Source organism: Joostella sp., assembly GCF_048266025.1.
GTDB classification, from domain to species: domain Bacteria; phylum Bacteroidota; class Bacteroidia; order Flavobacteriales; family Flavobacteriaceae; genus Galbibacter; species Galbibacter atrarenae.
On sequence record NZ_JBLXAF010000001.1, the window covers coordinates 886831 to 944501 of the forward strand.

The 57671-nt window shown below is 33.8% G+C and carries 48 protein-coding genes (1 of these 48 running past the window's edge); 19 read left to right on the top strand and 29 right to left on the bottom strand.

Features of this window, described 5'->3' with window-relative positions; genetic code table 11:
- The 5 genes from ACN0TY_RS03785 to ACN0TY_RS03805 all read right to left on the bottom strand — a co-directional run bounded on the left by ACN0TY_RS03785 (position 1) and on the right by ACN0TY_RS03805 (position 3923).
- Entirely contained in the window at positions 1-777 is a 777-nt protein-coding gene (locus ACN0TY_RS03785) for an enoyl-CoA hydratase/isomerase family protein (RefSeq protein WP_236957718.1), read from the bottom strand.
- 18 nt (positions 778-795) lie between these two features.
- A complete protein-coding gene (locus ACN0TY_RS03790; RefSeq protein WP_417443414.1) occupies positions 796-2223 on the bottom strand; it encodes a sensor histidine kinase in 1428 nt (475 codons plus the stop codon).
- 251 nt (positions 2224-2474) lie between these two features.
- Positions 2475-3083, bottom strand: a complete 609-nt coding sequence (locus tag ACN0TY_RS03795) for an FAD-dependent oxidoreductase (RefSeq protein WP_417443415.1) — start codon at positions 3081-3083, stop codon at positions 2475-2477.
- Positions 3083-3286 carry a hypothetical protein gene (locus tag ACN0TY_RS03800; protein WP_236957721.1) on the bottom strand — a complete coding sequence of 68 codons (204 nt, stop codon included), beginning with the start codon at positions 3284-3286 and terminating at the stop codon, positions 3083-3085. The genes ACN0TY_RS03795 and ACN0TY_RS03800 overlap by 1 nt, the downstream gene beginning before the upstream one ends.
- 64 nt (positions 3287-3350) lie before the next feature.
- Positions 3351-3923 (bottom strand): MarC family protein, encoded by a 573-nt coding sequence (locus tag ACN0TY_RS03805; protein ID WP_236957722.1) that lies wholly within the window; start codon positions 3921-3923, stop codon positions 3351-3353.
- 123 nt (positions 3924-4046) lie between these two features.
- Between ACN0TY_RS03805 and ACN0TY_RS03810 the strand changes: the two genes are divergently transcribed.
- The 4 genes from ACN0TY_RS03810 (at position 4047) to ACN0TY_RS03825 (ending at position 9294) form a co-directional block, all read left to right on the top strand.
- A complete protein-coding gene (locus ACN0TY_RS03810) occupies positions 4047-4616 on the top strand; it encodes a DUF3109 family protein (RefSeq protein ID WP_417443416.1) in 570 nt (189 codons plus the stop codon).
- 379 nt (positions 4617-4995) lie between these two features.
- Positions 4996-5976, top strand: a complete 981-nt coding sequence (locus ACN0TY_RS03815) for a ribonucleotide-diphosphate reductase subunit beta (RefSeq protein WP_417443417.1) — start codon at positions 4996-4998, stop codon at positions 5974-5976.
- 116 nt (positions 5977-6092) lie between these two features.
- A complete protein-coding gene (locus tag ACN0TY_RS03820) occupies positions 6093-8522 on the top strand; it encodes a ribonucleoside-diphosphate reductase subunit alpha (RefSeq protein ID WP_417443418.1) in 2430 nt (809 codons plus the stop codon).
- A 145-nt stretch (positions 8523-8667) separates the two neighbouring features.
- A complete protein-coding gene (locus ACN0TY_RS03825) occupies positions 8668-9294 on the top strand; it encodes an SDR family oxidoreductase (RefSeq protein ID WP_417443419.1) in 627 nt (208 codons plus the stop codon).
- Between the two features lie 76 nt (positions 9295-9370).
- Here the strand turns inward: ACN0TY_RS03825 and ACN0TY_RS03830 are convergent, their stop codons facing one another.
- Both ACN0TY_RS03830 and ACN0TY_RS03835 read right to left on the bottom strand, forming a co-directional pair.
- Positions 9371-11650 (bottom strand): inorganic phosphate transporter, encoded by a 2280-nt coding sequence (locus ACN0TY_RS03830; RefSeq protein WP_417443420.1) that lies wholly within the window; start codon positions 11648-11650, stop codon positions 9371-9373.
- A 134-nt stretch (positions 11651-11784) separates the two neighbouring features.
- Entirely contained in the window at positions 11785-12987 is a 1203-nt protein-coding gene (locus ACN0TY_RS03835; RefSeq protein WP_417443421.1) for a porin, read from the bottom strand.
- 404 nt (positions 12988-13391) lie between these two features.
- Between ACN0TY_RS03835 and ACN0TY_RS03840 the strand changes: the two genes are divergently transcribed.
- Complete coding sequence (locus tag ACN0TY_RS03840; RefSeq protein WP_417443422.1) at positions 13392-14732, top strand: deoxyguanosinetriphosphate triphosphohydrolase; 1341 nt, start codon at positions 13392-13394, stop codon at positions 14730-14732.
- Positions 14733-14830: 98 nt separating this feature from the next.
- On the opposite strand, the gene ACN0TY_RS03845 is transcribed toward ACN0TY_RS03840, so the two are convergent.
- From ACN0TY_RS03845 to ACN0TY_RS03855, 3 genes are all read right to left on the bottom strand, one after another.
- Positions 14831-15856 (bottom strand): DUF3078 domain-containing protein, encoded by a 1026-nt coding sequence (locus ACN0TY_RS03845; RefSeq protein ID WP_417443423.1) that lies wholly within the window; start codon positions 15854-15856, stop codon positions 14831-14833.
- A 53-nt stretch (positions 15857-15909) separates the two neighbouring features.
- Positions 15910-17679, bottom strand: coding sequence for a 1-deoxy-D-xylulose-5-phosphate synthase (dxs, locus tag ACN0TY_RS03850; RefSeq protein ID WP_417443424.1), 1770 nt, complete (start codon positions 17677-17679; stop codon positions 15910-15912).
- 87 nt (positions 17680-17766) lie between these two features.
- Positions 17767-19482: an FAD/NAD(P)-binding protein gene (locus ACN0TY_RS03855; RefSeq protein ID WP_417443425.1), complete on the bottom strand. Its 1716-nt coding sequence runs from the start codon at positions 19480-19482 to the stop codon at positions 17767-17769.
- Positions 19483-19585: 103 nt separating this feature from the next.
- On the opposite strand from ACN0TY_RS03855, the gene ACN0TY_RS03860 reads away from it, so the two are divergent.
- Positions 19586-20035, top strand: coding sequence for a nucleoside deaminase (locus ACN0TY_RS03860; protein ID WP_417443426.1), 450 nt, complete (start codon positions 19586-19588; stop codon positions 20033-20035).
- Positions 20036-20329: 294 nt separating this feature from the next.
- Here ACN0TY_RS03860 and ACN0TY_RS03865 read toward each other — a convergent pair whose 3' ends face one another.
- The 4 genes from ACN0TY_RS03865 to aspS form a co-directional block, all read right to left on the bottom strand.
- Entirely contained in the window at positions 20330-20524 is a 195-nt protein-coding gene (locus tag ACN0TY_RS03865) for a cold-shock protein (RefSeq protein WP_008611726.1), read from the bottom strand.
- A gap of 84 nt (positions 20525-20608) precedes the next feature.
- Positions 20609-20863: a hypothetical protein gene (locus ACN0TY_RS03870; protein ID WP_236957736.1), complete on the bottom strand. Its 255-nt coding sequence runs from the start codon at positions 20861-20863 to the stop codon at positions 20609-20611.
- Between the two features lie 115 nt (positions 20864-20978).
- Positions 20979-22772 carry a chloride channel protein gene (locus ACN0TY_RS03875; protein WP_236957737.1) on the bottom strand — a complete coding sequence of 598 codons (1794 nt, stop codon included), beginning with the start codon at positions 22770-22772 and terminating at the stop codon, positions 20979-20981.
- A 131-nt stretch (positions 22773-22903) separates the two neighbouring features.
- On the bottom strand, positions 22904-24658 hold the full coding sequence (gene aspS, locus ACN0TY_RS03880) for an aspartate--tRNA ligase (RefSeq protein ID WP_417443427.1): 1755 nt from the start codon (positions 24656-24658) through the stop codon (positions 22904-22906).
- A gap of 348 nt (positions 24659-25006) precedes the next feature.
- Here aspS and ACN0TY_RS03885 point away from each other — a divergent pair, with 348 nt between their 5' ends.
- From ACN0TY_RS03885 to nadD, 4 genes are all read left to right on the top strand, one after another.
- Positions 25007-25363, top strand: a complete 357-nt coding sequence (locus ACN0TY_RS03885) for a toxin-antitoxin system YwqK family antitoxin (RefSeq protein WP_417443428.1) — start codon at positions 25007-25009, stop codon at positions 25361-25363.
- A 150-nt stretch (positions 25364-25513) separates the two neighbouring features.
- Complete coding sequence (locus tag ACN0TY_RS03890) at positions 25514-26386, top strand: YicC/YloC family endoribonuclease (RefSeq protein ID WP_417443429.1); 873 nt, start codon at positions 25514-25516, stop codon at positions 26384-26386.
- A 46-nt stretch (positions 26387-26432) separates the two neighbouring features.
- Positions 26433-27032, top strand: a complete 600-nt coding sequence (gene gmk / locus ACN0TY_RS03895; protein WP_417443430.1) for a guanylate kinase — start codon at positions 26433-26435, stop codon at positions 27030-27032.
- A 45-nt stretch (positions 27033-27077) separates the two neighbouring features.
- Positions 27078-27662 (top strand): nicotinate (nicotinamide) nucleotide adenylyltransferase, encoded by a 585-nt coding sequence (gene nadD / locus ACN0TY_RS03900; protein WP_417443431.1) that lies wholly within the window; start codon positions 27078-27080, stop codon positions 27660-27662.
- A 41-nt stretch (positions 27663-27703) separates the two neighbouring features.
- On the opposite strand, the gene ACN0TY_RS03905 is transcribed toward nadD, so the two are convergent.
- From ACN0TY_RS03905 to lysM, 5 genes are all read right to left on the bottom strand, one after another.
- The gene (locus ACN0TY_RS03905; protein ID WP_417443432.1) at positions 27704-28231 is read right to left on the bottom strand and encodes a hypothetical protein; all 528 of its coding nucleotides are present in this window, start codon (positions 28229-28231) and stop codon (positions 27704-27706) included.
- Between the two features lie 2 nt (positions 28232-28233).
- Entirely contained in the window at positions 28234-28374 is a 141-nt protein-coding gene (locus ACN0TY_RS03910; protein ID WP_417443433.1) for a hypothetical protein, read from the bottom strand.
- Positions 28375-28424: 50 nt separating this feature from the next.
- Positions 28425-28967 (bottom strand): hypothetical protein, encoded by a 543-nt coding sequence (locus tag ACN0TY_RS03915; RefSeq protein ID WP_417443434.1) that lies wholly within the window; start codon positions 28965-28967, stop codon positions 28425-28427.
- A gap of 44 nt (positions 28968-29011) precedes the next feature.
- Entirely contained in the window at positions 29012-29554 is a 543-nt protein-coding gene (locus tag ACN0TY_RS03920) for a hypothetical protein (RefSeq protein WP_417443435.1), read from the bottom strand.
- 192 nt (positions 29555-29746) lie between these two features.
- A complete protein-coding gene (gene lysM / locus ACN0TY_RS03925; protein ID WP_417443436.1) occupies positions 29747-30244 on the bottom strand; it encodes a peptidoglycan-binding protein LysM in 498 nt (165 codons plus the stop codon).
- Positions 30245-30640: 396 nt separating this feature from the next.
- On the opposite strand from lysM, the gene ACN0TY_RS03930 reads away from it, so the two are divergent.
- Positions 30641-31642: an NAD(P)H-dependent glycerol-3-phosphate dehydrogenase gene (locus ACN0TY_RS03930; RefSeq protein WP_417443437.1), complete on the top strand. Its 1002-nt coding sequence runs from the start codon at positions 30641-30643 to the stop codon at positions 31640-31642.
- Between the two features lie 77 nt (positions 31643-31719).
- On the opposite strand, the gene ACN0TY_RS03935 is transcribed toward ACN0TY_RS03930, so the two are convergent.
- The 4 genes from ACN0TY_RS03935 to ACN0TY_RS03950 all read right to left on the bottom strand — a co-directional run bounded on the left by ACN0TY_RS03935 (position 31720) and on the right by ACN0TY_RS03950 (position 42509).
- Positions 31720-33375: a glycerol-3-phosphate dehydrogenase/oxidase gene (locus ACN0TY_RS03935; protein WP_417443438.1), complete on the bottom strand. Its 1656-nt coding sequence runs from the start codon at positions 33373-33375 to the stop codon at positions 31720-31722.
- A gap of 48 nt (positions 33376-33423) precedes the next feature.
- Positions 33424-35850 (bottom strand): penicillin-binding protein 1C, encoded by a 2427-nt coding sequence (gene pbpC / locus ACN0TY_RS03940; protein ID WP_417443439.1) that lies wholly within the window; start codon positions 35848-35850, stop codon positions 33424-33426.
- Positions 35829-41363 carry an alpha-2-macroglobulin family protein gene (locus ACN0TY_RS03945; RefSeq protein WP_417443440.1) on the bottom strand — a complete coding sequence of 1845 codons (5535 nt, stop codon included), beginning with the start codon at positions 41361-41363 and terminating at the stop codon, positions 35829-35831. Before ACN0TY_RS03945 ends, pbpC begins: the two co-directional genes overlap by 22 nt.
- A gap of 78 nt (positions 41364-41441) precedes the next feature.
- On the bottom strand, positions 41442-42509 hold the full coding sequence (locus ACN0TY_RS03950; RefSeq protein ID WP_417443441.1) for an isoaspartyl peptidase/L-asparaginase family protein: 1068 nt from the start codon (positions 42507-42509) through the stop codon (positions 41442-41444).
- A gap of 147 nt (positions 42510-42656) precedes the next feature.
- On the opposite strand from ACN0TY_RS03950, the gene ACN0TY_RS03955 reads away from it, so the two are divergent.
- Positions 42657-43148 carry a CAP domain-containing protein gene (locus ACN0TY_RS03955; protein WP_417443442.1) on the top strand — a complete coding sequence of 164 codons (492 nt, stop codon included), beginning with the start codon at positions 42657-42659 and terminating at the stop codon, positions 43146-43148.
- 66 nt (positions 43149-43214) lie between these two features.
- Positions 43215-43757, top strand: a complete 543-nt coding sequence (locus tag ACN0TY_RS03960) for a 3-hydroxyanthranilate 3,4-dioxygenase (protein ID WP_417443443.1) — start codon at positions 43215-43217, stop codon at positions 43755-43757.
- A gap of 32 nt (positions 43758-43789) precedes the next feature.
- Here ACN0TY_RS03960 and ACN0TY_RS03965 read toward each other — a convergent pair whose 3' ends face one another.
- The gene (locus tag ACN0TY_RS03965; protein ID WP_417443444.1) at positions 43790-44830 is read right to left on the bottom strand and encodes a PepSY-associated TM helix domain-containing protein; all 1041 of its coding nucleotides are present in this window, start codon (positions 44828-44830) and stop codon (positions 43790-43792) included.
- A gap of 12 nt (positions 44831-44842) precedes the next feature.
- On the bottom strand, positions 44843-47182 hold the full coding sequence (locus tag ACN0TY_RS03970) for a TonB-dependent receptor (RefSeq protein WP_417443445.1): 2340 nt from the start codon (positions 47180-47182) through the stop codon (positions 44843-44845).
- Between the two features lie 229 nt (positions 47183-47411).
- On the opposite strand from ACN0TY_RS03970, the gene ACN0TY_RS03975 reads away from it, so the two are divergent.
- A complete protein-coding gene (locus tag ACN0TY_RS03975; protein ID WP_417443446.1) occupies positions 47412-48965 on the top strand; it encodes an aldehyde dehydrogenase family protein in 1554 nt (517 codons plus the stop codon).
- A gap of 55 nt (positions 48966-49020) precedes the next feature.
- Here ACN0TY_RS03975 and ACN0TY_RS03980 read toward each other — a convergent pair whose 3' ends face one another.
- Positions 49021-50010: an acyl-ACP desaturase gene (locus ACN0TY_RS03980; RefSeq protein ID WP_417443447.1), complete on the bottom strand. Its 990-nt coding sequence runs from the start codon at positions 50008-50010 to the stop codon at positions 49021-49023.
- Positions 50011-50452: 442 nt separating this feature from the next.
- On the opposite strand from ACN0TY_RS03980, the gene ACN0TY_RS03985 reads away from it, so the two are divergent.
- Both ACN0TY_RS03985 and ACN0TY_RS03990 read left to right on the top strand, forming a co-directional pair.
- On the top strand, positions 50453-51373 hold the full coding sequence (locus tag ACN0TY_RS03985; RefSeq protein WP_417443448.1) for an OmpA family protein: 921 nt from the start codon (positions 50453-50455) through the stop codon (positions 51371-51373).
- A 4-nt stretch (positions 51374-51377) separates the two neighbouring features.
- The gene (locus ACN0TY_RS03990; protein WP_417443449.1) at positions 51378-51899 is read left to right on the top strand and encodes a hypothetical protein; all 522 of its coding nucleotides are present in this window, start codon (positions 51378-51380) and stop codon (positions 51897-51899) included.
- A gap of 46 nt (positions 51900-51945) precedes the next feature.
- Here the strand turns inward: ACN0TY_RS03990 and ACN0TY_RS03995 are convergent, their stop codons facing one another.
- Entirely contained in the window at positions 51946-52677 is a 732-nt protein-coding gene (locus tag ACN0TY_RS03995; RefSeq protein WP_417443450.1) for a metallophosphoesterase, read from the bottom strand.
- A gap of 51 nt (positions 52678-52728) precedes the next feature.
- Here ACN0TY_RS03995 and ACN0TY_RS04000 point away from each other — a divergent pair, with 51 nt between their 5' ends.
- A complete protein-coding gene (locus tag ACN0TY_RS04000; RefSeq protein WP_417443451.1) occupies positions 52729-53673 on the top strand; it encodes a carbohydrate kinase family protein in 945 nt (314 codons plus the stop codon).
- Position 53674: 1 nt separating this feature from the next.
- On the opposite strand, the gene ACN0TY_RS04005 is transcribed toward ACN0TY_RS04000, so the two are convergent.
- Positions 53675-54811: an ATP-binding protein gene (locus ACN0TY_RS04005; RefSeq protein WP_236957759.1), complete on the bottom strand. Its 1137-nt coding sequence runs from the start codon at positions 54809-54811 to the stop codon at positions 53675-53677.
- Positions 54812-54897: 86 nt separating this feature from the next.
- On the bottom strand, positions 54898-55656 hold the full coding sequence (locus ACN0TY_RS04010; RefSeq protein WP_417443452.1) for an SDR family NAD(P)-dependent oxidoreductase: 759 nt from the start codon (positions 55654-55656) through the stop codon (positions 54898-54900).
- 258 nt (positions 55657-55914) lie between these two features.
- Here ACN0TY_RS04010 and ACN0TY_RS04015 point away from each other — a divergent pair, with 258 nt between their 5' ends.
- The gene (locus tag ACN0TY_RS04015; RefSeq protein WP_417443453.1) at positions 55915-56988 is read left to right on the top strand and encodes a DUF4382 domain-containing protein; all 1074 of its coding nucleotides are present in this window, start codon (positions 55915-55917) and stop codon (positions 56986-56988) included.
- Between the two features lie 155 nt (positions 56989-57143).
- Positions 57144-57671: the 5' portion of an AAA family ATPase gene (locus ACN0TY_RS04020; protein WP_236957762.1), read on the top strand. It continues 474 nt past the right edge of the window; only the first 528 of its 1002 coding nucleotides appear in the window; it begins with the start codon at positions 57144-57146; its stop codon lies off the right edge, out of view.

A 57671-nucleotide genomic window follows, 5' to 3' on the forward strand; every position in this document is an offset into this window, starting at 1 on the left:
TTATTTCCCAGGGAAATCAGCTTTTCGTTTTTCTAAGAAAGCTGTAGTTCCTTCTTTAAAATCTTCAGTTCCGAAACACTCACCAAAAGATTCTATTTCTTTATTGTAACCGCTATTGCTAAACCCAGCATTTATAGAATTAATGGCGGCAGCAATTGCAACAGGTGAGTTTTTAATTATTTTACCAGCAATTCTTTTACAGAAAGGAATGAGTTCCTCTTGTGCAACCATATGGTTTATCAGTCCAGACATTAATGCTTGCTCTGTGCCTATCATTCCAGCGGTTAATATCATTTCCATAGCGCGTCCTTTACCTACTAATTGTGGAAGCCTTTGCGTACCTCCATAACCAGGAATTACACCCAAAGAAGTCTCCGGAAGTCCCATACGAGCATTGTCACTTGCAATTCTAAAATGGCAAGCCATTGCAAGTTCTAATCCGCCACCTAAAGCGAAACCATTTATGGCTGCAATTACAGGTGTTTGCATGCGCTCCACTTGATTAAAGAGTAATTCTTGACCTTTTGCAGCTAGCTGTGAACCTTCGTAAACCGAAAAATCAGCAAATTCTGCAATATCTGCACCAGCAACAAAAGCCTTTTCTCCAGCTCCAGTAATGATGACAAGGCGAACATCTTCGTTTTCATCTAAATCTTTAAAAGCATGATGAAGCTCTTCAATAGTTGCTCTGTTAAGGGCATTTAATTTTTTTGGTCTGTTGATAGTAATTAAACCGATTTGGTCTTCAATTTCAATCAATATATTTTTAGGATCCATACCTTTCTTTTATTTTTCTTATTCAGATTGTGCCTTAAATTTAGGAAAAGAAACTGTAAATACCGTGCCTTTACCTAAAACAGATGATAAACATATGTGTCCGTTATAAGTTTCCACAATATTTTTTACCATTCCTAAACCTAATCCCATTCCACTTGTTTTGGTGGTGAATTTAGGTTCAAATATTTTTTCTTGATTTTCTTCAGCAATACCAATTCCATTATCTGAAACAGAAATTTTTACTTCATCTTCATCAGAATATACATTTACTACAATTTTAGGATCATCATTTTCTGTAATCGCTTGTGTAGCATTTTTCACTAGATTGGTAATTACTCTAATAAGTTGTGTACGGTCTAATTTGGCAATTATTTCTTTTTCATCAGTAATAAAACGGATATAATCTTCATTAAAAATATCTACTGATAGTTTTACAACTTCAATAACATTTAGGGTCTCATTCTGTTGAGCAGGCATGTTCGCAAAACTTCCAAAGGCGGAAGCAATACTGCTCATGGTATCTATTTGCTGAATTAGCGTTTTTGAAAACTCATCAATTTTATGTTTAGCATTTTCATCGGAAGGATCGAATTTTTGCTGAAAACTCTGCACGCTTAAACGCATTGGAGTAAGTGGGTTTTTAATCTCGTGAGCTACTTGTTTAGCCATTTCTCGCCAAGCTTGTTCGCGTTCGCTTTTTGCTAAGAGAGCTGCACTTTTTTCCAATTCATCAATCATTCCGTTGTAACCATCTACAAGCGCTCCTATTTCTTCACTTGGATCGTCTAAAAGTATTTTCTGATTCTGTTTACTCAACCTAGTTTGCTGTAATTTCTCACTTATGGCTTTTAAAGATCTTGTGATGTATTTGGATATTATATAGGCCAACATTACTGCTAGCACTAATAATAAGACGTAAACTGCGGCCAAGCGAAGTAAAAATTCTTTTAGCTCGTCATTATTAAATGTGTCGTCTTCGTAATATGGAATATGTAAAATCCCGATAGGTTTAAACTTAGGATCTAAAATATAACTGTATGCAGATTGGAATCTGTTTCCTGCAGTTTTAGTTTTCTCGACATATCTTTTTTTGGAACTAGCAGATAGCCCATGGATAATACTGTAGTCTAAATCGTCATAAAAATCATCCTGCTCTATTCTAGGTTTAGAGCTTAAAATAAGTCTCCCTTCTAGGTCGTAAACATTAAAATTAATATCTAAAACATCGGAAGCCTCGTAGATTGCATGTTTATATTCCAGAATATATTTTAGGTTGTCTGTCTTTACTTCCCAAGTAGTATTTTTTAAGATGTAATCTATTTGAGCATTAAGCTGGTCTTCCTTGCGTTGCAAGTATTCTTTGTGGTAATCTTCTGCTTGCTCTTTATATTGGTATATAGTAACGCCTGCAATTAGCACGGAGGCTAAAATCACAATGAAAATCATGGTGAAAAAAATGCGCGTTCTAAGCGATAATTTATTGTACACTGGCGTGGCTTTTCTTTTTTGTCAGCAGTAAAAAAAATTAATACTGATTTTAATTTTAAATATAACAATAATTAAGCCAACATATAATAGAAGCATATGCTTAATTAAAAGAAGAAAAAAAGTCCTAATATTTTGTAGCCAAACTATCGCTACCTATGTGGTTAGGAAACGTTAGGTTTGTATTCTTAAGAATGTATGCTCTATATAAATTAGGTTGGTATCTTATCGTGTACTTTAGTGTGCTTTCCATCATTCCAAAGTGTTAGAATATCTGTTCCAACTTGAGCGCCACTTCCAGCAGCAATTGCAAACTGACTACGCCAACCTGCTAATGTTCCAGCAACATAAATACCATCAGTAACAATATGATTTGTATTTTTTAACTGAATTCTATTCTTTTCAGCAGGACTTAAAGCATGTGGCTCCATATATTGTTTCAGTCCTTCAATATCAAACATATCTGTATAGCCAAGCGCTATTACAAGAAGTTTAGATTGGTAGCTACTTTTGTTGGTTGTTACCGTAAAATTCCCAGCATTTCCAGTAATTGAAATAACTTTTTCTGAATGGATTTGAGATACATGCGGGTACAGAGTAGCGAGTTGCTTTTTACCTTCATTTAAAATATCCATTCCTGTAGTACCAGGAGCAATTCCGAGAACGTTATTGAATAATGCAGATTGTAAGTGAGATGCTTTTTGATGCATTACAATCCCAATCTTCTTGTCTTTAGCATAAGCAGCTTTATTTGCAGAACCTACAACAAGTGCACATTGCATTCCTGCTGCGCCACCACCTATAATTAAAACATCGAACATCACTCTTTCTCTTTTATTTTTTGCTGAATTTTTTTAGACTGATAGAAAATAGCAAGCAGTAATATTGCGCAAAGAGCGGCAAATATTCCAATAACAGCAACAAGGCTATCTCCCTCTAATAAATTGTTATAATCTAACATGGTAACATTAAAAGCTATCATGGCAACTGCAGCTATAATAAGTATAATAGTAAGTACTTTCATGTGATTACTTTTTTATCTTTCGACGTTTTTAATTTTCTGATATTCTCAGAAAGGCTTCTTCTGTTTAAAATAATCCAGTAACGTTACTTGCAAATAACTTTACTGATATTGCTAACAAAATTACACCAAAAATTTTACGAATAACAGCTAATCCAGATTTACCTAGCACCTTTCCGATTTTACTTGATGATTTTAACACTAGATAAACTATGCAAATATTTACAATAATGGCAACAATTATGTTTTCTACGTGGAATTCTGCACGTATAGAAAGTAACGTTGTCATTGTTCCGGCACCTGCAATTAATGGGAAGGCTAACGGAACGATTGAAGCCGTTTCTGGAGCGTCATCTTTATACAGCGTGATTCCTAATATCATTTCTATAGCTAGAAAAAATAAAATAAATGCACCGGCTACAGCAAATGAGTTTACATCTATACCAATAAGGTTTAGAATTTCTTCTCCAATAAATAAGAAGGCAATCATAATTATAGCGGCAACAATTGAAGCCTTTTCAGACTGAATATGGCCTACTTTATTCCTTAAATCTACAATAATAGGTACGTTTCCAACGATATCTATAACTGCAAATAGAATCATTCCTGCTGTAAATATTTCCTTAAGATCAAAATTCATAACTAAAAATTTTAAAAAGCGTGCAAAGCTATAAATAACTTATTGATTTATAGCCTCTAAATCGAATAAAAAATAGAGATTTTTTTTACAGTTTCTGCTTGCCAAAATTGGTATATTTGCAGCATGTTTCAAATAGGAAAAACCATAGTGTCCGAAGAAATTTTGGAGAACGATTTTGTATGCAACCTGTCGGCTTGTAAGGGGGCTTGTTGTGTAGATGGAGAGGCTGGTGCTCCAGTAGAAGATGAGGAAATTAGTATTTTGGAAGAAATATATCCTAAAGTAAAGCCATTTTTACGGAAAGAGGGAATTGCTTCTATAGAGAAAAATGGTACGTATGTAAAGGGAGAAGATGGTGAGTGGGAAACTCCACTTGTTAACGGTAGTGAATGTGCGTATGTTACTTTTGCAGATAATGGAACTGCTCTTTGTGGAATCGAGCAGGCTTATAATGCGGGAGAAGTGTCTTGGAAAAAGCCAGTTTCTTGTTACTTATATCCAGTTAGAATAAAGCAATACCAAGAGTTTGCAGCTGTAAATTATCATAAATGGCATATTTGTGATGATGCATGTTCGTTAGGAAAAGAACTTCAGGTGCCTGTCTATAAATTTGTAAAAAATGCACTTATAGAAAAATTTGGCGAAGATTGGTATAAAGAATTAGAAGTAGTAGCTAAAGATCTAGGACATTAATTTGTAGTCCTAAAAAGATAAAATTCATTTTATAAAAGTCTATGTAGTTGTATCTGCATAGACTTTTTTTGTTTTGAACCGCTAGCGTTGTTTTTGTTTTTTGAAATGAATTTCAACCTTATTTATGGCTCTTCATCGTGATATTACATGAGTTCTCAGCGTTATTTTATATGGAATATCTTGCTTTTCAACATTTTGATTAACAATGGCTTAACAGTCCGCTGTTTATCAGTACTTAAGATACATTTCAACAGTTCTTGTTAAAAACTTTTAAAATTATGTATGTTAATAACCTTTCAATTTAGCCGACATTTTTCAATCTTTGTTAGTCCCCGGCCACAAGAAAATTCAAATTTCAAAACGCTAAAAATCAGAATAAATGTCAGCAGAAGTAGAACCAATCTTACAAGAAAATAAAGACCGATTTGTTATTTTTCCAATTCAGCACCATGATATTTGGGAATGGTATAAAAAGCAAGAGGCTTGTTTTTGGACTGCAGAAGAAATTGATTTACATCAGGATTTATCAGACTGGAAAGATAAACTTAATGATGATGAGCGTTATTTTATAAAACACATTTTAGCATTTTTTGCTGCATCAGATGGAATTGTAAATGAAAATTTAGCTGAGAACTTTGTAAATGAAGTGCAGTATTCTGAAGCTAAATTCTTTTATGGTTTTCAAATAATGATGGAGAATATTCATTCAGAAACCTATTCGTTATTAATTGATACATATGTTAAGAATGAAAAAGAAAAGAATCAACTTTTTAAAGCGATAGAGAATTTTCCAGCTATTAAAAAGAAAGCAGATTGGGCTTTAAAATGGATTGAATCTCCAAGTTTTGCAGAGCGATTAATTGCTTTTGCTGCGGTGGAAGGGATTTTCTTTTCTGGAGCATTTTGTTCTATCTTTTGGTTGAAAAAACGTGGGCTAATGCCAGGATTAACATTTTCTAATGAGTTAATCTCTCGTGATGAAGGGATGCACTGTGATTTTGCAGTACACCTACATAATACACACTTAAAAAATAAAGTAAGCAAAGAGCGTATCAAGGAGATTATTGTAGATGCATTAGATATCGAAAGAGAGTTTATTACCGAGTCGCTTCCTGCGAGTTTAATTGGAATGAATGCTACTTTAATGACCCAGTATCTTGAGTTTGTTACCGATAGACTTTTAGTGGAAATGGAATGTGAGAAAATTTATAATTCTACAAATCCATTTGATTTCATGGATATGATTTCCCTACAAGGAAAAACGAATTTCTTTGAGAAGCGAGTTTCAGAATATCAAAAAGCGGGTGTGCTTAGTAAAGATGATGAAGATCAGAAAATAAGCTTCGACGCAGATTTCTAAAGAGAAAATATAATTAGGAGGGAACTCCGAAATTCATAAGATTATTTTAATATAGCTCAAGTTTGTAGAGGCTTGAGTAGGAATAACTATCCTTTAATTTTTAAATATTGTAGCGTATGTATGTACTTAAAAGAGACGGTAGAAGTGAGCCTATTATGTTCGACAAGATTACGGCAAGAGTTCGTAAACTTTGCTATGGGCTAAACGAGTTAGTAGATCCAGTAAAAGTCGCGATGCGTGTTATCGAAGGACTTTACGACGGAGTTACAACTTCAGAATTAGATAATTTAGCAGCAGAAATTGCCGCTACAATGACAACAACGCATCCAGATTATGCGCGTTTGGCAGCTAGAATATCTGTATCTAATCTTCATAAAAATACTAAGAAATCGTTTTCAGAAACGATGACCGATCTTTATGAGTATGTAAATCCCCGTACAGGAAAAAAAGCGCCTTTACTTTCTGATGAAGTTTATGATGTAATCAAAAAAAATGCGGACAAGCTAGATTCTTTGATTATCTATAATCGTGATTTTGGATATGATTACTTCGGATTTAAAACATTGGAGCGCTCTTATCTATTGAAATTAAATGGAAAGATTGCGGAGCGCCCGCAACATATGCTAATGCGTGTTTCTGTAGGAATCCATTTAGATGATTTAGACAGTGTTTTAGAGACGTATGAGTTGATGTCGAAAAAATATTTTACACACGCTACCCCTACATTATTTAACTCAGGAACGCCAAAACCACAAATGTCTTCTTGTTTTTTAATCACAACGAAAGAAGATAGTATTGATGGAATCTACGATACATTAAAGCAAACAGCGAAAATATCACAATCTGCTGGGGGTATTGGTCTATCTATTCATAATATCCGCGCTACAGGAAGTTATATTGCTGGAACCAATGGAACTTCGAATGGAATTGTTCCTATGTTGAAAGTTTTTAATGACACAGCTCGCTATGTGGATCAAGGAGGAGGTAAACGTAAAGGATCGTTTGCTATTTATATAGAACCTTGGCATGCTGATATTTTTGATTTCTTAGATCTTAAAAAGAATCATGGGAAAGAAGAAATGAGAGCGCGAGACCTTTTCTATGCAATGTGGATGCCAGATTTATTCATGAAGCGTGTAGAAGAAAATGGCGAGTGGACGCTTATGTGTCCTAATGAATGTCCGGGTCTTTGTGATGTTCATAGTGAAGAATTTGAAGCTTTATATACAAAATACGAACAAGAAGGGAAGGGAAGAAAAACAATCAAGGCGCGTGAACTTTGGGAGAAGGTATTGGAGTCTCAAATTGAAACGGGAACGCCATATATGTTATATAAAGATGCTGCCAATAGAAAATCCAATCAAATGAATTTAGGGACGATTCGTTCTTCAAATCTTTGTACGGAAATTATGGAGTATACTTCTCCAGATGAGGTTGCGGTTTGTAACCTTGCGTCTATTGCATTGCCAATGTTTGTAAAAGGACAAGAATTTGACCATAAAGAGCTTTTTAAGGTAACAAAAAGAGTAACAAGAAACTTAAACCGTGTAATTGATAGAAATTACTATCCAGTTAAAGAAGCTGAGAATTCTAATTTCCGTCACAGACCAATTGGATTAGGAGTACAAGGATTGGCAGATACTTTTATAAAACTGCGTATGCCTTTTACTTCTGATGAAGCTAAAAAGTTAAATCAAGATATTTTTGAAACACTTTATTTTGCAGCTGTAACTGCTTCTATGGAAATGGCAAAAGAAGAAGGGCCTTACCAAACATATGAAGGTTCACCAATTTCAAAAGGAGATTTCCAACACAATTTATGGGGAATTAATGATGACGAACTTTCTGGAAATTGGGACTGGGGAAAACTTAGAAAAGAAGTACTTAAGAATGGAGTTAGAAACTCACTTTTAGTGGCGCCAATGCCTACAGCTTCAACTTCTCAGATTCTTGGAAATAATGAGTGTTTCGAGCCGTACACTTCTAATATTTATACACGAAGAGTACTTTCTGGTGAATTTATTGTAGTTAATAAGCATTTATTAGAAGACTTGGTAGATTTAGGTCTGTGGACAGAAGAGTTGAAGCAAGAGCTTATGAGGGCTAATGGTTCTATTCAGCATATAGAAACAATTCCTGAAGATATTAGAGAGCTTTATAAAACTGTTTGGGAGTTAAGTATGAAAGATATTATCGATATGTCTCGCCACAGAGGGTATTTTATCGATCAGTCGCAATCGCTTAATTTATTTATGGAAGGTGCAAACTACGCCAAACTTACTTCGATGCATTTCTACGCTTGGAAAAGTGGACTTAAAACAGGAATGTATTATTTAAGAACCAAGTCTGCTGTAGATGCCATTAAATTCACAGTAGATAACACTAAAAAGTCTGCTGTTGTTCCTGCCGAAGCTGCTAAAGTAGGTGCTAAAGCTGTAGCTTCAACACCAGTAGCTGTAGAGCCGTTGTCTCCACAAGAGTTAAAAGAGATGCTAGCTAAATCTAGAGATGGTGAAGATGACGATTGCTTAATGTGCGGATCTTAATCAAATAAATAATTTTGACATTATATAAAAGGGAAGTTGTTTTTTGCAGCTTCCCTTTTTGCATTACTCTAACAAGCAATGTAAAACTTACGTTAATCCATCTTAATATTTTGTCGGTGCTTATGCAATAGCCTATCTTATAGCTATGGAAAATGTATTAGTAGCAGGTGCCAACGGTACCACAGGAAAAATAATAGTAAATCTTTTAGATAAATCTCAATATTTCACGCCCATTGCAATGGTTCGTAGTAAAGATCAGCAATCGCAATTTGAGAACAAGAATATAAAAACCATTTTAGGCGATTTGGAAGAAGATCTTTCGCATACGGTAAAAGATATCGATAAAGTTATTTTTGCCGCTGGTTCGGGTGGTAAAAAGGTTGTAGAGGTTGATCAAGAAGGAGCGAAACGATTGATAGATGTTTCTAAAGTAGCAAACATCAAAAAGTTTGTAATGTTAAGTTCTATGGGAGCAGATAATCCTGAATCTGTAGATCAATTAAAAGATTATTTGATAGCTAAACAAAAGGCAGATCTTCATTTAAAAGATAGTGGATTGCAATTTACAATTGTTCGTCCTGGAGCTTTAAAAAATGATGCTGGCGTTGGAATGATTCAGCTAAAGGAAAAACTTAATAAAAGAGGTGATATCAGTAGAGAAGATGTTGCACAAACTTTAGTTAGGGTATTACATGATGACGCTGCGAACAATGCAGTATTTGAAATCTTAGAAGGTGATACTTTAATAGCAGAAGCCATTGATAAAGTGTAACTTTCTATTGTAAGATATAAACAAAAGAGGGACATTGTGTATCGCAATGTCCCACTTTATTTATTGATAATGTTTATTATTTATCTTCATCAACAGTAATCTCTGCTTTTGGTACAGAGCTATCATATTGATCGTTGTACATTTCTAAAAGATTCATAGTAGCTACCACAAGATCTTTTGTTTCAGTTAATAAGCTAAAGTAAAGAGATGTGTTTTTCGGACTTGATTCTTCAGTACGAGTTCTTGAAATTTGTTTTTCAATCTTCTTACTTACACTTTCTAAAAGTCCTTGCTTCTCTTTGATAATTGTACTTATATCTTCAAAAGCACGCGCATCAAAACTCTTCTTAATATTCTTGAATAATGATTGAATATCATTCTGAAGTTCTAATAATTCTCGCGTTTGATTGAATTTTAGTTTCTTATGATTGTTATTAACGTGTTTGTATGATGATTTACCAATATATTCTAATGATTGAGCCATATCTTGAAGATATCCTAACACATTTATATAGAAATGGCTAGCTCCAACACTAGATTCATCTAAATTCTTTATAAAATAGAATACACTTTCTTGAAGTTCATCAATCTCTGAAGTAAGTTTATCATTACCTTTCTTAGACTTCTTAAGTTGTTTTAAGTCTTCTTTAGAAAGTCCAGTAATAGCGTCAGTATAAATTTTTGAAGCTCTGTTCGCCACAGCAGCTATATTATCTGCACTTTCTTCGATAACACCTTGAATAGAGCTGCTTTCTGCTCTGTTAAGACTGTCTTCTTCTTTTATTCCGCTAGATTTCTTTTTGTAGTTTAAGTAGTTTCTAACTAATAAAATAATAGCAAAGAATAAAAGAATAGCGATTGCTGCTGGTCCTCCAATATAGATTAGGTATGCCATTACTGCTGCTGCGATAAATGCAGAAAATGCAGTAAAGAACCAACCTCCAATAACATTAAATACCCCTGCTACACGATATACAGCACTGTCTCTTCCCCAAGCTCTATCTGCTAAAGAAGTACCCATTGCTACCATAAAGGTTACATATGTTGTAGATAATGGTAGTTTCATTGAAGTTGCTACAGAAATAAGAATCCCAGCAATCATTAAGTTTACAGCTGCTCTAATAAGATCGAAAGCAGGTAATTCTGGGTCATTTTTCTTATCTGCAGAAATTACAGGTTTTTCAAACTGTGCGTTTATTTTTCTCTGTGTTTCTTTAGGTAAAACTAAGTTTATTCCTTGGCTAGCTTTTGTAGAAGCTCTAACAATCCATCTTGATAATAAGTTAGGCTGAAATTTCTCTTTCCCTTCATCTTGTCTTGATAGTCCTATTTCTGTTTCAGCAACAGATCTAGCCTTTTTAGAGAACCATAATGTTAATACCATAACACCACCTGCTATAAAAAGTAATAGAGGCTCTGTAGGTACTTTTTCAGCTAGCGATCCCATTGCAAATTGATCGGGAGCAACTCCAGATCCAGCCCATGCTTCGTATGAGTGGTATGCAGCCATTGGAACACCAATGAAGTTTACAAGGTCATTTCCAGAGAAAGCTAAAGCCAATCCGAAAGTTCCCATTACAATAACAAGGACTAAAATATTCTTCTTAAAAACACGCATGTATAAGAAAGAAAATAAAGACCAAAATATAAAGCTTCCGATTAGTACTAATAATTCATTTCCTTCTGTAACACCTTTTATGTTGTCGTAATAAGGAGTTCCTTTAAGACCTTTCATGAAAATGAAATAGGTAATTCCTGTCAGAGCGAAACCTCCAAATAAAGCTCCGAAATTTTTCATTCTTTTCTCATAATGAAAAGAAAATATAAGTCTCGATATAAATTGTACGATGGCTCCTACGGTAAAAGCAATTACTACGGAAAGTAAAATTCCAGAGATAATGACCAGTGCTTGGTCAGAATTGATGTATTTAGAAAGATCAGCTACTGTTTCGCTGTCTGACGCTCCAATTTTTATAAGTGCAACAGCTACAGCGGCTCCTAATAATTCGAAAACTATGGAAACAGTTGTTGAGGTTGGCATTCCTAGAGTGTTGAAGAAGTCTAACAGAAGAATATCTGTTATCATAACAGCCATGAAAATGATCATGATCTCATTAAACATAAATTCCTTGGGGATAAAAATTCCTTTTCGGGCAACCTCCATCATTCCACTAGAAAAAACAGCTCCGATAAAGATACCTAAGCTGGCAATAATCATGATAGATTTAAAGGATATTGCCTTAGAGCCTATCGCGGAGTTAAGAAAGTTAACGGCGTCGTTACTAACTCCGACAATTAGATCGGCGATAGCTAGAATCGCTAAAGCTACAATCATTAACAAATAAATATTATCCATAATATCAAATATAATTATTCTGTTTTATATAACTACTTACTATTCAGTTTTTTGCCCGTAAAGCTTTTCAAGCTTCAAAAATCAATATTTTATTCGGGTTATTACTATATCTTTTTACCTTTTTTGGTATTTTTTTAAAAATGTACTTCTAACTGCAACCTTGCCATTAATTGATTTGTGTTTTCGTATACTGATAAATAGCTAAAATCTGTTTGAACTTTTAATTTATGACCTACAATATATTTTGAAACTCCTAATGTGTATTGGTTTTGTGTGCTTTTTAAAGTTAAAGATCTGTCCAAATCTATGTTTGTGTAACGAGTACTTACTTCCCAATTATTTTTAAATAGATAACCAGCTTGTAAGTTTACAGCATTCCCAACCTGTACAATGTCTCCAGTTGCAGTTCCGTCAGAATTCTTAGCTATGGGATCGTCAGCATTTCGATCTGCATATTCTCCTAGAAAAGAAAGGCCTTTATATTTAAACACGGCATCTATAAATAATGTGGAAATATCCGTTTGGTACTCTCCTATATCATTTTCCATAAAGCTCCCCATATTGCTCCTCGTTTTTATGGCATCATCATTAAAATCGTACGAGGCTGCAATCATTAGTTTGGGTACTTCTTCACGATTTAATGCGCTTCCTTGATATTCATTGTTGCCTTTAAAAGCTCCAAATGGAAGCAATTCTATTCTTCCCGTGTATTGGTATCCTCCTTTGTTTCCTACAGTTACATTTCTCCCTTCTCCTTGAGAAAAAGCAAATATATCTCTGATTAAAAATTTTGGGGTGATATTGAAATGATGTCTTATTTGTGCTCCTATATCTCTGTCGATGTTAAATTCAGCATTTAGTAAAGAACGATCTACAAATTGTAAGTTTCCTGAAGAAGTTACACGCTCCACATTTCCAGGTAATTTGGTTTGTCCTACCCACAAGCTGAAATTTTTGTAAAAATTCCATTTCACTAATGCATCATAAATATATCTTGGGGTGTTGTTTGTATATTTTGAAGCTCCAGAAATATCTCTGTTGGATAATCCAATTTCTATTTTATAAGTCAACTTTTCATCGAGAATAAAACCATCGAATTTTAAACGTGCTCTACGGATTAAGAAGTTGGTGTTAGCATCGCCTATATTACCATCTTCTTCACTCCATATTGCACTTCCAAGTAATTGCATTCTGGTACCAAACTTCATACTCCAAGTGCTGTCTTTCCCGACAATATTTAAAATTCCCTTGCCAAAACGAGGTGCCTTAACTTCTTGAGCATTTATACGCATGCAGAAGAAGCTAAACAGCATAAATACTGTTAATAAATACTTCATTTATTTCTTAGTTTTTGTCGCTGCAAAGAACAGATTGTAATGTTAAGAAATTGTTTCCTGTATATTATTTAATTAAGAATAATATACGAAAAAAAAGGCTGCCTTTTGGCAGCCCTCATATTTCTATAACGAAGTCGACAAAAACTAAGTGTTAATGAAATATCATATAATTAAATGAAGCAGCAAAAATCTAGTTTTAACTTCAGTTATATGTAAACAAATAATTAAGTTAGTATTAATTTTTCTTTTGAAGTTGGGCATTGATATGGTTGCATTCTATTTTTATAGATGTCTTTATTGCAGATTATTTGCAACAAGTAATTTGCCTAATATGCTATTATAAATTTACACAATGTTCCTTTTTAAGGAATCTGTAATGTATCTTGCAATCCTAAATTTATAGTATGAATTGGGAAGAATTATTGTCGCTTAAAAGAGCAAACGATACACACAAAAGACTTCGTAAAGAAGAGAATGAAACTCGATTAGGGTTTGAAGTTGATTATGACCGAATTATATTTTCTTCTGCCTTTAGAAGCCTACAAGATAAAACTCAAGTAATCCCTTTATCAAAAACCGATTTTGTACATACACGATTAACTCACAGCTTAGAAGTTTCTGTTGTTGGAAGGAGTTTGGGAAGAACCGTGGGGAAAGCTATTTTAGAAAAACATCCTTATTTATCTGAAGTTCATGGTTACAAATTTAATGATTTTGGTGCCATTGTTGCTGCTGCTGCGTTGTCTCATGATATTGGAAATCCTCCTTTTGGACATAGTGGAGAGAAAGCAATAGGAGAGTACTTTAAAAATGGAAATGGATTAAATTATAAATCTCAATTAACGGATAAAGAATACCAAGATTTAATAGATTTTGAAGGGAATGCAAATGGATTTAAAATTTTGACTGAAAGCCGAGAAGGTATTATTGGTGGTTTACGATTAAGCTACGCTACTCTTGGAGCTTTTATGAAATATCCAAAGCAATCGCGTCCCAAAAAGCCTACAAGTAAAATTGCAGATAAGAAGTTTGGTTTTTTTCAATCTGAAAAAGAAGTTTTTTATGATGTAGCTAAAGAGTTAGGCTTGATTGAAACGAGAATAGGAGAAGATTTTTCTTACGCGCGTCATCCATTGACTTTTTTAGTTGAAGCTGCAGATGATATTTGTTATACTATTATAGATTTTGAAGACGGAATTAATCTTGGTTTGATTCAAGAGAAATATGCCTTAGAGTATCTTATCAAATTAGTAAAGGACTCTATTAATACGGATAAATACCATTCTTTAACAACCAAAGAAGATCGATTAGGTTATTTACGAGCGCTATCAATAAGTACATTAATAGCAGATGCAGCACGAATTTTTATTGAAAATGAAGAGGCTATTTTGAATGGGGATTTTCATGTGTCATTGCTTGAAAAATCAAAGTACAAAGCGCAGATTGAAGATATTATTAGCTTAAGTATTCAGAATATTTATCGTAGTAATGAAGTTATTCAGAAGGAAATAGTAGGTTATAAGATAATTAATCAACTTTTAGATGTTTTTTGCGGAGCTGTAATGAGAACTAGTGATGGAACTGCTACAAATTATGATAAATTAATTTTAAATATTCTTCCAGAAAAGTATAAAGTAATGTCTGGAGGTTACCTTTCATTATTATCTGTAGCGCAGTTTGTGGCAGGTCTTACCGATGGAAACGCATTGATGATATTCAATAAAATAAACGGAAGTTTAGTATAGCGTAATAAACTACTGAAGCGATATTATAAAAGGTTCCATTTTTAAGTTGGAGCCTTTTTTTAGGTCTTAAAATAGATGTTCTGAATAGTGCAAGGGAATTAAAAATTGTAAATAACCCCCACTCCTAAAGCTTGCTTAAACTGAATTCTAGGACCATATGTTATTTTTTCTCCGGATGGCGCTTCATATTCTTCAAACTTAACATCGTTATCATAAATAACTTGGGTTCCAATATTTGCAACCACATAGTCATTTACCTTAAGTTCTACATCTAATAACCAGTTAATATCCACATTTCCAAAACTGTTTAGATAATCGGTATACAACGTTAGTCTATTTGAAAGAAACATGTTTTTATAGATCTTAGTTTGATATGAATTTGTGATTAAAAAACCGAGTTCTGTTACTACTTGTTTACCATCTTTAATCTTCACTCCATTTGCATCGTAAACAGCTTTATCTACACCGAAAGCACCTTGATCTGCCAAATCTTGATCTAAAACAAACGTAGATTTTTGAGTGATAGGAGAAACGTATAATTCAAAATCTTTGTCTTCTGGAGAGTATTCACTACCAAAACCAAATAAGAAATACCCTGGAGCCATAAAACCTGAAATAGGGGTGTCTGTATCCGGATATTTGTAACCATTTGTAAACTGAGTATTGAAATTGGCTTTAGCAGAGAAATACCAATTAGATAGATCTTCCATTTTAAAACCTAAAGTAGAATTTATAGCAAATGCATCCTCCGTTTTTCTAATTTTTTGACCTTCTTGTACGTTAAGACCATAACGCATTATCATTTCGTTATTCCACTGTACTTTTTTGTGCTTATAGTTTCTTTCAAACTTAGCATTTCCCAATCCGCTTATGGAGTTATTTCCCCCAGCATTCCAGTTTACAAATGCAATTTCACTAATGTTCATCCCAACCTTATTGACACGTGACCAACGAGGGGGTAAAGGTTTATATTCTTTAATGATTTTTGTGAGGTTGATGGTATCTCTTCCAGAGATAATAAAAACTTCTTTTGTTTTCTCATTAGTGTACACTTGCTGATCATCATCTTGAGCTTGCGCTAACGCTAAGAACATGAAAAAGAAGATAGTAAGAGAAATTCTCATTGTTAAGGTCAGAGTATTAGTTAGGATTAACAAAAATGGTGAAAAAAGATGTCTTATAAAAATTTATTAAGCTTTTGGGCTATACTTTTTGAATTGATACCTATAATTTCCTGTAATTCTTCAACGCTTCCCTGTTCTATAAATTGTTTAGGAACACCTAAAATTACTATTCTGTTGGAATATTGATGCTTAACTGCAAATTCTGATATAGCGCTCCCCATTCCTCCATCTATAACCCCATCTTCTACAGTGAAGATAGTTGCGTATTTTGAAAATATATCGTGTAGCATTTCTTCATCTAAAGGAGCTACAAATCTTAAGTCGTAATGAGAAATTTTATCTGTATCTAAGCTGTCTATTGCTTCAGAAACATTTTGAGACATATTGCCAATACTTATAACGGCAATTTCACTTCCTTTTTTTAGTAACTGCCCTTTTCCTATTTCAATTTCGGTAAAAGGCTGCCTCCAATCAATAGTTACACCTCTTCCTCGCGGATAACGAATTGCAATAGGAAGATTTAATCCTAGTTGTGCGGTATACATTATATTTCGGAGTTCGATTTCATTTCTAGGAGCAAAAATTATAAGGTTAGGAATGCATCTTAAAAAGGCAATATCAAATACTCCATGATGTGTAGCACCATCTTCTCCCACTAGTCCGGATCGATCCAGACAAAATATTACAGGAAGCTTTTGGATGGCTACATCGTGAACCACTTGATCGTAAGCTCGCTGTATAAAAGTAGAATAGATATTGCAAAAAGGAATCATGCCTTGTGTGGCCATTCCTGCGGCAAGAGTAACAGCATGCTGCTCTGCAATACCAACATCAAAAGCACGATCAGGGAACTTTTCCATCATATATTTTAAGGAGCTTCCAGTTGGCATAGCTGGAGTAATACCAACAATCTTATCGTTTTGTTCTGCTAATTCTATTATTGTGGCTCCAAATACGTCTTGATATTTTGGAGGTGTAATTTTGTTAGGTTTTATGATGAGTTCTCCAGTATTCTTATCAAATTTCCCTGGAGCATGGTATTTTACTTGATCTTCTTCAGCCTGCTTTAATCCTTTTCCTTTGGTGGTAATTACATGTAAAAACTTCGGCCCGCTCATGTTTTTTAAGCGTTCCAGTTCTTTTAATAAACGAGGTATATTATGACCGTCTATCGGACCTCGATAATCGAAATTAAGCGCTTTTATTATGTTAGTTTTAGCAAGCTGCCTGTCTGTTTTTACATTGGTAAGATATTCTTTTAGAGCACCTACACTAGGGTCGATTCCAATAGCATTGTCATTTAGAATAATCAGTAAGTTAGCGTCACTCACACCAGCATGATTAAGTGCTTCAAAAGCCATCCCGCTTGCTATGGAAGCATCTCCGATAACTGCTATATGTTGTTTTTCTTCTTCTCCTTTTAGATTAGAAGCGATCGCCATCCCTAAGGCTGCAGAAATAGAAGTAGAGCTATGTCCAACACCAAAAGTGTCATAAATACTTTCTTCTCTCTTTGGGAAACCACTAATTCCATTTAGTTGACGATTGGTATGGAAAACCGATTTTCTTCCTGTTAATATCTTATGTCCATATGCTTGATGTCCAACATCCCAAACCAATTGATCTGTGGGAGTGTTGAAAATGTAATGGATGGCAATAGTTAGTTCTACAACACCTAAACTGGCTCCCAAATGCCCTTCTTTTGTAGAGACAATATCTATAATATAATCTCGCAGCTCCTTAGCAACGGTAGGAAGGTCTTCTCTTTTTAATTTCCGAAGATCTTCAGGGAGTGTTATCGTATCTAAAAATGCATAATCCATAGTGCAAAAGTACAAACTATGTGTCGTTATTGTACATTATTTATTGGAAGTGATGTTTTTATTAAAAATGGATGTTAGAAACCAAATTCAGAGTCTTTTAGCTGTTTCTTCTGCCCACTTTTCAACTCTTTCTCCAAAGCAAGCCGAAATTGAGTCAACTCCCAAAACGCTCCCTTTAGCGAGTCTTCCTAGCACAGCTAATGATTTTATTTTTTTATCTTCTTCAGTTATTACACTCGCATTTTTATCAGTTTCGATTCCCAATTTACTATGAAAAGGACTAATTAATTCATCAGACAATAGTCCTTTTATTATTGGTGAATTAACTTTTAACAGTTTTGGCGAATTTAGAACGCTATTGATCATAACTCTAGCAGTTATCGATTTTTCATGCTTAGAAAGGATCCATCCTTCTGATGATAATTTTATTTCTGGATTGTTTATGTAATCTAATACTAAGATATCTGCGTTAATAAGTGCTATTATTTGCTGCATACTTTCCACTGGTGGGCCATAAGAATATCTTTTCATGCGGTCATAAAGAGCTATAGCTAGATATAAAACATCTTCCTCTATTTTAGCATGAGAAAATGCATTATACATAACCGAATGGCAATGTCTCCATACTTGCCCAACGCAATAATCTAAAGACATTGGCGCTATATTTATTGCCATATTAATATAGCTTTGTATGGTTTTTTTTGGATCTTTTTTATTCTTTGCTAAAAGGGGATGCTGGAAATCTTCATCCGTAAGCCAATTTATTATTGTATCATGTATTTGCTCAATGCTATAATTATCTGTTTTTACTTTTGAAGGGAGTTTTATGAAAATACCACTAGAAATTTTAGCAATAGCATTTTTAAAAAAATGAGTGTCTTTTGCTTCTACATTTCCTGAAGTAACTTCGATTAGTGACTTAGAAAATTCTTTAAATTCTTCTTCTGAAGGTTTAAATAGATTATCAATGTTTATGTTTAGCGGTTTTGGTACAGCTAGTTTTCCATCTAATGAAAAAGGGATTATTTTTTTTGGAGTATTCTTACCACTTTTAAAAATAGATTGATATGTCGACGGATTGATAATTTCGAAATGTCCTCCTTTTTGTATTGTTAAAGCTCTTAAAATATCAATCATGGATAAGCCCATACCTCTAATTGCAATATTATTTTCTGAAGAGATTAATTTTGAATTTAGGTATTTCTTTATAGGATAGGCATCCTTTACAAGTAAAACAGAAGGCTCTTCCTTAGAATAATGAGTCCACTTTTTGAGTTGATCTGAGTCTTCCGTAGGTTGATGACCAATTGTGAGTAGAACTTCATCAAACTGATATTTGTTTAAGGATTGATCTGTTAAGGTAAAATAATTTTTGTTTTTAGAAACGTTGATGATTTTCGTTTTTTGTAATTCGATTTTTTTCACCGCTATTAAAGGAACTGCTAACGAGCTGAAACGTTCTTTAAAATAGCTACCAATCTTATTTCTAGCAGGAAATACATCAGGAGTTTTAGTGTCTAAGTTTACACAAGCCCATTTATGGTAGGTTTCAAATTCAGGCAAAATGATGTTATCATATTTTATTTTAGGCCTGTTAGGAAGCTCTTTTAGGTCTCTTTCGGATATATTTAGCCAATTAGTATTTGGTTGATCTATATTCCATATTTCTCCAGCTCCAGGATTTTCAGCAGTTTCAAATAGAGTAATTGCTGCTTTTTTATTTTGATTGCTTAAATGTTTTATAAAACTTTCTAACGCAGACAAGCCCCGCGGACCAACACCAATAATCGCAATTTTTTTCATTTCTATAGTATGCAAAAGAATCGTTTACTAATGTAGGGTATTTATTGATATTTCTCTGTTTTTGAATGATAACACTTTTCATTTCGAATCGTATCTTTGTTTTATGATAGATCCTTTTGACGATTCTTATTTTATGAAAAAAGCCCTTCAAGAAGCAGAAATAGCTTACGAAAAAGGGGAAATTCCTGTAGGGGCAATTGTGGTTGTAGAAAACAGGATTATTGCACGTGCTCATAATTTAACTGAAACATTAACCGATGTTACTGCGCATGCCGAAATGCAGGCAATTACTGCGGCTTCAAATTTTCTAGGAGGAAAATACTTGTCAGGTTGTACATTGTATGTTACGCTGGAGCCTTGCCAAATGTGTGCTGGAGCTTTGTATTGGAGTCAGATTTCTAAGATTGTTTATGGAGCTACAGATCAACAACGTGGATATAATGCTATGCAAACAAAATTGCATCCTAAAACACAGGTAGTTTCTGGAATTCTGGAGGAAGAAGCAGCAATCTTAATGAAGCGTTTCTTTATCGAAAAGAGGAATCTTAACTAATACTATTTGTTATATAAATCCTTAAGGGAAAAGCTTGTAAAGCTAATCTTTAGTTTTATATCTGTAAGTTAAATAGATAAGGCCTATTATAAAACCGATGGCTAGTAACACATAAGCTACTATTTTTAGCGTAAAAACAAATAGCGCTATTAAGCCGGCTAGTGTGCAAAGAAGTCCTATGATAAAGAGTGTAGATTTCATATTCAATTTTTAATGAATTTAAGAATAAGAAAACACTAAAACAAAAAAAGTCGCCCTTTAGGACGACTCTAATTCTACAAAAATAAAATATCTTTAGCCGATTACTTGCACGTGTGCAGCAACCATACCTTTTCTTCCTTCTTCTTCTTCGTATTCTACTTTGTCACCTTCGTTTAGCTCAACACCTTTAAGTTCAGTTACGTGAACAAAAATGTCTTTACCTGTTTCGTCGTTGGTAATGAATCCGTAACCTTTTGATTCATTGAAAAATTTTACTGTACCAGTCATTATAAATTGTAATAAAAATTAAAGTACCAAATGTACCAATTAAATTGTAAGGACAAATAAAATATGTCACTTTTATTTTAAAAATTATTGATTTTCAGTGTTTTCGGGCTTTTTGTCGTTCATTTTATCAATATTATCCTTGGTTAACATGTAATCTGTTATCTTTTTATCCTTGGATCTCGAGAATAGAAACAACGGAATCAGTAAAAATGAGAATGATAAGACGCCAATTCCTATAATTCTGTCTCCAATTAAGTCATTGTCTTGCCATTTATAATAATATCCCACTATAAATGCGATTAGGATTGCAATAAATAATATCTGTACAACTCTTTTCATAAGATTCAGAAAATATGTTTTATAATTTATTATTGTTTTGAAATATGACTTTTGGGATGTTTAAACATGCAATTGTAAACGTATTCCCTTCAGCAATAAAAACCTTTTTATATAATTATTTGGTGAAAGTTATTAATTTTCTTCTGTATGCAGTTAGTAATTTTGATTTTGATACAAAGCCATAGTATTTTCCATCTTTTAATACTGGAAGATTCCATGCGCCGCTATCTTGGAATTTCTGCATAACACGTGTCATATTATCTGTTTGCATCTTGATAACTGCTGGTGGATTTTGCATTACATCGGAAGCAGTTATTTCTTCATATAGATTCTGATCGAACATTATTGAACGGATGTCATCTAATAAAATAACTCCTTCTAAATAATTCGTCTCCCTATTTAGTACAGGGAAGATATTTCTATTAGATTTCACTACTGCATTGTGAACAATATCTCCTAAATTCATGTCTGGATATAATGGAACAAAATTAGTTTCTATTACTGTTCTTATATCCATTAATGTAAGAACGGCTTGGTCTTTATCGTGCGTAATAAGTTCACCTTTTCTAGCAAGCTCCATCGTATATACCGAATGTGGGATAAAATACTTGGTGATGGCAAAAGATATGGTGGCAGTAATCATTAAGGGTACAAATAGTTCATAGCCTCCTGTGAGTTCTGCAATAAGGAAAATTGCCGTAAGGGGAGCGTGTAAAACTCCAGCCATAAGCCCTGTCATTCCTACTAATGTAAAGTTGCTTTCTGAAATAGGACTATTTAAAAAGCCGATATTGTTTAAAATTTTAGCAAGGCAGTTACCCATAATACTCCCCATAAAAAGGGTAGGAGCAAAAATACCTCCAACTCCACCTGCACCAAAAGTTATAGCACTCGCTACAATTTTGAATAATATGAGTCCAGTTAATAAAGCTACAACGACCCAAACATTGTCTAGATCTATGTTGAAAAAGTTGCTTTCTAACGCTGCTTTAGGGTTTCCTTGTACTAAATGATTTATAACTTCATAACCCTCTCCATAAAGTGGTGGTATAAAGAAAACAATTATTCCGATGGCGACACCACCAATAATCAATCTCTTGACGGGGGAATCTATCTTTTCGAAAAAATCGTGGATTTTAGCATATACTTTAGTAAAATATATAGATGTAAAACCAGCAACAACTCCTAGTAATATAAAGAAAGGAACATCATTAAGTACAAAGCTATCTTCAAGTTTAAAAGGGAGTAAAATATCACTTCCAAAGAAAAAATAGGAGGTGATTACTCCAGAAAGTGAAGCTAGTAATAAAGGCAATAGTGAAGCTAAAGTTAGATCAAGGCTAAATACTTCAATGGCAAAAATAATAGCAGCAATAGGAGCTTTAAAGATAGATGACATTGCACCTGCAGCTGCAGCACCTATTAATAAAGTTCTGTTGGCTTGATTCATATGAAAAAGCCTAGCGATATTAGAACTAATAGCTGCACCTGTAGCAACGGTAGGACCTTCTAGTCCAACAGATCCTCCAAAACCTACTGTAAATGGTGCAGTGAGAATACTTCCTATCATTTGAAACCTTCTCATAATCCCTTTTCGCTTAGAAATAGCAAAAAGCGTTGAAGGGATTCCATGACTTACTCGATGTCTTATTACATATTTCATAATAAGAAACGTAAGTGTTAAACCTATAAGAGGATATACAAAGTAAAAGGCATGGTGATATTGTTGAATAAGTTTCCCTTCCAACAGAAGTTGTATAAAATGCGTTAGATTTTTAAGAACTACTGCACCAACTCCAGAAGTAAATCCGACGAGAATACTTAAGATGTAAATAAACTGTTGCTCAGAAATATGTTTAGCACGCCATATTAATATGCGGGTAAATAAGTTTTTTTTAGACTGTGGCATCACCCATAATATTTAATTTTGCGACATTTTTTAAAGATGTCGATTTTCGGTTAGTTCCTCCGTTTATACTAAAGATAATCTAATAGCTAAATATAAATCCCTTAAAATAAGGATTTTAAGGGATTTTTCTGTTATTCTTGAATATTCAGTTTAATATGAAGTTCTTTTAATTGATCATTGTCAATTTTTGCAGGAGCATCTATCATTACATCGCGGCCAGAATTGTTTTTTGGGAATGCGATATAATCACGAATAGTTTCTTGTCCGCCTAAAATAGCAACAAGTCTATCAAATCCAAATGCAAGTCCTCCGTGTGGTGGCGCTCCGTATTGAAATGCGTCCATTAAGAATCCAAATTGTGCTTTTGCTTCTTCTTCTGTAAATCCTAAATGTTTAAACATTAAAGACTGTAGGTCTTTGTCGTAGATTCTTATGGAACCTCCACCTATTTCATTTCCGTTAAGAACTAAGTCATATGCATTTGCTCTAACGTTTCCAGGTTCTGTATCTAATAATTTAATGTCTTCTGGTTTAGGAGAAGTAAACGGGTGATGCATTGCATGGAATCTCTCACTTTCTTCGTCCCATTCTAAAAGAGGGAAGTCTAATACCCATAATGGTGCAAATTCTTCTGGATTTCTTAATCCAAGACGTTCTGCCATTTCCATTCTTAGTGCGCTAAGCTGACTTCTTGTTTTGTTAGCCTGCCCCGAAAGTACACAAATAAGATCTCCAGGTTTTGCTCCAGTAGCTTCTGCCCATGCCTTAAGATCTTCTTGATCGTAAAACTTATCTACAGAAGATTTATAAGAACCATCTTCATTACATTTTACATAAACCATTCCTAAAGCACCTACTTGTGGGCGTTTCACCCAGTCTATAAGTTTGTCAATTTCTTTTCTTGTGTAAGAGCCACCGCCAGGAATTGCGATACCTACTACAAGTTCAGCGTCATTAAATACTTTAAATTCTTTATGTTGAGCAACATCATTTAACTCACCAAACTCCATTCCGAAACGAATATCTGGTTTGTCATTTCCGTACTTGCGCATTGCTTCATCATAAGTCATTCTAGGGAAGTCTTTAATTTCTATCCCTTTTATTTCTTTTAGAAGATGACGGGTAAGTCCTTCGAAAACATTTAAAATATCCTCTTGTTCAACAAAAGCCATTTCACAATCTATTTGTGTAAATTCAGGCTGTCTGTCGGCACGTAAATCTTCATCTCTAAAGCATTTTACAATCTGGAAATACTTATCCATTCCACCAACCATAAGCAATTGCTTAAAAGTTTGTGGCGACTGCGGAAGTGCATAAAATTGACCTTCATTCATTCTAGAAGGAACAACAAAGTCTCTAGCTCCTTCTGGAGTAGATTTAATAAGATACGGTGTTTCTATTTCTATAAAATCTTGATTAGAAAGATAGTTTCTAACTTCGATTCCTACTATATGTCTAAAAATAAGACTGTTTTTAACTGGATTTCTACGAATATCTAAGTAACGATATTTCATTCTTAAATCATCACCTCCATCAGTTTCATTTTCTATAGTAAAAGGAGGGGTTTTAGATTTGTTTAAAACAGTGATGTTTTTTACTAATATCTCAATATCTCCAGTATCGATATTTGGGTTTTTAGAGACCCTTTCGATTACAGTTCCGTTTACCTGAATAACAAATTCTCGTCCCATTTGTTGGGCAGTTTCTAGAACATCTTTTGGAGTACGCTCCTCATCAAATATTAACTGTATGATTCCATAACGATCTCTAAGGTCTATCCAGACCATAAATCCTTTATCTCTAACTTTTTGTACCCAACCAGAAAGAGTTACTTCTTCGTTTATATGTTCTTTGCGTAACTCGCCACAAGTATGACTTCTATACATGAATTTTAACATTTAATGAGCTGCAAAGGTAATAAGTTAGAAGAGGTAAAAGAAACTTTTCATCTGTAAATATTTAATGTTTTTTCTGAATGTATTTTATTGTTTTTTAAGCTTTTTATTGTCATTTGAAGGGCTAAATAATACATAATGCTAAGGATTTTTACTTTCCAATGTTAAATCTTTACTCAAATATGAACTTTTGTGAAAATTAATCAACTGATAATTAGTCAATTAAGAGTTTAATGTTAACTTAACGTTAAGCGAATGTTTTTTTTATGTAAATTAATTAGTTATATTTGTTATGATAGTGTAAAGTAGTAGATGTTTAATAACTAAAAATATAAAATCATGAAAAAGTCGATATTAATTTTTGCAATGCTTTTTTCGTTTGTAATGGTAGCTCAGAATGTTGAGAATAAACCAAAGCTAGAAAAAGAAGGAGATATGGTAAAAGCTACTTATTTCCATGATAATGGAGCAGTTTCTCAAATGGGGTATTACTTAGAGGGGAAACTACATGGAGAATGGAAGTCTTATAATGAAGAAGGAAGAAAAACTGCTATGGCAGAATATAATAAAGGAGAGAAAACTGGTAAGTGGTTTTTTTGGAATGATAACACTTTAAAAGAAGTAAATTATCAAGATAATAGGATTACAAATGTTACCACTTGGAATAGTTCAAATCCTGTAGTGATTAACAACTAGAAAACATAATAATAGAAGATTAGAAAACCATGCGAAAGCATGGTTTTTTTGTTTTTTAGGAATATTTATTCATAAATAATGAGAGTACTCTAGATTATGGTTTTTAAAACTATACTATTTTGTACTTTTGTCGACAGATAAAACAGAATCATGATACATTCAATGACCGGTTTTGGGAAGAATATCATTCAGCTTCCTTCAAAAAAAATCACAGTAGAGTTAAAATCATTAAATAGTAAAAATTTAGATCTAAATGCTAGAATACCTTCTGCATATAGAGCTAAAGAGATAGAACTAAGAAATGTAATTGCAAATAGCCTTGAAAGAGGAAAGATAGATTTTAGTCTTTTTGTGGAGGTAACGGGAGAGGTTTCTAATACGCAAGTAAATGTGAATGTTGTTAAGCAATATATGGAGCAATTACGTGCGGTGAATTCTTCTAAGTTTACTGAAAATGATGATGTTGAGTTATTGAAGATGGCCGTAAGAATGCCAGATGCATTAAAGGCAGAGCGTGAAGAGATTGATGAAGAGGAATATAAAATAATTAAGAATGCTGTAATTGAAGCGCTTAAAGATATTAATGTTTTCCGTGCGCAAGAAGGTGCTGTTTTAGAAAGAGATTTTGTTTCTAGAATTGAAAGTATACTCTCTTTACTTAAACAAGTTGAGGTTATAGATGCTGAAAGGCTAGCCGCTGTTCGTGAGCGTTTAGATAGAGCTGTAGCCGATATAAAAGAGAATGTAGATGAAAATCGTTTCGAGCAAGAGCTTATTTATTACTTAGAGAAATTCGATATTACAGAAGAAAAGGTGCGTTTAGCAAACCATTTAGATTATTTCTTAAAAACGCTTAATTCTGATGGTTCCAACGGGAAAAAGCTTGGCTTTATTAGTCAGGAAATAGGAAGAGAAATAAATACTATAGGTTCTAAAGCTAATTATGCTCCAATGCAACAATTAGTAGTTCAGATGAAAGACGAATTGGAGAAAATTAAAGAACAGATGTTAAACGTATTGTAGTATTTACAAGCGATAATAAATATTTTAAAAGCAAAATAAGTCACCTATGCAAGATCGTAATACCGGAAAGGGAGGAAAACTAATTATATTTTCAGCTCCTTCGGGGAGTGGTAAAACAACCATTGTAAGGCATCTGTTAGAATATCCTGAATTAAATTTAGAGTTTTCTATTTCTGCTACTTCAAGAGAAGCTAGGGGGGAAGAAGTGGATAAAGAGAATTATTATTTTCTTTCACTGAAGGATTTTAAAGATCATATTAAGAATGACGATTTCTTAGAATGGGAAGAAGTCTACCGAGATAATTTCTACGGAACATTAAAGAGTGAAGTGGAAAGAATCTGGGCGCTAGGAAAGAATGTTATTTTTGATATTGATGTTTCTGGAGGACTTAGAATAAAAAAGAAATTCCCAGAACAGACACTTGCTGTATTTGTAAAACCTCCAAGTGTAGATGAACTTAAAATAAGACTTAAGAAAAGAAAAACAGAAAGCGACGATAAAATCAATATGCGTATCGCTAAAGCTTCTGTGGAACTAGCAACAGCTCCTCAATTTGATAAAATCATTAAAAATTATGATTTGGATGTTGCAAAAAAAGAAGCTTACAATCTTGTAGCAGATTTTATAGGTTTAGATAAAAAGTAACCACTAACTTTTTATAAGAGCCAAAAAGAGTATATAAGAAATTAGATGAAGAAAATCGGGTTATATTTCGGAACATTCAATCCTATCCATATGGGGCATTTGGTTATCGCAAATCATATGGTAGAGTTTAGCGATTTGGACGAAGTTTGGCTTGTTGTTACTCCTCATAACCCATTAAAGAAGAAAAGCACTTTATTAGATAACCATCATCGTTTGGAAATGGTTTATCGTGCTACAGAAGGTTATAGCAAGCTTAAACCAAGTGATATTGAATTTGGATTACCGCAACCTAATTATACGGTAAATACGCTTGTATATTTAAAGGAAAAACATCCTAAACATCATTTTTCTTTAATTATGGGAGAAGATAACCTGAAGAACTTTCATAAATGGAAAAATCATGATGTTATCTTAAAAGAGAATGATATTTATGTTTATCCACGTATTACAAAGGGGCAAACAGAGGAGAGTAGGTTTGATTCACATCCTAGTATAAATAAGGTAGATGCGCCAATTATGGAGATATCTTCTACTTTTATTCGTAATGCAATTGCAGAACAGAAGAATATTGAACCTTTACTGAATGCAAAAGTTTGGGAATATATTGATTTAATGAATTTCTATAAATAGATAGGATTTTTTAACCTACTTAGTTTTATATAAAGGAGAAATCACTTCAATACTTTTAGATGTAGTGGGTAATACGCATTTGTAGTAATTTGTATCTCTACATTGTCTCTTGGTTGTATTATTTCATTACTATTACTTATGGGCACTTCCATTTTTTCAATATCGTACTTATTGGGTAATAACCATACCCTATAAACAGGTTCTCCTGTATCATCTTCTAAAACAATTACCCGTGTAACAATTGCTTTAAATGCACTCTTTTTCTTTTCCGATACATCTTTCTTTAAATCGAAATATTTATACTCGTATAAAAGATATCCTGCTAATGCTAATGTTAAGCATACTATAACAAATATATAAGTGGTTAAACCTATTTTATCGGGTAACGTCAAAGAAGTATTTTCAAAATAGCGTCTTCCTCCTCGAGAGAAAAAATGTGAGGGTATAAAGGCTCCTACAATTCCAACAATACCAAAAACAAGAAACACCCTTAAAAGCAGCGCTTCTATACTTTTGAGTTTATGCTTTATTATGGCTAACTCTATTTTATTTAAAGAAACATGAACCATCTTTATATTATTATATTGCCATCTTTAAACACTTTACCAGTCGAAGCATCGTATTTTGGTGTTATGCTTTTCAAACGTTCTTTTAATTTTTCGTAATACGGAAGCCATTCAACATATATTTCTTGATTAAACTTTTTATCCATTCTCGCTATTTTTTCATCAAAATATTTATCGTTGCATAGTTTAGAAATTATTAAACCGCGAAAATATCATCCAATGTTCCTCCTAAAATGCCTTTTTCTCTCTTGTGCCACGGTATTTCATCTTTATCTAATTCATCCATTTTTGCTAGTATGTTAGGTAAATAACTGTAATGCTCTGCAAAGGCAAAACCACGAGTTTGGAGGTAATTAACTAGCCAAGTAGCCATGGCTTCCATTTCAACTTCCGTTTTTGGAGCTTTTAAATAGTATTTTTCATCAAATTCATTATTGAAAACAATATCTTTTATTGTTGAAAAAAAATATTTTTTTCTCTCTTTATAAGAAGTCAAATCGAAATTTGGCAATTCAATTTCTAAAATAATACTCTCTACTTCGCTAATTGAGACTAGCAACTCTGACGTAGAAACTGAGCCAGCATCTTTAAAGTTGAAAAAGATAAACTCCACTTTGTTCTCTAACTTTAAAATATACCTTGGGTCTAAACCTGTATTAATTAGTTTATACCCTTTTGGCTTTAGAATTCCGTCTAGACTTTTATGCAATATTTGCTTCCGTATCTTTTTACTTAGCATGTTATTTTGTTTTCGTTCTTTGCTCTATAGTTATTTTATATAGATTAGCTGGCTAATTCACTAGTTAAAATTGTTAGCTTCTGCGTCTTTTCCTTAAAACTATTTAAATCTTTATAGATTACATACAACTCTCCATCATTATAAAAAGCATCTTGTAAATGATAACTGTGTGGAGGAAATAATGTGTTTTTAACTACGTAGTTCTTAAGAGAAATAGTTTGAATTCCTCTTTGAGATATAATGACTAACATATCGTCACTAAAAAAATTCTTTACGAAACTATTATTCATCGTGTCGACTGCAGATGCTACTTCAAAATAAGTTTTCTCTTCTGTATTGTAAATTAGTGTTTTACCATTCGGAATAAATACATGTCTTCCGTCTATAGCTTCAAATTGAAATAAATCTAAATTTGGATATAATCCTCCATGTTTATAATTCATATGTTCATTGTCTACTAATCTATCTTCCACATAAAACTGATACCGCCACATAGTATTGCCATAATTGACTTCTACATATTCTGTGGCTATTAATTTTGTATGGCTCTTTTTACCTAAATACGTATGTGATATATCAAGTTTCATTCAGAATGAGATTTTTCAATGAGATTTCTATAAATAAACTAAAAATATCCTCTAAAAGGAATATAGGAAGCTGAAAAATTCTAATTTTCTTGCGTACAGAATTTATTTTTAAATCCCTTCAAACTTTAAATTGGGCCAAATAAAAAAGCCCAGATGTAAAATCTGAGCTTTGCAATGTATTTTAAGTCAAAGTTATCCTTTTATAACAGGAATACGTAAAACTTGACCTGGGTAAATCTTATCAGGATCAGTTAGCATAGGTTTGTTAGCCTCAAAAATCTCAGGATACTTCATAGCATTCCCGTAGAATTTTTTAGCAATTTTCCCTAATGTGTCTCCGCTTACAACTGTATGAAATTGAGCTTCTGGCTCTACATTTTCAACATCTAGTAAATCATCTACAACAGCTATTCCAGCGCTATTTCCTACAACTAAAATAACTTTTTCTTTAGTACTTTGATTAAATGCTTTTCCTCTTACTGTAGCAGTATCTCCAGAAATTTCAATATTTAAATCTTCTACTTTTAAGCCTAAATCTCCAATAGTTTCAGTAAGACTAGCTGCTGCTGCTGTATTTGCCGCTTTTATTGCTGCTGCTTTATCTGCTGCTGCTTCCGCAGCTTCTTCTGCTGAAGTTTTTCCTCCGAAAATTTTTGCTCCAGCGTCTTTAATAAATGAAAATAATCCCATCGTCTATATTTTTTAAATTGAAAGTTAACAGCTACCAATTTACGAAAATTATCACACCAAAACAAAGAATTTATTCAATATAAAGAAGGATATATAAACAATTGGAAGTATAATTTTCGACAAAGAACAAAGCCGCCTTTTGAAATATCAAAAAGCGGCTTTGTTTAAAATAACCAACCAAAAAAATCAACTAACTTTACTTAATTATATAGAACAATTCTATACTTACTAAACGGTGTATTTCAACATATAATTGTATGAGAACTCATAATCTATTGTTAAAGATGTTTTAATACTTTCTTATTTGTAAATAAAAAATTAAACTACTGATACTCAATAAGTAATATCATATTTTAAAAATTAATTACATTTGACTTTTAAATGAATGAAAAACGGATGAATAATACGATAAAAGTTGCTGTTTTAGGTGGCGGTAGTTGGGCTACAGCATTAGTGAAAATGTTGTGTGAAAACTTAGATGAAGTAGGTTGGTATATGCGTAATGAAAATGCTATAAACCACATTCTAACAAATCAGCACAATCCAAATTATTTGAGCTCTGTAGAGTTTAATACAGACAAGCTGAAGCTCAGTAAAGACATAAATGAAATCGTGGAATATGCTGACTATCTTATTTTCGCTATTCCATCTGCTTTTTTACATGAAGAGCTCACTAAATTAACAGCTTCTCTTGATGATAAAGTGGTTTTTTCAGCAATTAAAGGGATTGTTCCTGAGTGCGGACTTATTGTAGGAGAATATTTTAATGAGCTTTATAAAGTTCCTTTCGATAGAATCGGAATCATTACAGGGCCTTGCCACGCTGAAGAGGTTGCTTTAGAACGACTTTCATATATTACGGTGGCTTCCTCAGACGAGAATAAAGCGGTAACATTAGCAGATAAACTCGCTGGACCATATATTAAAACTAAAATTAGTGATGATATTATAGGTACAGAGTATGCTGCGGTGCTTAAAAATATATATGCTATTGCCGCAGGAATTGCTCATGGATTGGGTTATGGAGATAATTTCCAATCTGTTTTAATGAGTAATGCTATCCGAGAAATGAAGCGTTTTATTAAGAGGATTCATAAAATGAAGCGTAATATTAACGATTCAGCCTATTTAGGAGATCTTTTAGTTACTGGATATTCGATCTTTAGTAGAAATAGAATGTTTGGAAACATGATTGGAAAGGGATATACCGTTAAAAGTGCGATGATGGAAATGAATATGGTTGCTGAAGGGTATTATGCTACAAAAAGCGCTCATATTATCACATCAAAGCAAAAACGTAAGTCTAAAACTCCAATTATTGATGCAGTTCATGCTGTACTTTATGAAGGAAAAGACCCTAAGCAAACGTTTTTGAAGTTAACTGAGAAATTAGATTAATAACGACAGTTATATACTTATTTAAAAACCCACTAGTTAATTCTTTATAGAGGAAGCTAGTGGGTTTTTTGTTGAAATTAGTTTTTAATTTCACTGTGCTTTTTAATCAGCATTAAAATTTCATCTCTATAGTTTTCTACTTCGGATATTTCAATATTAAACAGTTCTTTGTATTCTTGAAGTATTGCTGGAAGATATTTTTTCACACTTTCAATATCAAAATACATACGCCCTGTTCTTCGGATAAAGAAATCTATTGGGTTTTCTACAAGTTCGTATTTTGTGGAAAATAAAAATTCTGCCCTTAGGAGTTTTTGGTGGACATCGCTATCGGTAAGTTTTTCATAAATTTTTAAAATCTCATCTGTTTGCTTACCGTATGTAGTCACTAAATATAAAGCGTCATATTTTGAGAATCCATCGTCTTGAAGGCGCTTGTATAGTGCTTTTTTATATTTTCTTACTTCTTTATAGTTTTTCCATGGTCCCCCAGAAAGAGGTATTTTATCTGTATTGCATTTCGGAATTTTTATAGAAAAATCTTCCTCAATCCTTTTAGTCACTTTATCGACAGTGCGCTCGGCCATTTTTCGGTATCCAGTGAGCTTTCCACCAGCAATACTTATAAGTCCGCTTTCAGAAATAAAGATTTCATCTTTCCGAGATAACTCTGATGGAGATTTGCCTTCTTCATGAATTAAAGGTCTTAAGCCTGCCCAAGTAGATTGGATGTCTTCCAATGATAAGTTCACAGTTGGAAACATATGGTTCACTGCTTCAATAATATATAAGGCATCAGTTAAATTGGTATAGACTTCATTTTTATTCTCCGTGTAGTTTGTATCGGTAGTTCCTACGTAGGTTATTTTACCTCTCGGAATTGCAAATATCATTCTGCCATCTGGAACATCAAAATATACCGATTGCTTTACTGGAAACTTCTCGTGTTCAAAAACGAGATGTACTCCTTTTGTAAGATGTAAACTGTCTCCTTTTTTGGAATTGTTTATAAGGCGTAAATCATCCACCCAAGGGCCAGTAGCATTAATTACATATTTAGCGTGGATTTTATATTTATCCCCAGTTGTATTGTCTGTTACGGAAACACCCTTTACTTGCCCATCTTCATATAAAAAATCATTTACTTGGGTGTAGTTTATTGCTGTTGCATCGTATTGTAAGGCTGTTTTAATGTTTTCTAAGGTTAACCGAGCATCATCAGTTCTATATTCAGCATAATAACCCGCACCTTTTAAAATTTTCTTCGGAAGCAAGGGTTCTAAAGTCATTGCCTTTTCTTTATCTACCATTTGCCGCTGATCTTCATCCTCTACTTGGGCTAATAAATCGTATACTTTTAATCCGATTGAAGTGAGCCATTTTCCGTAAGATCCATTCTCAACTAAAGGGAGCAACATTTTTTCAGGAATTACCAAATGCGGCGCTAGTTTATGTACAATCGCTCGCTCTGTACCAACTTCCTTTACAAGCCAAAAATCGAACTGCTTGAGGTAGCGTAGTCCGCCATGAATAAGTTTGGTAGACTTACTACTCGTTCCTGAGGCGAAGTCTTCTTTTTCTACAAGAGCCACTTTTAATCCCCTTGAAGCGGCATCTAAAAGTATTCCAGCACCTGTAATACCACCTCCAATAACGATAAGGTCGAATGTTGTGCTTTTTAACGTTTCTGTTATTTGTGTCCGTTGGAGATTTGAGAAGTTATATAATTTCATCTATTGCTTTTTCCTTTAAGAAATATACAATTTTTACGCTTCTAAATATTAAGAAGTTTTTTCAATTTCTATATGAACCGTTTTTTCATTTCCTAGCTCATCAATAACGGTAATTCGATGTTTCCCTTCAGAAGGGAGAATAGCTATTTCATGAAAAGTTTTCGTTTCCCCAATATAAACATCATCTAAATACCAAAAAACCGTTGCATTCCTTCTAGGATGAACGATTTTACAAATAATTTCATTCGTTTTTCCACGGAAACCTTTGGTAAGAATAATTTTATTATTGTTTTTAGGGTATATAAAATCCATTAAAAGTTCGTCATTATTTTTGCAAGCGATATTTAGCGGAGGTATACTTTTATAATTTGCATTACTGCTTTTGTAGTAAAACTCCATTAATGGGGGTAGAACAAACCAAGATTCTGTAATTATTTTATCCATTGGATAGCATGAGTTATTCACTCTAAATTGCTTTTTATCATCCAAATGGATGAGCCTATGATAAGGGCAGACTTTAAAATTAGTTCCTGAAATTGGAACTTTCACCTCCGTTTTAGGGCAAATTGGAGAGGCTAAATATCCGCTATTGCTACATACTTTTATTGCTGCCAACGCATCAAAAGGAGTATCAAACCAAGTGGTTTTTGGAAGAGCGTCAAAAACATCAAATAATATTGGAGCCGCACTGTTTACACCCGTTAGCTCAGGCCTTCCTTCTCCATCGGCATTTCCAACCCAAACTCCAACTAGATATTTTTTGGTAACTCCAATAGCCCAAGCATCTCTGTTTCCATAACTGGTTCCTGTCTTCCAAGCAATTTCTTTTGAGGAATCGAAAAATTCCCAAGCTTCTTCTCCTTCAGGACGATTTACTTCTTTTAAAGCTTCAAGGGTTAGAAAAAAACTACCCGCATCGAAAACGGATTTTTCTTGTGTCTTTCTTCCGAAGTTATATTTTTTCTGCTCAAGGAAAATAGGATCTCCAAATTCATTTGAAAAATATTCACTTGATGTTTCTGTATAATGATTTACAGTCGAAGCCATTCCGGCATAAGCCTTACATAAATCCCATAGATTACTCTCTGCACCTCCTAAAATGAGAGAAAGACCGTAATAATCGGAAGATTTATTAATGTCTTTTTGATTAAAATACTTTAACTGTTCTCTAAATTTATCTAAGCCATAATCTTGTAATAAGCGTACCGCGGGAACATTTAAAGAACGAGCTAATGCTTTTTTTGCTTGTACGGCGCCAGTATATTGTTCGTTATAATTGGTGGGTTTATAACCTGCAATTTGTGTAGGCACATCGGCAACTAGCGTATTAGGAAGTAACTCACCGCTATCTAACATAGCAGCATATAAAAAGGGTTTTAAAATGCTTCCTGTGCTTCGCGGTGCCTGAACAATATCTACATCTTTTTGATGACTTTTGGTTGTTGGAGTGTTTCCCACATATGCCAATACTTCTTTGGTTTTGATGTCTAAAACGAGCACACCAGCATTAAAAACTTGATTTTGACGTAATGTTTCGTAATGCCTCTTTACAATATTATTAGTTCGCTTTTGAAGTTCATAATATACAGTAGTCTTTAGTTTTTTTCCTCTTTTCTTCGTCGCTGTATATTGTAAAAAATGTGGTGCTAGTTGAGGTAATGCGTATGGCTTCTCTGGTAGAGTTTCTGTTATTGCTAGTTTATAAGTTAAGGAATCTATAATGTTTTCTTTATGTAGCTTTTTTAGTAACCGATTTCGTTTTTCTAATAAACGTTTTTTATTTTTTCCTGGATAAATCAGTGCTGGAGCATTTGGCAATACAGCGAGAGTAGCACTTTCTGCCCATGATAATTTATCTGCTGGGATCCCAAAATAGCGCCAAGAAGCAACCTCCAAGCCAACTACATTTCCACCAAAGGGGGCATGAGCAGTATACAGGCTTAAAATCTCTTCTTTATTATACCTAAGTTCTAAACGGGTTGCCTGGATGAGCTCTATTATTTTTTCAAAATAGGTTCTTTTCTTACCATCTCTCGAAAGTCGAATTACTTGCTGTGTAAGCGTACTTCCTCCGCGAACAACTTTTCCAGATTTTACATTAGCAATAAAAGCCTTTACCATAGACACAGGATTAAATCCTGGATGGTTATAAAAATAGCCATCTTCAAACTGTATAATACACTGTTTGAATTTTATAGGAACGCTATCGCTTGCAGGAAATCTCCACTGCTCGTCATTTGCAATTTGAGCCCCTAATAACCTTCCTTCACGACTCTCAATAACCGATGAGGTTGGATTGTTAAAAAGTTGCTTCGGAAGTGCAAAATAGTATGTAATTAACAATCCAATAATTACAACACTTTTTATTCGGTGTTTTACGAACAAAAATGTTAGTACTCGATTAATTTTTGATGTCTTCCCATTTATAGAGTCGCTTTTAGGTTCTTTCTTTTTTATTGAACTACTTCTACCCATTTACCTTTTGTTCTCACCATATAATCATTGTCATACATTGCTTCTGCTTGGATCCCTGGTAAATAATACTTTCCTAAATACGATGCGTTTAAAAGAATTCTAAAGGTTTTACTTTTATTCCCGCCCATATCAAAATAGAAATTTGCACGGTCGTCTCTTAAATCTGTATAATTAACTTGATTCTCTTCAAAAGCTCCAAAATCGGTAAAGCGGGTATTAATTATTTCCCATCCGCTAGGGAATATTTCGGTTAAGGCTACATTTTCTAGTGCTTCAGAATTAGTATTTGTTATGGTTACTTCCGCAATAAAATTTGTTCCCTGCGTTAATTTGTTTACTTCCAAAGGCGTTCCGTCTTTTCCTTTAAAGCTTACAAGTGCATTTAGGTTTCTTCGAGCAGCTTTTTCTTCTCCCACAGGAAGCTTTCCTGTATTCAATACTCTTACAAAAAGTGTATTATCAGCTTTATTGTTTAGCGTGATAGAATTGCTTCCTTTTTTAATAGCGAGATTCCTATTAGCAAGTGTTTTTCCTGAATTAATATTATTAGTACCATTGCTATTTACATTGTATGATACCTGTATCCCTTTACCACCAATATAATCAGCAAATTTGGCCATTCCTAAAAGGCTATATGCGGTAGTTTGCGTGCTCATCCATTTTTCAGAAACTAGAGATTTTGCTACGCTCTTTGCCATTTCTTGAGCACGTCCTTTCTCTTTTAGAAGCACCAATGTTTCTAATGCCATCGCTATATTTCTTTCAGTAGAACCATAAGTATATGAATCGTAATTTACAGGTTGAAAATCGATATTAGCATTATTAAAAATTGTTTTTGCAACTTGAGTTTGCCCAATAATAGCATATGTTGCAGAAAGTCTGTGTTTCGCTTCGTTGGAAATACTCGGTGTCTCTAGTAATCTGTTCATAGAAGATACGTCTGGTTTTCCAGCTAGTGCTAAAGAATAGAGTCTGTATGCCTGCGCCAAGTCTGATGAAGAGCTGGAAGAACGCCATTGTTTTGCTTCTTGCTGCTGATAATGAATCCATTTTTCTTTAAATCCAATTGGTAATACATATCCTTTACTTTCAGCCTCTAATAAAAAGTGTCCTGCATAGGAAGTTCCCCAATCATTAGGAGCATTTTGTCCCTGCCAATAAGAGAATCCTCCATTTGGAAGTTGGAAATTACTAAGACGTTTAATTCCCTTTTCGATATTGGTTTGGATACGCTGTTTCTTATCTATAGTAAGATCAAAAATATCAGCTAGATATAACTGCGGAAATACTGCAGAAGTTGTCTGCTCAATGCATCCGTGTGGATATCTGATTAAATATTCTAGTCTGCTAGTGAAATCCATAGGAGGAAGCGTAGAAAATTCAATTTGTGCGCTATTACTGCCTTCGATTCCGAAAGTTTCTAAATTTATAGTTTCAGTAGCATTTGCATCTAAAGTGATTTCTTGAGTTATGGTCGACTTAGGATTTGGATTGAATACATCCAATTCGATTTTATAATTAGCTTTTTCACTATTTGCAGTTGCACTAACTTCTATTTCTCCAATTCCTGTAATCTGATTTACTTGGAGATCAAAATAAACCATTTTTTCATCAGGATCGGAAAATGTAACGGTTTTTGTCTTATCTCCAATAATTTCATAAGCATTATTATCTTTTATCGAAACAGTTACATTTTTAATATTCTTTTCCATAGCAAAAACGGTCACAGGAACAGTAATCGTTTCTTTAGGAGTTATTTTCCTTGGCGCTGATGCTAATAACATCAATGGTTTTTTTACAGGAGTAGATTTCTCTGCAACTCCATAAGCATTTTCATTAACGTTTCCTGCAATAACCATGGTTCTTACAGCTCCTATATATTTAGGAATAAGAATGTCATGAGTTTTTGTTTCTCCTTCTTTTAATTGAAAAGGTCCTAAATAAACAACCATCGGTTTAAATCGATTGGCTTTTTTATTTTTAGCTCCAGCTGCCATTCCATCTCCACCAATACTAAATACTTGATCTATACGACCTCCAAAAGCACCTATTATATCGTCATAAATATCCCAAGTTTTTACTCCTAAAGCTTCACGAGCAAAAAAAGTATCCCATGGATTTGGCGTTTTAAAACGAGTAAGATCGAGTAAGCCTTCATCTACAATAGCAAGAGTGTAGGTCATAGCCTTCCTGTTTTTCTCTCCCACTTTTACATTGATATGTTCTTCCGGTTTTAATGAATTTGGCATCGCGATAGTTGGCTCCAAGATTGTCTTAGGATCATTTACCGTAATCGGAATTACTCCATACATTCGTATTGGAGCATCATTTAATGTTGTAGCATGTGGCTGTAATAATGAAATATGAATGTATACATTTGGAGCGTAAAGAGCTTCGATTGGAAGCTCGAATTTAGTTTCCTCTTTTTCAGGAATTACCCACATTGATTTTAATACTTCGTTTCCATTTTCAACAGTAACCAAAGCTCGCCCTTGCTCACTGGAAGGAAATGTTATAATTGCATTTTCGCCAACATTATACGTTTCTTTATCAGAAGAGAATACAAGCATGGTGGCTGCTTCAGGGTCTTGGTTTTTAGATTTTCCAGCCCATCCTGGCCAATCTATATATACAGTTTCTCCAGTGGCATGCCCACCTTCTTCATCTTCAACTCTTACCAAATAACGACCCCATTCAGGATATTTAATTTCAAATTTAAAAGTCCCTTTACCGCTGCTATTTGTGGCTATTGTTGTTTTGTATACTTCCTCTTGATAATTGCTACCGTTAAAGCTAGATAAGTTGTCTTCGGAAGTATCCCACCACCAACGCCAATCAATTTTATAAACAGATATATTAAGTTTATCAACCGCTTTTGGAGCTCCGTTTTTATCTACAGTAGCTACTTCAAAAGTATGTTCTTCATCTGTAAGAAGCATACTTCTTTTTGCATCGCCATCTGGAACTCTAAGTCCAACATAAGTATCGTATGGAGCGTAATTTTTCGAAAATACATCAGTGCTAAAATCACCTCCGTTTTCATAAACTTTAGTGATAAAAGTGGCCTTTAGCATCCCAGGGGCTTTCTCTTCCAATTGTGGAGAAAGTCTAAAATTGGTTTTCCCTTCCGAATTTATCTTCCCGTCGAAAACCGTTTGATCTTCAGAAGAAAAACGGATGGTTGGATCATCAAAAATATAGTTTTGATAATCTTCAAATGTAGTTTTTGTTGCTGAAAAACGACCTTTAATATCACTTTTTAAGTTCTTCGCAATTGCACCATGCAACCAAGTAACCGACATATTCCCATTGATTTCTTCATCTGAGGAAAGCAATTCTTTATCAAAATCTACTTTTATTTTTAAACGGTTAGGCTTTATCGTTTCTATTTTTAGTGTTTTTGAAAACGACGTTCCCCCAATGCTCACTTTAGCTAGCCAGTTTCCTGTTGGAGCGTCTTGGTCTGTATCTACATTAAAATTATAGAAACCGTTAATTCCATTTGCTCTAATTTCTTTGTGAACTATTTTTCCATAAGGATCACTTAATTCGAACTTAACAGGATGGCTATCTGGAATAGGATTGTTTTTGTCATTTAAAATGAAATTTAAAAACAGGGTGTCTCCAGGTCTCCAAACACCACGTTCCCCATAAATAAATCCTTTTAGACCTCTTTTAAGTTCTGCCCCAGCGACGTTAAATTTACTAACCGATAATGCATTCCCATCGTTTATTTTAAGATATGTTTTCTGATTGTTTCGCTCTGCAATTACAAAGAAAGCTGGAGCTTCTGCATCAAACATTGTAGTCCCATCTGTTTCGGTAATACCGTATCCAATAGGCTGCTGTTGGTAATTGTAGAAGGTTACTTTTGTGCCAGCTAGCGGCTTTGTGGTGATAATATCATTAGCGCTGATAAAGTAACTTTCGTTTTTCCCCTTTTTAATTGTTAGACCAATATCACTTGCAATAATGTTTGTTTTTATTGTCTTATCGTAATAGTAAGAATCTTTACAAGGATCTTCACGTTCACTCCAATTATAATCATAATAATAGTCGTTATCCCAATAGCTATTGCTGGCGGTAGGCGTCCACTCTTCAGAGTTATTTACTTCTTCTTTAAAATTATCAAAATCATTAAGTTCGAAAGTTTCATTCTCATCAGCACCACAAGAATAGGAACTATATTTTTTACTGTATGAGAATTCTACCCTGTATATCGCTCCTGGATCTGGAGTGATAATTTCACGAAGATCGAGTGCATATGCTCTCCAATTACCAGTATTTTTAGTGAGGTTTGTTTGTAATTGGATGGCCTTTTTTGCTACAGGTTTTGCTACGGAACGCAAGTTTCCTCCACCGTTGATATCATTTTGTTGAAGAAATTGTAAGATATTATTTTGGTAGATTTTAATAACCGTTACATCTACTGCTTTTAGATTCACGGCTTCAAAATTAATTTTTAGATTGTTAGAGTTGGGAAGAATTGTTCCGCTACTTAAAAGTCTAACATTTGGTTTTAATTGTTCGAAAGCAATATTCTCACTGAAAATATTTTTTAGTTTATAGCCTTCAGCACTTTCTATTCCTTGAAAAATATTTAAACTATTTACACCTTGAACTTTTTCATTAGGATAGACTTTTATAACATTTCCATCAATTATAAATTTCAGTTTATCTACATTTTCAAGTGTAATTAACCCTTCTAAATTCTGAGACTTTTTTATAGGATCGGAGAAATTGATTTCGAAATATTGATTCTTACCCTCATAAGTATTTACTTCAACAATAGAAAAGTTGTTCTTTCCAGGGATATTTACTTTTGTATCTCCTTTATCATGAATTCCTTGAGAATTCCCATCCCAAATAATCTCTAATTCTGAGTCGTCTTCAAATCGCTGAATACTATCAATTTTAAAAGGGATTTGTGTTCCTTCGTCTATAGTTCCATCAAATTTAATAGCGAGGGATTTACTATTCTGGTATGCTGCCACAAGACTTTTTGCAGTCTCCAAATCCATAACATCACTGCTACGAAGACTCCCCTCCAAATACTGCCAATCTCTACTATATGATTGTAAATTGGAAGTTGTAATATTAAATTGTTGCTTGAGAGTTTTCACTTTAAAGGTAAACTCTTCAAATTCTGAAGGTAGATCTTCAATAAAAGCTTCTAAATTTAGTTCTAGCGTATATTCAGTGTCTTGCTTAAGTCCCTTTTCAGGAATAAAAGCAATAGTTTGATTGTTTAAAGCAACCACTTTACCATCTACATAAGGACTAATATCTAATATTTTATCATCTAATACTTTATTGTCAGAAAGTTTTTCTGAAGGGTTTCTTAGCACTACACGAATATCAGATTTAGCAGAAATGATTCCTGTGGAAACATCAGATATGTAATTTCTGTATTTAAATAACTCTTCTTTTTGTTGCTGAATATCATCCTTTTTGTTTTTGCAACCGATGATGAGAATTGCTAAAACGAAAAAAAATATCTTTTGTATCTGCATAATTGTTTTTATAAGGATGTTAGTCAGTACTAATTTTTGATTTTATTATTTTAAAAAGGTATTGAAATATAAATGGAGCTATTCGCCATAAATAGCAATTTCTAGTTTTCCGTTTTTATCAATAGAAGCTCTATACATTCCAGCTGTATTAAATTCCATAGCCATATTCCCATTATGGTCTATTGCAATAATACCACCATCGCCACCCATTTCTGGAACCTTTTGTTGGATTACTATTTTAGCAGCCTCTGCAAGAGATTTACCGCCATATTCCATCATTGCAGAAATATCATAAGCAACTACACCACGAATAAAATATTCTCCCCAACCTGTTGATGATACAGCGCAAGTTTTATTGTTAGCATACGTTCCTGCCCCTATAATTGGAGCGTCCCCAACACGCCCCCAGCGTTTGTTTGTCATTCCTCCTGTAGATGTTCCAGCTGCTAAATTTCCATTTTTATCTAAAGCAGCACAGCCTACAGTTCCAAATTTATCATCCTTAATAAAGGGATCATAGAATACAGTTTTATCATCATGATCCAGCTCTACTTGCTCTCTTTTCTGAGCTCTTTTTAAAGAGTTCATTCTTTTGTCAGTATAAAAGTAAGAAGGGTCTACAATTTCTAGACCTTGCTCTTCTGCAAATTGTTCTGCACCTTCTCTTGCAAACATAACATGCTCCGACTTTTCCATTACAGCTCTCGCTAAATTAATTGGGTTTTTAACTGTAGTTACACCAGCCACAGCTCCAGCATTTAGTGTTTTACCGTCCATAATGGAGGCATCTAGTTCATTTTTTCCTTCATTGGTAAATACAGCTCCTTTTCCAGCATTAAAAAGAGGAGAGTTTTCCATTACATTTATTGTTTTTTCAATCGCATCTAAGCTACTTCCACCTTTTTCAAGAATTGCATATCCTGTTTTTATAGCTTCTTCTAATTTAGCTTTGTAGGCAGCTTCGAGCGAATCACTCATATTCTTTTTTAAGATGGTTCCTGCTCCTCCGTGAATAATAATTCCGAAGTTATTTTCAGTATTATTTTCTTTATCAGTAGTAGGTTGATCTGGAGTATTTGTAGTGTTTTTGTTTTCGCATGAGAAGAAAATAACTACAAATAGCAGCAGAAAATTCAGATGTTTCATAAATAATGATTATATTTAACTGATTAGTAGTTACTAAATTACTTTTTTCCCATCTCTTTCCCAACTTGTCGCCTTTTTCTTTTTTTAAAAAAGGACTTTTCATGGTGTCCCATTTCTGACACATAATTGTTTAATACAATTTGCCAGATGAAAAGTTATCTTTATTTTTTGAGTTTGATGTTGTTTTTATCTATTGTTTCCTGTGGGAATGACAATATAGAAGATGAAATGCAACAAGAAGAATTAACAATTGTTGTAAATGAAGGTTTAGAGCAACAAGTAATTCAAGAAGTTAATAAGTTTAGAGTAAGTAAAGGGTTAAATGCGCTTGCTTATAGTGAGGACGCATACCAGTATGCGGAAGCACAAACTCATTATATGATTCGTACTGGGAGTTTAAATCATGATTCTTTTGATGAAAGAGCATCCTTACTTTCTAAATCTACAAATGCTATAAAGGTGGCCGAAAATGTTGCCAAAGGATATGCTACAGCAAAAGACGTTGTTGAAGGATGGGTTTTGAGTGAAGGACATTATATAAACTTAGTAGGTTCTTATTCTCATACAGCCGTTTCTGTAGCTCAAAATAGTGAAGGTGTCCTTTATTATACCCAGATTTTCTATCAAGGATCAGATTAAATAATTGATTAGATTTCCTGCTTTTTTCTTTAAGTTGTTTACTTTTATACTTCAATTATAAGAACAATGGCAATTATAAAACCTTTCAATTTAAATAAATGGTTAGAAGAGAATAGAGATCTCTTAAAACCTCCTGTTGGGAATAAAAATCTTTATAAAGAATCGGATGATTATATCGTAATGGTTGTGGCGGGGCCTAATGCTCGTAAAGATTATCATTACAATCAAACCGAAGAACTTTTTTACCAATTAGAGGGTACAATTGAAGTTCATGTTCAAGATGATGGGGAGAAGAAAATCATGGAGCTTGGTCCTGGAGATATGTACTTGCATCCTGCAGGAGTTCCTCATAGTCCTGTTAGAAAAGAAGGCTCGATTGGATTGGTTGTAGAACGCAAACGCGATAAGCTTGATATTGAAGATGGATTATTATGGTTTTGTGATAATTGTAATAATAAGCTGTACGAAGTTCGTTTTCCTTTAAATGATATTGAAAAAGACTTTCTAAAACATTTTAAACATTTTTATAGTAGTAAAGAATTGCGAACATGTGATAACTGTGGCACTGTAATGCCAGTTGATGAGCGTTATGTTTCTAATGATGATTAGGAGTGAAATTCAGAAGTATAAACCTTAATTCATTAAGTAATCAGTTTTTTTCTTTTAAGCCATATAAAATAACCTGTAATAGAAAGAAACGGGCCAGAGAGCCCTATTAAGCAATATAAAACTTTGCTGAAGATTCCTCCGTACTGTCCATAGTGGAGGGGAAGGATACTGCTATTAAATTTAGTTGAGAAATCTGCTTCTTCAATTTTATTTATACCAATTAATTCACCTGTTTTATAGTCAACAGAAATCTTATTGTAGTATTCGCTAAGGTAAAAAGAATCACCCTTAAAGATACCATTTACAGTAATACTCCCTTGGTTAGAGCTTGGTAGTCTAAGATACGTTGGAGTAAAATCTGGATGCTCTTTTTTTATGTTGTTTAACGCTGCCTCCATAGAAGTTTCTACTGTTGGAGGTGTAGGCTCAACAGCTTTTTTAAGTCCAGAGGTTACCACTTTATACGCAAGAAATACCCCTGTAAATACAATCACTAAATTTAATAATAAAGACCAAACTCCTACATAACGGTGTAATGCCGAATAGTAATTACGTTTGTTATTACTCTTTACTTTAATTTTAAAAAGAAGCGTTTTTATGATTACTTTTCGATATAGGATTATCCCAGTAATAAGAGATAAGAAAAAAGCTATTCCTGCAATAAAAATTAGAATTCGTCCAGTTATTCCTGCGTGGAGGGAATAATGAAACTTAAGAATCCATTTTGTAAAATGGCTCGTAGCACTGATAACATTTGTAATCTTTCCGGTAACGGGATCTACAAAAGCATATTTTCTTGCTTCAGGCCTTCTTAAGTTAAAAAGAATGGTTTTTCCTTTTTCAAACTTAATAATCCTTGTGCTCCATTCAGGAAATTCTCTCTGAACTTCACTAATAGCCTTATCTAGTTGAAGTGCTTCACTTTCACTTTTAACCTCATATTTTTCAAAAATAAGAAGGTCAATATCATCTGTAAAAACTAACACAGAGCCCGTAATACCCAAAGCAAATAGAATGATACCTGCAATGATACCAAAGTATGAATGGTATTTTAAAAGGACTCTGTTGTTCATATAGTTACCCTACTATAAGTTTATAGTTAGCGATACATTAAATTGTGTTCCGTTAGCTTTTATGTAATTAGAATCTCTTGCGTTCCATTGAGAAATTAGATTGTAATAATCTTCATTCAGTAAGTTTTTAATACCTAATCCCAATTTTGTGTTTTCAGTTAAGTCATAATTGGTGGTAAGGTTTAATACCCCAAAACTATCAACTGGTCCTTGTCCGTAAGAGTAACTTGGTTCGAAACGATCTCTGTCACCGCTGTAAATATAAGCTAAACGAGCATCAAATCTATTGTTCCATTTGTAAGATACATAAGAGACAATTTTTACTGGTGGAATTCTATCTCCTCCCATATAAGTGTCGTAATCGCCACTATCTTGGCTATCTATTTTTCCTTCCGTATAAGAAACAGAAGTTCCAAAGTTTACATTTCTAGCTATTTCAGTGTCTAATGAGAGCTCAAATCCATATACTTTTTCTGGCTGACGTAGAATCTCGAAAGCACCACTTTCTGTTTCGCTATACGTAGATCCTAAGTCTGATGTGCTTATAAAGTATGCTCCGCTAATGCTTGTTGCTCTTCCTAAATGTGTATTAAAACCTATTTCGTAATTATTTGCAATCACTGCTTCAGAATTAATTTCGCTTACAGTATTTTCCGTTGCAGAACGTAGCGTTCTCCCTAAATCAGCAATAGAAAAACTTTGTGAAAAACTAATAAAAGGCTTAAATACGCTCCATTTGTTGTAACGTAACCCTGCATTAAAAGTAGTTGCATTATAATCTAACTCTCCGCCAGTAATATCTACGCCACCGCTGTTTGGAGTAGTTTCACCAACATTATATCTTGTAAGTGTTGTGTAGTCTGGAATATCAATATTTATATTTTCGAATCTTACTCCTGCCTTTAAAACAAAATTCTTATAGATTGTTTTTAACTGCGCATAAGGAGCAAAGTTTGTCATATCCATTTCTGGAACCCACTCACGGCCATCAACTAATTCTTGAGATGTTCTGTCATTTAAAACATCTACACCATAAAGAATATTACCCGTTACCTCTCCAAAAGTATACGAAGTATTTAAATTAAAACGCGCTCCTTTTTTTGATGATAATATAGAAGACTGTCCGCCATCATATCCTAAGTTAGGATCGTAAAAACTATCTGTATATCCGTATACCGTTTTAAAATCTTGCATGTATAGATTTAATCTGAAATCTGTTTTACCAAAAATCTCATCATAATCGTATGTTAGTTGAGCGTTATGGTTGTATCTATTTCCTTGGTCTTCACCTAGATCTTCACCAAGCACTCCAATAGTAGGTGTTTCACCATAAACTCCTACTTGCGGAATGTAGTCTGTATCTTGATTGCTGCTGAAGTAATTGTACATTAATTCAACCCTTTGCTTTTCGGTAATCTGATAATTTAATTTACCAAATAAGCTATATTGACTTGTTTCACCCAATCCATAGAAAGGAGAGATAACCTCACCATTTGCATCTTTATAAACTCCTGTTTGTCTAAAACTTCCGCTAGCAACATATCCTAGTTTATTAATCTGACCGTTAAAAGTCTGAGTAACTTTAGCACCAACCGTATTATCAATATCTACTAAAGCACCTTCAGCACCAATATAGGTTGTGCTTTCCATTTTCTTTGTGGCATGTGGCTTTTTAGTAATGTAGTTTACAATACCACCATCGGCACCATTTCCATAAATAGCAGTAGCTCCTTTTATAACCTCTACACGCTCTAAAGTGCTCGGATCAATAGTATTTACATCTCTTCCTCCTGCTCTTAATGGTGTAGATTGCGGAATTCCATCAATAAGCACCAACATTCTTCTACCTCTTAGCGTTTGTCCTGTGCTACTTGTTTGATTTGAACTTAGAGACATTCCTGGGACTTCGGTAAGTACATCAGCAACAGAATTACTAGTTTGTGCTAAGTTTTCTACTTGTTTAGAGGTTAAAACAGAAACAGAAGATGTTACTTCGTCCAATGTTTCTCTTGTTCTGTTAGAGGTAATAACAACTTCATTTAGTTGCTCCATAGACTCTTCTAAAACAACATTTAGTTCTATAGAAGTATTGTTTTTTATGTCTACTTTTTTAGTGATTGTAGAAAAACCAATTGCAGAGAATCTAACAGTATAAGAACCATTCTCAATATTGCTTATTTCATAAGTACCGTTGTTTGTAGTAGTGGTACCCTTATTATTTTCTTTTATCGTAACTGAAATATAAGGAATCGGTTCATTGGTGTTATCGGTTACCTTTCCTCGGATACTTCCATCTTGTCCATATATAGTTATTGAACTGATGAAAAACAGTAAAAATGCGAAATATTTCATTCTTATTCTTATTTAGATTCTTTTAAAATAAGCGCAAATGTACAGTCATTTTATTCTTATCCAAAAAATATCAGTGTTAATTCTTAATATTTTCTAAAATAACAATGAACTGTACTGATTAAGAGTTCTACTATTAATAGCTTTATTTTATGCTGCTGATTACATCTTTACATAAAGAATTTGTATTTTCGTGATTATTGAAACAAAATGAAGTTAAAAAGTTATAAATATGACAAACAACATAAAGGAATCTAAAATATCTGAAGCATTAAAAGAGTTAGGAGTAGAGTCCAATAGTTTAGGAACTTCTACAGGAAACGAATGGTTTACTTCTGGCGAAGAGTTAATTTCTACTTCTCCTGTTGATGGAGCTGTAATAGGGAAAGTAAAGCAAACGACTGCTGAAGATTATGAAAAAGTAATTAAAACGGCGGAAGGAGCATTTAAAGAGTGGCGAAAAGTAACTGCGCCTCAGCGTGGAGAAATAGTGCGTCAATTTGGTCTAGAATTACGAACGCATAAAAATGCTTTAGGAAAATTGGTTTCTTATGAAATGGGGAAATCCTACCAAGAAGGTTTAGGAGAAGTTCAAGAAATGATAGATATCTGCGATTTCGCAGTAGGATTATCACGCCAGTTACATGGTCTTACCATGCATTCTGAACGTCCAGGGCATAGAATGTACGAACAATACCATCCTTTGGGAATTGTTGGGATTATCTCTGCGTTTAATTTCCCTGTTGCCGTTTGGGCTTGGAATACTGCCTTGGCATGGGTTTGTGGAGATGTTTGCGTATGGAAACCTTCAGAAAAAACACCATTAACCTCTGTTGCTTGTCAGAAATTAATCGGTAATGTTATCAAAGCGAACAATCTGCCAGAAGGAATCTCTTGTTTAATTACAGGTGATTATAAAGTAGGAGAGTTGCTTACAAATGATAAAAGAATTCCATTGGTTTCTGCAACAGGATCCATCCGAATGGGGAAAATTGTAGCGCAAGCTGTTGCTGCTCGTTTAGGGAAATCTTTACTGGAATTAGGGGGGAATAATGCTATTATAGTTACGCCAGATGCTGATGTTAAGATGACGGTTATTGGAGCTGTATTTGGAGCTGTTGGTACTTGTGGGCAACGTTGTACTTCTACGAGAAGACTAATCGTGCATGAAGACATGTATGATAAAGTTAAGAATGCATTGGTGGAAGCGTATAAGCAATTAAGAATTGGAGATCCTTTGGATGAAAATAATCATGTTGGGCCACTTATCGATAAAGATGCTGTGAATAATTATTTAACTGCTTTGGATGAAGTTAAAAAAGAAGGAGGTACTATTTTAGTTGAAGGAGGAGTGCTTGAAGGCAAAGGTTATGAAAGTGGATGTTATGTAAAACCAGCCATTGCAGAAGCTAAAAACGATTATAAAATAGTTCAGCATGAAACATTTGCTCCTATTCTTTATTTAATGAAGTATAAAGGAAGTATAGAGGATGCTATCGAGCTTCAAAACGGTGTAGTGCAAGGATTGTCTTCTGCAGTTATGACTAATAATTTAAGAGAAGCAGAACACTTTTTATCTTATCAAGGATCGGATTGTGGGATAGCGAATGTAAATATTGGAACTAGTGGTGCCGAGATTGGAGGTGCTTTTGGTGGAGAAAAAGAAACAGGTGGAGGTCGCGAAAGTGGATCGGATGCTTGGAAAGTTTACATGAGACGCCAAACAAATACTATTAATTACACTACAGAACTTCCTTTAGCACAAGGAATAAAATTTGATTTGTAGTTAGGGAATAATATAAAAAAAAGCGGAGTTGAATTAACAACTCCGCTTTTTTGTTTTATAAAACTCCATTTGCCTCAACCCATTTAAAAATATGTGGGTCTTGAGGAGTAGCCATCCTTTCAGAAATACGTTTTAATCTATCAGGAAGAGCAACTAAATAATCTCTAGCTTTCTCTCCTTTATCATTTAATTCTCTAATCTTATCGATTTCCCAATATTGGTTCAATCTTTCAAGAATATTAATGTAATCAAAAGTAGTGTAAACACCTAAGCGTTGCGCTGCATTCGAGAAGTTCTCGAAGGCACTTCCGATGTGGTCCCCAGATTCTCTTACAAATTGTGCAGGCATTACGATCTTTTTCTTCATCATATCAGCAAAAGCAATCATCATTTCACTGGCATCATATTCAAAAATCGTTTTTACAAATTCTCGGTATGCTAAATGGTGTCTCATTTCATCCCCAGCAATAATATTACACATTTTTGCTAGCATCGGATTTCCTTTCTTTTTAGCTAGTTGTCCAACTCTCTTGTGAGAAATATTGGTTGCTAACTCTTGGAAAGAAGTGTATACAAAATTTTTATATGGGTCTCTTCCTGTACCGATATCAAAACCATCGGCAATCATATGTTGTGTTGTAACTTCAATTTCCTTCATGTTTACACGTCCAGAAAGATATAGGTATTTGTTCAACACATCTCCGTGTCTGTTTTCTTCTGCAGTCCAGTGGCGAACCCATTTAGACCATCCATTTCTAGATTGCTGGTCTACACCTTCTACATCCATTAACCAAGATTCGTATGTTGGTAATGCTTCTTCAGTAATAGTATCTCCAACGAGTACTACCCAGAAGTCGTATCCTAATTCTTGCGCCTCTCCTCTAATTTTTTTTACGTCTTCAAAGAAGTTTTCACTTTGAGAGTCCGGAAGAAAATCTGTAGGCTGCCATATTTTTTCAGCAGGAATAAGATATTGTTCAAGAAAAGAGTCTACTCTCTTCTCGATGGTTCTCATTACTTCAAGTCTAATATTATGTAGTGACATGTTGTTCTGGTTTTTATGTTGGTAAATATCGTATTTCTATAAATTAAATACGAACACTTTAAGATATTTATAGTATTTTCCCTTATTATAGGGTCTGTTTCACGATTTTACACCTAATTAAGTATAATTAAATGATACTTTTAGCGATTCCTTGTTTATTTTAAATTACCTCCAACAGGCTTTTTAAATATTTCCATCTCCATTAACGCAAGGTCTCTAAATAACAATTCAGGATAATAATATAAGTTGGCTAATATAGGTTACAAAATAGAACTATTAAAGTTCTTTTGAGGGTAACTTAAAGATACGAAATAAAAATGTACATTATGTTTTTTTAATGTTATGATAACTAATTGATTTAAAGTTTTTTATATATTTCGAGTAATCATTTAAGATTTTGTTTAAATTTGAGTGTAAGAAATTATAAATCAAACCCATATATATGAAATCAACATATTTAGTTGGTATTATTCTGACCATTATAGTAGGTTCATTTTTTAATTGGATTTTATGCTGTGAGGCGGTAAATGTCACTTCTGATAAAAATCAAGAAATTGTATCGCCAAAAGAATCTACTCCATTAGTAAATCCGATGGTTATAAAAGATAGTACGGGAGATTTTAATTATACTACAAATGACAACTATAACTTTAATAAATCTGACTTCGTAATATTAAGGCCTTTGGGAGAAGGTGTGGATAAAGGTGTTGATGAATTAAAAGATTATATCAATCAGAATAACGGTAAGTTTATAAACATAAATGGTTTTTATTCAATTTCTGAAAAAAACAATTCTGCTTTTCCAAACTTAGGAATGGCAAGAGCAAATGCTATTAAAAATCATTTAATAGCGCAAGGAGTATCTTCAAAAAAGATAAATACTTCTGGAGATTTAAAGCCAGATTTGGTAATTCAAGATAGTGATAGTATTTATATCGGTCCTGTGTCTTTTGTGATTTCGAGTGATTCAGATTTTGAAGATGCGGAAGCTATTGTGGCAGATATTATTAAGAATCCTATTGTGTTATATTTTGAAACTGGAGAGAGTACAATAAAGTTGTATAAAGATCAGAAAGCTAAATATATGAACATAGTGAAGGCGCTAGATAAGGTTGATAATATTTCTGTGCATATTATTGGTTATACGGATAATACCGGTGATACGGCTAATAATATAACTTTAGGGAAAGAAAGGGCGGAGTTTATTAAAGCATATTTAGTGAGAAATGGAATTCCTGCGGGAAGTATTGAAACTCTTTCTAAAGGAGAAGAAGACCCCGTAGCTAATAATAGTACAATTGAAGGGCGCGCTAAAAATCGCCGTACAGTAATTACCATAAAAAAAGAATCATCCAAAATTTAAATATATGAACTGGTGTTTAATTATTCCGATAATAGTAGGTGTTATTTGTGCTATTTTAGGTTATTTATTAGGTAAGTCATCTTCGAATAATACTGATGAAATAGGAGCTTGGCAAAAGAAGTATGATAAATTAGAGGCAGATTTAAGCGAATGTAGATCGAAATTAGCTCTAAAACCCTCGGAGCCGATAGCAGCTACAGAATCTCCAAATACTTCTGCTACTTTACTTCCTTTTGACGCTACATTAGCTAAAGCTGCATTCGGGAAAAAAATAAAACAAGACGATCTTAAAATTGTGGAGGGAATAGGCCCTAAAATAGAGCTGCTTTTTCATTCAAAAGGAATTAAAACATGGAAAGACTTATCAGAATGTAGTGTGCAAAAATGTACAGAAGTTTTACAATCTGGAGGAAAAGCATACGAAATTCATAAACCTGGAACCTGGCCAGAGCAAGCAAAATTAGCTTATGAAGGTAAGTGGACCGAGCTCCATAAGTGGCAAGGCGAGTTAAAAGGAGGTAAATAAAGTTTACCTGTTAAGCATACAGAAGCCCTCTTTTAAAGAGGGTTTTTTAATTTCTTCCGTTTTCATCAGGATACAATTCGTTTACATTGTCACTTTGCCAATATTCTTTTGTGTCCACATCCATTATCGTAAGCGGACTTTTATATGCAGCTCCAGTATCCATATTCCAAACACGATCGATATTTACTGGTGTAGTTTCCCCGATTCTTATGGTAGGCGTATGTCCGATGTAAATTTCTTTGTAATGTTTTAATCGCTTTGGGTAATAAGGGCTGTCTTCAGTTAACGTTTTGTCCATTGCCAAAAGCATTTCCCAAAGAGTTCTGTCCCAGTACATCATTTCAGGGAAATATTCTTTATCAACACCATGTAAATTTGTAAATCCTGCATGAATATAAAGACGGTTTTTATCATCTAAATAATGGTTTTCTAGAGATTTAAAAAAATCGATATGAATGTTTATCTCCGTTTTACTAAGTTTATTATAAGCATCGAGCGTTGCTTTGCCTCCATGGAATAACCATAACTCATTATCCTTTTGCGTAATAAGCCAGTCAAGAAATAAGGCATCATGATTTCCTTTTATAAAAATACATTCATTAGAGCTTCGTAATGAGATAAGTTTATTTATTACCTGTGGTGATTCACTCCAACCATCTACATAATCACCTAAGAAAATTAGCGTATCATTTTCGGTTACATTAGCAAGGGATAAAACTTGTTCTAAAGCGCGAAATGCACCATGAATATCACCGATTACAAGCGTTCTTTTTGTCATGAAGTCACTTTTAAAGTATATTTATGGTGAAATTACGATATAAGTTTGGGAATGAAAAAAGTTTATTGTGTAGGAGAGTTGTTAATAGATTTTGTTGCTGAAAACCAAGGAGCAGATTTATCTATTGCGAGTAGTTTTGTAAAGAAAGCAGGCGGAGCACCAGCAAATGTAGCTGCTGCAATAGCAAAGCTAGAGGGAAAAAGTGAGTTTGTAGGTTGCGTAGGTCAAGATGCTTTTGGAGATTTTCTAGCTGAAACCCTTAAGGAAAATGGAGTAGGAATAACAAATCTTCAACGGTCTAATATATTTACAACATTAGCATTTGTCTCAATTGCTGAAGATGGAGAGCGTGATTTTGTATTCAGTAGAGGAGCGGATAAAGAATTGGTCCATCAGGAGGAGTTAGCAAGCGACTTAAAAAATCAGATTGTTCATTTCGGAGCGGCTACCAGTTTTTTGGGAGGTTCGCTAGAAACGGCATACCATCAATATTTGGAAGATGCTATTTCAGAAAATGCTTTCATTAGCTTCGACCCTAATTATAGAGCAGATCTATGGAAAGGAAATTCAGATGTTTTTATTGAAAAATGCATTCCGTATATAAAAAAGGCAGATTTCGCTAAGTTTAGTGAAGAGGAGGCTATGTTAATTGCTGGAAAAGAAACTTTATTGGATGCGTGTAAAGCACTTCATTTATATGGAGTAAAATTAATTGCTGTTACATTAGGGAGTAAAGGAACATTTTTAAGTACAGAAAACGAAAATATTATTATAGAAAGTACTGCGGTAACCGCTGTAGATACTACTGGAGCAGGAGATGCTTTTGTAGGGTGTTTTTTATATCAACTTTCATTAGAGGATAATATTTCAGAAACAATAAATGATTTTTCGAAGCTTAAAAAAATGATAGCAATAGCCAATAAAGCGGGGGCGATAACAACCACAAAATTCGGTGCGATAAATGCATTGCCAACGGCAGATCAAGTTGGGGTGTGATTTAAGAATACTCCACTTTTCTTAAAATTCTCAATGCTTCTTTAAGGGAGGCATATACATCTTTATTGTGCTCTTTTACAAACCATCTGTAATCTTCTAGCATCTGTTTGGCGCCTCCAAAACCATTCAAATAGCAAATAAGATGTGTTGCTGGGATGTTTTTGAGGTCTTTTTCATCACGATTATTTAATGGGAGTCCTTTTTTTAGTTTTTCCAGAATGGTGTTATTGGTATTGAAAATGTGATAGAGCATTTTTCGGTCGTACTGCGGAGGATCAAAAATTAGTGTACTGTTAATTTTGTAAGAGCCATTATCGTTAAAAAGGATTTCTACTTTTTCTAGGGGATAGAATTTTTTATTATTGCTTAATCCCAATTTCACATATTCAGTAATAGAAAAAGAGTGATCGTTATAATTAATCTCGACTTCATCTAAGGCAGAATAAAATAGTTTTACTTGCTCGTTTATAAGTTCGATATCAACCCGAGAGTAATAAACCTTGTTGTCAATTTTTTTAATTTTTCCAGCCCAACATACTACAAACTGCTCTTTAAAAACTTTATAGTCAGATTCTAAATCTCGGTGTTTGTTATTTATAAAATCGATAACTCCATCTAAGGTGAGTTCGATATTATTTTTGGCATGTTGCTCAATTTCATTAACAATCGCAGAATTGGTGTCTTTTATTTCAATATCAAAAATTTTAGGCATGCTGATGCTTCCATCTCTAAAGAAAACACTTCCTCCCCAATATTTCCATATGTTCTTTTTTAAAGCTGCTAGTTTTCCTGAAGAGCGAATAGTAACTAAGCCGACTACCTTCCCTTCAGGGAGTTTTGGGAAGTATATATTTTCATAAGAAACAAAAGGAGCATTTACAATGTAGGCATTTACAAGATTCTGAATCTTGCTATCGTCAAAAAAATCAACGCCAACAATTTTATTATCTTCATCTTCAACGCCAATTACAATAAAAGAATTGTTATTAGGATTAGAATTTGCTAATGCGCAGATGTGTTTTATAAATTTTGCCTTCCCTTCTTTATCTCCAATATTTATAAATCGCTTCTTATCATAAAAACTGTTTTCGTCGTTATGAGCCAATAGATTTTTTACTAGCAAGCGTTTATTAATCATTCAGCAATATATCCTTAATTATTTGACTTTAAAGATATAAAGTAGAAATGTAAAGGAAAAGACATTCATTCTTTTCCTTTAATAAACTATAGATTTTTATTTACGATCGTACTTGTAGCTTGCGCAGTCGGCATTACAATCAGGTCAGCAATATTTACATGTGGTGGTCTAGTAACCGTAAAATGGATTATATCTGCAATGTCTTCAGGTTTTAAAGGATCAAAACCTTTATAAACAGTAGCTGCTTTATCTGTATCCCCTTTAAAGCGAACTTTACTAAACTCTGTTTCTACTAATCCAGGATTTATAGCTCCAACACGAATTCCATGTGCATGAAGGTCTATTCTCATACCTTGATTAATAGCATCAACGGCGTGTTTGCTTGCGCAATAGACGTTTCCGCCAGGATATACTTCTTTTCCAGCAGTAGATCCAATATTTATAATATGTCCAGATTTACGTGCTATCATTCCAGGGATAACAGCTTTAGAAATATAAAGGAGTCCCTTAACGTTAATATCCATCATAGCTTCCCAATCGGAGATATCCCCTTTGTCAATAGGAGAAAGTCCATGCGCATTCCCTGCATTATTTATGAGAATGTCAATTTCTTTAAATGCTGAAGGGAGATTTTCGATAGCTTCAAAAACAAGTTCTTTATTACGAATATCAAATGTTAAGGTATGTACTTTTACTTTAGCTGAAAGTTCTTCTTTAAGCTTCTCTAATCGTTCGTTCCTTCTTCCGCAGATGATCAGATCAATACCATGATTAGCAAATACTTTTGCAGTTGCGTTTCCAATACCGCTAGTTGCTCCTGTTATAAGTGCAATTTTATTTTTCATGAGTTTATCTTTTTGTTGTAGTGCTTTTCAGAAATTAAAAGTAATCATAATATAAACGCTTAGAAAAATCGATTTTAAAATTCTATCGTTTGACGTAAATTTTTTCAATCAAAAAAAAGTTGAAGTTTCATACAATAAATCAATTTCCGAATCTTAACACTTGTTAACATCTTTCTGCTGTTAAAGCGGCGTACATAAAAATAAGACCACATTGCGCAAGAGGTTTTAGAGATTAAAATTTAACAACAAACAAACCCAATGATGAAAAATTTAAAGAGATTATCACAAGTTGTATTAATGGCTTTTGCCATGCTATTTATAGCTGCTAGTTGTAGTGACGACGATAATGATGGTGCAGAAGTGCCGTCTTCAGATATGGCAAAAGTAACCGTAAAATTAGTAGATGCCCCTGGTGACTACGAAAAGGTAAATGTCGATATCCAAGATGTTATGATTAACAGAACCGACGACGAAGAAGGAGGATGGGAAAGTATCGGAGAAGTAAATGCTGGTGTTTACGATTTATTAGAATTAACTGGAGGTGCAAATGTTGTGCTTGTAGATGAAGAGATTCCTGCTGGAGAAGTAAAACAAATGAGACTTGTTTTAGGAGACAATAATACTGTTGTGATTGAAGGAGAAGAGTTTCCTTTAAAAACACCAAGTGCAGAGCAGTCAGGATTAAAAATAAAGTTGGACGATGCCGAAATGGAAGGTGGATTTACATATGAAGTAGTGCTAGATTTTGACGCGGAGAAATCTATCGTAGATGCTGGAAACTCTGATAATATTATTCTTAAGCCTGTAATTAATGCGAGTACAGAAGTAAATTCAGGAAGAATTATGGGGGCTGTTTCTCCCGTAGATTTCCAAACGTTGGCTTGGGTAGTTGCAGATCAAGATACTATTACGACCTACACAAACGAAGATGGACTTTTTGTATTAAATGGTGTGCCTGCTGGAACATATGATGTAATGCTTACTCCAGATGAAGATTCAGGTTTTGCTGATGCTACTATTGAAGATGTTGAGGTAGAAAACGGATCAGTTGCCGATGTTGGTGCTGTAGAATTAATACAGATTTCTGGAGGTAGTATTTCTGGAACTGTAATTAATGCTGATGTTACTATTACTGCTTCTATTTTAGTTGAAGATGAAATAGTTTCTGCTGATACAAATGCTGAAGGTGTATTTACATTAGAAGGTGTTCCTGCTGGGACTTATGTTTTAACTTTAACACCTGCGGAAGGTTCTGCTTTTGATGTAAAAGAAATTGAAACTGTTGAAGTTATGGACGGAGAAGCAACTGCTTTAGGTGAAATAAGCTTGTAATAGTTAAAAAAACATAAAAATCTACTAAGAGTAGTCTAATCTTTAGGCTACTCTTAATTTTTTAACCTATTGTTAACAGCGACAGTCTAAATAAATTTTCAATTTGCGTCCTATTATAGATGGTGTTATATTGATGCCTCAAAAAATTAACATAAATGGAGCAAAATACTACGTTGGATATTAATGCTATTAACGAGAAAATTGAAAAAGAAAGTGCTTTTATCGATGTGCTAACCTTAGAAATGAATAAGGTTATCGTTGGTCAAAAGCATATGGTAGAAAGATTGTTGATTGGCCTTTTGGGTCAAGGTCATATTCTATTGGAAGGTGTTCCTGGGTTGGCAAAGACATTGGCTATTAATACATTATCTAAAGCTGTAGATGGTAGCTTTAGTAGAGTGCAATTTACCCCAGACCTTTTACCTGCCGATGTTGTAGGTACGTTAATTTACAATATGAAGGATAATGACTTTTCGATTAAGAAAGGTCCAATATTTGCAAATTTTGTATTGGCAGATGAGATTAACCGTGCACCAGCAAAAGTGCAATCTGCTCTTTTGGAGGCCATGCAAGAAAAGCAAGTTACTATTGGAGACGAAACTTTTACACTTGACAAGCCATTTTTAGTAATGGCAACACAGAATCCTGTGGAGCAAGAAGGGACGTATCCATTACCAGAAGCA

Excerpts from the sequence above, each read along its gene's own strand:
- ACN0TY_RS03785 (WP_236957718.1), bottom strand. The coding sequence starts at position 777 with ATGGATCCTAAAAATATATTGATTGAAATTGAAGACCAAATCGGTTTA.
- ACN0TY_RS03790 (WP_417443414.1), bottom strand. The coding sequence starts at position 2,223 with ATGATTTTCATTGTGATTTTAGCCTCCGTGCTAATTGCAGGCGTTACT.
- ACN0TY_RS03795 (WP_417443415.1), bottom strand. The coding sequence starts at position 3,083 with ATGTTCGATGTTTTAATTATAGGTGGTGGCGCAGCAGGAATGCAATGT.
- ACN0TY_RS03800 (WP_236957721.1), bottom strand. The coding sequence starts at position 3,286 with ATGAAAGTACTTACTATTATACTTATTATAGCTGCAGTTGCCATGATA.
- ACN0TY_RS03805 (WP_236957722.1), bottom strand. The coding sequence starts at position 3,923 with ATGAATTTTGATCTTAAGGAAATATTTACAGCAGGAATGATTCTATTT.
- ACN0TY_RS03810 (WP_417443416.1), top strand. The coding sequence starts at position 4,047 with ATGTTTCAAATAGGAAAAACCATAGTGTCCGAAGAAATTTTGGAGAAC.
- ACN0TY_RS03815 (WP_417443417.1), top strand. The coding sequence starts at position 4,996 with ATGTCAGCAGAAGTAGAACCAATCTTACAAGAAAATAAAGACCGATTT.
- ACN0TY_RS03820 (WP_417443418.1), top strand. The coding sequence starts at position 6,093 with ATGTATGTACTTAAAAGAGACGGTAGAAGTGAGCCTATTATGTTCGAC.
- ACN0TY_RS03825 (WP_417443419.1), top strand. The coding sequence starts at position 8,668 with ATGGAAAATGTATTAGTAGCAGGTGCCAACGGTACCACAGGAAAAATA.
- ACN0TY_RS03830 (WP_417443420.1), bottom strand. The coding sequence starts at position 11,650 with ATGGATAATATTTATTTGTTAATGATTGTAGCTTTAGCGATTCTAGCT.
- ACN0TY_RS03835 (WP_417443421.1), bottom strand. The coding sequence starts at position 12,987 with ATGAAGTATTTATTAACAGTATTTATGCTGTTTAGCTTCTTCTGCATG.
- ACN0TY_RS03840 (WP_417443422.1), top strand. The coding sequence starts at position 13,392 with ATGAATTGGGAAGAATTATTGTCGCTTAAAAGAGCAAACGATACACAC.
- ACN0TY_RS03845 (WP_417443423.1), bottom strand. The coding sequence starts at position 15,856 with ATGAGAATTTCTCTTACTATCTTCTTTTTCATGTTCTTAGCGTTAGCG.
- dxs (WP_417443424.1), bottom strand. The coding sequence starts at position 17,679 with ATGGATTATGCATTTTTAGATACGATAACACTCCCTGAAGATCTTCGG.
- ACN0TY_RS03855 (WP_417443425.1), bottom strand. The coding sequence starts at position 19,482 with ATGAAAAAAATTGCGATTATTGGTGTTGGTCCGCGGGGCTTGTCTGCG.
- ACN0TY_RS03860 (WP_417443426.1), top strand. The coding sequence starts at position 19,586 with ATGATAGATCCTTTTGACGATTCTTATTTTATGAAAAAAGCCCTTCAA.
- ACN0TY_RS03865 (WP_008611726.1), bottom strand. The coding sequence starts at position 20,524 with ATGACTGGTACAGTAAAATTTTTCAATGAATCAAAAGGTTACGGATTC.
- ACN0TY_RS03870 (WP_236957736.1), bottom strand. The coding sequence starts at position 20,863 with ATGAAAAGAGTTGTACAGATATTATTTATTGCAATCCTAATCGCATTT.
- ACN0TY_RS03875 (WP_236957737.1), bottom strand. The coding sequence starts at position 22,772 with ATGCCACAGTCTAAAAAAAACTTATTTACCCGCATATTAATATGGCGT.
- aspS (WP_417443427.1), bottom strand. The coding sequence starts at position 24,658 with ATGTATAGAAGTCATACTTGTGGCGAGTTACGCAAAGAACATATAAAC.
- ACN0TY_RS03885 (WP_417443428.1), top strand. The coding sequence starts at position 25,007 with ATGAAAAAGTCGATATTAATTTTTGCAATGCTTTTTTCGTTTGTAATG.
- ACN0TY_RS03890 (WP_417443429.1), top strand. The coding sequence starts at position 25,514 with ATGATACATTCAATGACCGGTTTTGGGAAGAATATCATTCAGCTTCCT.
- gmk (WP_417443430.1), top strand. The coding sequence starts at position 26,433 with ATGCAAGATCGTAATACCGGAAAGGGAGGAAAACTAATTATATTTTCA.
- nadD (WP_417443431.1), top strand. The coding sequence starts at position 27,078 with ATGAAGAAAATCGGGTTATATTTCGGAACATTCAATCCTATCCATATG.
- ACN0TY_RS03905 (WP_417443432.1), bottom strand. The coding sequence starts at position 28,231 with ATGGTTCATGTTTCTTTAAATAAAATAGAGTTAGCCATAATAAAGCAT.
- ACN0TY_RS03910 (WP_417443433.1), bottom strand. The coding sequence starts at position 28,374 with ATGGATAAAAAGTTTAATCAAGAAATATATGTTGAATGGCTTCCGTAT.
- ACN0TY_RS03915 (WP_417443434.1), bottom strand. The coding sequence starts at position 28,967 with ATGCTAAGTAAAAAGATACGGAAGCAAATATTGCATAAAAGTCTAGAC.
- ACN0TY_RS03920 (WP_417443435.1), bottom strand. The coding sequence starts at position 29,554 with ATGAAACTTGATATATCACATACGTATTTAGGTAAAAAGAGCCATACA.
- lysM (WP_417443436.1), bottom strand. The coding sequence starts at position 30,244 with ATGGGATTATTTTCATTTATTAAAGACGCTGGAGCAAAAATTTTCGGA.
- ACN0TY_RS03930 (WP_417443437.1), top strand. The coding sequence starts at position 30,641 with ATGAATAATACGATAAAAGTTGCTGTTTTAGGTGGCGGTAGTTGGGCT.
- ACN0TY_RS03935 (WP_417443438.1), bottom strand. The coding sequence starts at position 33,375 with ATGAAATTATATAACTTCTCAAATCTCCAACGGACACAAATAACAGAA.
- pbpC (WP_417443439.1), bottom strand. The coding sequence starts at position 35,850 with ATGGGTAGAAGTAGTTCAATAAAAAAGAAAGAACCTAAAAGCGACTCT.
- ACN0TY_RS03945 (WP_417443440.1), bottom strand. The coding sequence starts at position 41,363 with ATGCAGATACAAAAGATATTTTTTTTCGTTTTAGCAATTCTCATCATC.
- ACN0TY_RS03950 (WP_417443441.1), bottom strand. The coding sequence starts at position 42,509 with ATGAAACATCTGAATTTTCTGCTGCTATTTGTAGTTATTTTCTTCTCA.
- ACN0TY_RS03955 (WP_417443442.1), top strand. The coding sequence starts at position 42,657 with ATGAAAAGTTATCTTTATTTTTTGAGTTTGATGTTGTTTTTATCTATT.
- ACN0TY_RS03960 (WP_417443443.1), top strand. The coding sequence starts at position 43,215 with ATGGCAATTATAAAACCTTTCAATTTAAATAAATGGTTAGAAGAGAAT.
- ACN0TY_RS03965 (WP_417443444.1), bottom strand. The coding sequence starts at position 44,830 with ATGAACAACAGAGTCCTTTTAAAATACCATTCATACTTTGGTATCATT.
- ACN0TY_RS03970 (WP_417443445.1), bottom strand. The coding sequence starts at position 47,182 with ATGAAATATTTCGCATTTTTACTGTTTTTCATCAGTTCAATAACTATA.
- ACN0TY_RS03975 (WP_417443446.1), top strand. The coding sequence starts at position 47,412 with ATGACAAACAACATAAAGGAATCTAAAATATCTGAAGCATTAAAAGAG.
- ACN0TY_RS03980 (WP_417443447.1), bottom strand. The coding sequence starts at position 50,010 with ATGTCACTACATAATATTAGACTTGAAGTAATGAGAACCATCGAGAAG.
- ACN0TY_RS03985 (WP_417443448.1), top strand. The coding sequence starts at position 50,453 with ATGAAATCAACATATTTAGTTGGTATTATTCTGACCATTATAGTAGGT.
- ACN0TY_RS03990 (WP_417443449.1), top strand. The coding sequence starts at position 51,378 with ATGAACTGGTGTTTAATTATTCCGATAATAGTAGGTGTTATTTGTGCT.
- ACN0TY_RS03995 (WP_417443450.1), bottom strand. The coding sequence starts at position 52,677 with ATGACAAAAAGAACGCTTGTAATCGGTGATATTCATGGTGCATTTCGC.
- ACN0TY_RS04000 (WP_417443451.1), top strand. The coding sequence starts at position 52,729 with ATGAAAAAAGTTTATTGTGTAGGAGAGTTGTTAATAGATTTTGTTGCT.
- ACN0TY_RS04005 (WP_236957759.1), bottom strand. The coding sequence starts at position 54,811 with ATGATTAATAAACGCTTGCTAGTAAAAAATCTATTGGCTCATAACGAC.
- ACN0TY_RS04010 (WP_417443452.1), bottom strand. The coding sequence starts at position 55,656 with ATGAAAAATAAAATTGCACTTATAACAGGAGCAACTAGCGGTATTGGA.
- ACN0TY_RS04015 (WP_417443453.1), top strand. The coding sequence starts at position 55,915 with ATGATGAAAAATTTAAAGAGATTATCACAAGTTGTATTAATGGCTTTT.